This is a genomic window from Rhizobium sp. 25PS6, assembly GCF_032464655.1.
GTDB classification, from domain to species: Bacteria; Pseudomonadota; Alphaproteobacteria; order Rhizobiales; family Rhizobiaceae; genus Rhizobium; species Rhizobium laguerreae.
Genome location: NZ_JAWDIV010000018.1, coordinates 111001 through 167821, shown reverse-complemented (window position 1 = coordinate 167821; position 56821 = coordinate 111001). Strand labels below are relative to the sequence as shown.

Sequence of the window (56821 nt, the reverse complement as noted above, 5' to 3'; positions counted from 1 at the left end):
AAAGCCGCTCGGCTCGTCCTGGTCGGTGGTGACGCGGCCGGGCCGGATCGGCCAGACGCTGGCGATCTTCCTCTCCTGCACCTATTGGGCGCGCATCCTGGCGAAGAGTTCCACAGCGCCGGCCGAGGCCGATGAGCTGAAAAGGCTGATCGCGTCGGATCTGGCGCTGATGAAGGATGCGGCCCCGCGCGGCTCGACCTGTTTCTTCATCGAGCGCAAGGCGTCGCGGACGACAGGGCGGCACCTGCCGCTGTCGCGCGAGGGCGCCAGACTCGGGCTCGAAATGATCGGTTCGGCACTGGAAAGGCTCTATCCGCAGGCTGATGTCTTGCCGTTTGCGCCGGGCGAGGTTATTGCGCGCTCGAAACAGGGATAGAACCATGGCAGGCACGAACAGCGAGCGTCAACTTCTGGCCGAAGGGCCGGCCATCATTCTGGTCGAGCCACAGATGGGCGAGAATATCGGCATGGTCGCGCGTGCCATGGCGAATTTCGGCCTTGCTGAACTCCGCCTCGTCAATCCGCGCGACGGTTGGCCGAACGAGAAAGCCCTGGCGACCGCCTCCAAGGCCGATCACGTCATCGAGGCGACCAAGGTCTACGACACGCTGGAACAGGCGGTCGCCGATCTCAATTTCGTCTATGCGACGACGGCGCGCGAGCGTGATGGCTATAAGCCGGTCCGCTCGCCGGTCATCGCCGCAGAGACGCTTCGGGCGAGGTTTCGCGCCGGCGAGGGCACAGGCATTCTCTTCGGGCGCGAGCGATGGGGGCTGACCAACGAGGAGGTGGCGCTTGCCGACGAGATCGTCACCTTTCCCGTCAATCCTGCCTTCGCCTCGCTGAACATCGCTCAGGCGGTGCTGCTGATGTCCTATGAATGGATGAAGTCCGGCATGGAGGATCTCGGCGCCGTGCCCTTCCAGGCGATGGGGCAGACGCCTTCGACCAAGGAACAGCTGTTCGGCTTGTTCGACCAGTTGGAAGAGGCGCTCGATGCGCGCGGTTATTTCCATCCCGCCGGGAAAAAGCCGAAAATGGTCGACAATCTGCGTGCCGTTCTATCCCGCCGGGCTTTCACGGAGCAGGAAATCAGCGTGTTGCGCGGCGTTATCTCCTCCCTCGACCGCTTCTCGCGCAAGAGCCCGCGCGGCGGCCGGTTCCCGACAGCGGCCAAGGAAACACCGCCCGATGACAGCGCCGACGCATGAGCTGAAGCCCGTCCTCGTCTTCGATTCCGGCATCGGCGGGCTGACCGTCTTGCGCGAGGCGCGTGTGCTGATGCCGGAACGCGGCTTCATCTATGTGGCCGACGATGCCGGCTTTCCCTATGGCGGCTGGGAGGAGCAGGCGCTGAAAGAGCGGGTGATCGGTCTCTTCGGCCGGCTGCTCGAGGAGCACGATCCCGAAGTCTGCATCATTGCCTGCAACACCGCCTTCACGCTGGTTGGCGCCGATCTGCGCGCCGCTTTTCCCCAGATGACCTTCGTCGGCACTGTGCCGGCGATCAAACCGGCGGCGGAGCGTACGCGCTCCGGCCTCGTCTCGGTGCTCGCGACGCCGGGCACAGTCAAGCGCGCCTATACGCGCGATCTCATCCAGTCCTTCGCGCAGCAATGCCATGTCCGCCTCGTCGGCTCGGAGAACCTTGCGCGCATGGCAGAGGCCTATATTCGCGGTGATGCCGTCTCCGACGACGCCGTGCTTGCCGAAATCGACCAATGTTTCGTCGAGAAGAACAGTCAGAGGACCGATATCGTCGTGCTCGCCTGCACGCATTATCCCTTCATGGCCAATCTTTTCCGCCGGCTTGCGCCTTGGCCGGTGGACTGGCTGGATCCGGCAGAAGCCATTGCCCGGCGGGCGCGCACGCTCGTTCCGCAGATCGCCGATGCCGTTCACCCCGATAATTTCGACTTTGCCGTCTTTACATCCGGCAATCCCGATTTTGCGACGCGCCGACTGATGCAGGGGTTCGGTCTCAGCACGCGATAAGGCACTGCGCGCTTTATTTCACCGATGCCATCGCGCAAGATCTCCGCGGGGAATCGCGGGCGCGTGTTTGCCGCTCAAGACATAAAGGGATGCGCCGTGCCGCTGCAAAGACTTGTCATGCTGATCTTCTTTCTGCAGCCGATAGCCTTTGGCGCCTGGTTGCCGCGTATTCCTGATGTCCAGGCGAAGCTTGAACTCGGCACCGCCGATCTCGCCGTCGCACTTCTGGGATTGCCGATCGGCACGCTGATCACCCTGCCGTTTGCCGGCCGCCTCGTCTCGCGCATCGGCGGGCGCATGGTGATCATCTATGGTTTCATCTTCTTTCTTGCCGTGGTTTCGCTTCCAGCCTTCGCGCCCAGCGCCGTGCTTCTATTCTTCGCCTTGATTGTCGTTGGGGTCGCGCTTTCGACGGTGGAACTCGGCATGAATGTCGAGGCCGATGTGACGGAGAAGGCGACGGGGCTGGTCATCATGAGCCGCTGCCACGGCTTCTGGAGCTTCGGCATTATGGCCGGCAGCCTGATCGGCGTTGGTGCCATAGCCATCGGGCTTTCGCCACACTGGTCGATCCTGATCACGGCGATCATCATCCTGCCGGCTGCGCTGATTGCCAGCCTGCGCCTGCCGAAATTGCCGGAAAGTCACCATGCGGAGAATTCGCAGGTAATGACCGGCTTCAAGCTGCCCAGTCTTGCTCTGCTCGGGATCTGCGCCTTCGTCTTCGGCGTGACGATGACCGAAGGTGCGATCGCCGATTGGTCGGCGGTCTATCTCCGCGATGTCATGAATGCAGAAGGCGCGCAAACCGGCCTCGGTTATTCGGTTTTCGCTTTCATGGTCGCGGCGGGGCGCTTCAGCGGTGATTACATGAAAGGCCGTTTCGGCGCGGTTGCCATTGCCCGTGGCTGCGGCATCGCCTCGCTTGCCGGCATGCTCGTCGTTCTCCTTGCACCGGCGACGCCGCTTGCGCTACTCGGCTTTGCCGCAGTCGGTATCGGCGTCTCGGTCGGGTTTCCGCTTGCGGTGACGGCCGTCGCTTCGCTGACTGACCGCCCGCCCGCTTCAAGCGTTGCGACGCTCTCCTTCGCAGCCCTGACCGGTTTTCTCATCGGGCCGCCGATCATCGGCTTTCTCGGCGAACTCCTGGGCTTGCGCGCGGGACTTGCGGTCTTGTTGGTACCACTTTTCGTCAGCCTGCTCTGCGCACGTTTGCTGATTCCGACGCAGAAGGACATGGCGGGCGACCTCGTCGAGCGCGAGGCGGTGTGAAACTTATTTCCCAGGGCTGGCTTTCCTGTGGGTTCTTAAAGGTTTGACGATAACAGTGCCTGCGAATCTGCTAGAGACGGGCCGGGAATCTTTAAGGGGAATTGGACGTGCAGGTTGGCATCGATATGGGACTGGCGTCCGGCGCTCCGGCGACGCTCGATATCGAGGAGCTGCTGGCGACACGTCTGCTCGTGCAGGGCAATTCCGGATCGGGCAAGTCACATCTGCTGCGCCGCCTGCTAGAGCAATCGGCGCAATGGGTGCAGCAGGTCATCATCGATCCCGAGGGTGATTTCGTCACCCTCAGCGACAGGTTCGGCCATGTCGTGGTCGACGGTGAGCGGACCGAGGCGGAGCTTGCCGGCATCGCCAACCGCATTCGCCAGCATCGCGTTTCCTGCGTGCTGACGCTCGAAGGCCTCGATCTCGAAGACCAGATGCGCGCCGCCGCCGCCTTCCTCAACGGCATGTTCGATGCCGATCGCGAATACTGGTATCCGGTTCTCGTCGTGGTCGACGAGGCGCAGATGTTTGCGCCGTCGGTCGGTGGCGATGTCTCGGAAGATGCGCGCAAGATGTCGCTCGGCGCGATGACCAATCTGATGTGCCGCGGGCGTAAACGCGGTCTTGCCGGCGTGATCGCGACGCAGCGGCTTGCCAAGCTTGCCAAGAACGTCGCGGCCGAGGCCTCGAACTTCCTGATGGGCCGAACCTTCCTCGATATCGACATGGCGCGCGCTGCCGACCTGCTCGGCATGGACCGGCGCCAGGCCGAGATGTTCCGCGATCTGAAGCGCGGCAATTTCGTCGCCCTCGGACCGGCGCTGTCGCGCCGGCCGCTGCCGATCCAGATCGGTGCGGTGGAGACCTCGGCGCGCTCTTCCAGCCCGAAGCTGATGCCGCTGCCGGATGCGCCTCAGGATGTGGAAGACCTGATCTTTACGCCCGATCCGGAGGAATTCCAGCGCCCGCTGGTGCGCCGCGCCCCGCCGGCGCCGCGGCCGACGACCGATATTCTGGCCGAACTCTCGCGCTCGACGCCAGCGGCATCGGCCGTGCCTGCCGAGGCGAGGGCGAGCCAGGTGGAAGTCTCCGCCGAAGAGCGGGAGGAGCGCCTTGCCGGCGTGCTTGCCGAAATCCTCGACGATCCGACCTCCGCCTTTCGCACCGATTCGGTGCTCTATCAGGACTTTCTCGTCCGGCTGCGCATGCGCCGGGTGCCGGGACCGCCGATCGCGCTGCCAGAATTCCGCCGGCGGGTGGCGATCTCGCGCTCCGGCGTCGATGTGACGACAGCTGCGACCAATGCCTGGGCGACGGCGCTGTCACTGTCTTCAGGTGTCACCGACGACCTGCAGGGAGTCTTCCTGATGCTCGCCAAGGCCGCCGTCTGCGGCGAGCCTTGCCCTTCGGACGCCCGCATCGCCCGCGCCTACGGTACCCATTCCGCCCGTCGCGCTCGCCGCCTGCTTGGCTATTTCGAGGAGCAGGGCATCATCGTCGTGCACGCCGATTTTTCCGGCAAGCGTATCGTCGCTTTCCCTGATATGGACTGCCAGACGGCGCCGGGCGACGCCAACGCACCAGATACCGGCTACCAGCCGCTGGCGGCGGAATAGTGGCGCTTTCGGGGTCTGCCGCTGTTGACATTTTCATGACGGCCCTCTAAAGACCGCCGCAAGCACCGGGCAGCAATGTCCGGTGTTTCATTTGACATGTCCCGTGGATCGTTCCTGTTCGCTAACCGGAACATCCTGTCAGGTCTTGGAAGAGACCAGAGGAGGGCGTGTTTCCTTCGTGCGGTTTGGCAACAAACCGTCATAAACTTTGAAAGGAAATACGATGAGCAAGCGCGAATCGTCCAAGTACAAAATTGACCGCCGTATGGGCGAAAACATCTGGGGCCGTCCGAAGTCCCCGGTGAACCGCCGCGAATACGGCCCGGGCCAGCACGGCCAGCGCCGCAAGGGTAAGCTTTCGGACTTCGGTGTGCAGCTGCGCGCCAAGCAGAAGCTCAAGGGCTACTACGGTGACCTGCGCGAAAAGCAGTTCCGCGCGATCTTCGCCGAAGCCGACCGCCGCAAGGGCGACACCTCCGAAAACCTGATCGGCCTGCTGGAGTCGCGCCTCGACGCAATCGTCTATCGCGCCAAGTTCGTTCCGACGGTCTTTGCTGCCCGTCAGTTCGTCAACCATGGCCACGTCTCGGTCAACGGCGTGCGCGTCAACATCGGTTCCTACCGTTGCAAGGCCGGCGACGTCATCGAAGTTCGCGAAAAGTCGAAGCAGCTGGTGATCGTTCTGGAAGCCGTCAGCCTCGCAGAGCGCGACGTTCCTGATTACATCGAAGTCGATCACAACAAGATGGTCGCAACCTTCGGCCGCGTTCCGACGCTCAGCGACGTTCCGTTCCCGGTCGTCATGGAACCGCATCTGGTCGTCGAATTCTACTCGCGTTAATGCATTCGTCTCGCAGTCGAAACCGATTGCGAGACAACAGCATGCGTCGATATACGGAAAGCCGCTCTTTCGAGCGGCTTTTTTGCGATCTGGAGAGAAGCAATGGCAGATTTGCAGGCGACCCTCGATAGCATCTACGCCGATATCCAGCCGCGGATCGGCGAGGGCAAGGTGGCGGACTATATTCCGGAGCTCGCCAAGGTCGACCCGAAGCAGTTCGGCATGGCGATCGTCACCGTCGACGGCAAAGTCTATCGCGTCGGCAATGCCGATACCGCCTTCTCGATTCAGAGCATATCGAAGGTCTTCATGCTGACGCTGGCGCTCGGCAAGGTCGGCGAGGGGCTGTGGAAGCGGGTCGGGCGCGAACCCTCGGGATCGGCTTTCAACTCGATCGTCCAGTTGGAGCATGAGAGCGGCATCCCCCGCAACCCCTTCATCAATGCCGGCGCGATCGCCGTCAGCGACGTCGTCATGGCCGGCCATGCGCCGCGCGAGGCAATCGGCGAGCTGCTGCGCTTCGTGCGTTATCTCGCCGATGACGAGTCGATCACCATCGACGACAAGGTGGCGCGCTCGGAAACGCAGACGGGATACCGCAATTTCGCGCTTGCCAACTTCATGCGCGCCTACCGCAATCTCGACCATCCGGTCGACCATGTGCTCGGCGTCTATTTCCATCAATGCGCGCTGTCGATGAGCTGCGAGCAGCTCGCCCGCGCCGGGCTGTTCCTGGCGGCGCGCGGCAGTAATCCAACGACCGGCCATTCGGTGGTCTCGCCGAAGCGGGCGCGTCGCATCAATGCGCTGATGCTGACCTGCGGCCATTACGATGGCTCGGGTGACTTCGCCTATCATGTCGGCCTGCCCGGCAAGAGCGGCGTCGGCGGCGGCATCTTCGCGGTGGCGCCGGGCATAGCCTCCATCGCGGTGTGGTCGCCGGGGCTGAACAAGGTCGGCAATTCACAGCTCGGCGCTGCGGCATTGGAGATGCTTGCGGCGCGCACCGGCTGGTCGGTTTTCGGCGATTGACGCTGTGTTACCAGGCGGGTTTCTGCTAGAGCAAATGTGGAATTTCTGTAGGACGAAGCAATGAATATCGCAGCCAAGATCGCCGATGATTTGGAAACCGGCGAAGCCGACACCAGCGGCCATGCGCTGTTTGCCGATGCACCGCGCTCGGTCTCCTTCAACAAGCTGCGCAAACGCCTGCTCCGGCAGGTGCGCCAGGCCTTCGACGATTTCGACATGCTGAAGGGCCAGAAGCGCTGGCTGGTCGCCCTTTCCGGTGGCAAGGATTCTTACGGGCTGCTGGCGCTGCTGCTCGATCTCAAATGGCGCGGCCTGCTGCCGGTCGAACTCATCGCCTGCAATCTCGATCAGGGACAGCCGAATTTTCCGAAGCACGTGCTGCCGGACTATCTCACCAAGATCGGCGTCCGCCACCGGATCGAATATCGCGACACCTATTCGATCGTGAAGGAGAAGGTGCCTGAAGGCGCTACCTATTGTTCGCTCTGTTCGCGGCTGCGGCGCGGCAATCTCTACCGCGTCGCGCGGGAAGAGGGTTGCGATGCGCTGGTGCTCGGCCACCACCGCGAGGACATTCTCGAAACCTTCTTCATGAATTTCTTCCATGGCGGCCGGCTCGCCTCGATGCCGGCGAAGCTTCTGAACGACGAGGGCGATCTGATGGTGCTGCGGCCGCTCGCCTATGCTGCCGAGGACGACCTCGCGAAGTTCGCGGCCGCTATGCAGTTTCCGATCATCCCCTGCGATCTCTGCGGCTCGCAGGACGGGCTGCAGCGCAATGCAATGAAGGATATGCTCGCCGATATCGAGCAGCGCATGCCGGGACGGAAGGATACGATGCTACGGGCACTTTCGCACGTGAACCCGTCGCATCTGCTCGATCCGAAACTTTTCGACTTTTCCACTCTTGGTGTCACAGACCCTTCATGAAGGGCCGGCTAAGCAGGCTGCTCATGCATGAAGGACGGGATTTCGCATGACCATTTCAGATCAGGATATTCTCTTTCTCGGCGATTGCGTGAGGCAAGCGGCGCAAGCGGAGATCATGCCGCGTTTTCGCAGTCTCGGCGCGGGCGATGTTTCGGAAAAGACCTCGGCGATCGATTTGGTAACGCAGGCGGATGTGCTTGCCGAAGCCCATATCACCGCGGCGCTAAGAGAGCGTTTTCCCACGGCACTCATCGTCGGCGAGGAGGCCTATGATGCCGACCGGTCAGTCGTGCCGGCCCTTGCCGAGGCCGAGCTTGCCTTCGTCATCGATCCCGTCGACGGCACTTTTAATTTTGCCGCGGGGCTTCCGGTTTTCGGGACAATACTGGCAGTGACGGTGAGAGGCGAGACGGTCGCCGGCATCATTCACGATCCCGTTCTCGGCGATACGGTGACGGCGCTCAAAGGGGCAGGCGCCTTTCTGACCCGCCAGGACGGGCAGTCGACCAAGCTGAAGGTCGCCGAGCCTGCTAGCCTGAGCCAGATGGTCGGCGGCCTGTCGTGGGGTCATATGGATGAGCCCGACCGCTCGCGTATCTGCGCCAACATGGCGAAGGCCCGGATGACCTTCGCCTTCAATTGCTCGGCCTACGAATATTGGATGGTCGCCGCCGGCAAGATGCATTTCATCGGCCATGCGAAGCTGATGCCCTGGGACCACCTGGCCGGTGTGCTCGCGCATCAGGAGGCCGGCGGCCATACGGCGAAATTCGACGGCACACCCTATCGCCCCGGCGAAACGACGGGCGGCATCATCTCCGCGCCCGACCGGGAGAGCTGGCAGCTGATCCGGCGTGAGATCGTCGGCATCTGATTCAAGGCCCTGTGAGGCTTAATTAAAGGATCTGACATGATTGCGACTGTCGACGTGACCGTTCTTGCCGATCTGCTGCGTCGCGCGGCAAAGGCGGAGATCCTGCCGCGCTTTCGCCGACTCGGCCAGAACGACGTGCGCTCCAAAGGCGAGGCGACCGATCTCGTCACCGAGGCCGATGAGCAGGCCGAACGGATGATCAAGGCGGAAGCTCAGCGGCTCTGGCCGAACGCGCTGTTTCTCGGCGAAGAATCGGTCGCGGCCGATCCCGATTTGCTCGGCAGCCTCGAACATGCCGATCTCGCGCTCGTCGTCGATCCGGTTGATGGCACCTTCAATTTCGCCTCCGGCATTCCGGCCTTCGGCGTCATGGCATCCGTCATCTCCGGCGGCGAGACGGTTGCCGGCATCATCTACGATCCGATGGGCGACGACTGGGTGATGGCCGAAAAGGGCGGTGGCGCCTGGCTGCGGCGGCCGGATGGCGGCGCCGAGCGGCTCTCGGTCGCAGCGCCCGTGGGACTTGAGCATATGGTCGGCATGGCCTCGACCGGCTACCTGCCGAAGGAGAAGCGCGCCGAAGTACTCGGCAATCTCGCCAAGGTGCGCTTCCTCACCAATTACCGCTGCGCCGCCCACGAGTACCGCACCTTTGCCGGCGGCCATGTGCATTACCTCATGTACAACAAGCTGATGCCCTGGGATCACCTTGCCGGCACCCTGATCTCGCAGGAGGCGGGCGCCTATGCGGCGCGCTTCGACGGCTCACCCTACCTGCCGCATCATCTCGACGGCGGGCTGCTGATTGCGCCCGACAAGGCCTCGTGGGACGTGCTGCGGCGTGAGGTTTTCACGGTCTGAACACTCGCCTTAAAGCGTAGAGCCTTTACTGCTGCCCTCATGCTATAGGACAGTGAGGATGTGTTCCCACGCCAGTCGTCCCAACTCTGTGTCGGCTTCGTCACTGCCACCGTGCGCGTGCAGCGTTGATCGGGGGGTCGTTTCGCCCGGCAACAGAATGCGATGGCCCGCGTGTTCTCCCAAGACAAGCTGGGTGGACAAACCAAAACCTGCGCGCCGCCGAACAATTGATGCGGCAAATTCGTCTGATGGCCAGAGTGCGTCATCGCATCCCGCTACGAGTAGAATTTCGGCATTCGATCTCTCCAAAGCGATAGCCGCTGCGTCGATCTCAGACTCGTGCATATCGAGGCATCTTTCGAACAAACCCCGATAGGCGACCAGCCCGTCTCTGTATTCTCGCACCCATTCTGGGTCCGACGAAACAAAAGGAAGCGGTGTACCGCGCAATGTCCACGACGAGCGCTCGGGCCAACTGATGCCATCAAACCCTGGACCAATATTCCCCCAGACGACTGAAGAAGGGCTTATCGCCACGACCGCATTGATGCGCGGATCGTAAACGGCCGTGAGCAGTGCAGCTTCGGCGCCTTTCGAGGTTCCCACTAGGACGATGCGTTTACAGCCGAGTCCCACCAGGAAGTCCGTGGCAGAGAAAAACGTTTCCAGCGGCACCTCGCAAATACCTGGCACCTGGCCTTCGCCGCCGAACCAGCGAAGCGCTATGACCGTTGCCCCCTGGCTCGCAAACAACCTGGCGCGGGCCACATCGACTCGGCCACTGGAGCCGCTGAGCACCATCACGCCGGTGCTGGCATCCGGTTTGACTTGAAATATCTCGCCCTGCAATGGCGGGGGGAGACGTTGAAATCCTGCATCCAAAAACCAGGATCCTTCTTCCAGGGGCATCCAGATTTAGGAACGTGCCGAGTTTGCCATCTAATTCAATGCCGCCGGGGATCAACCGTTCCGGCAGATTTCCCACTTCAAAAATGCGCAGCTCCCGGATCGAGCTGCGGACTGTCGCCGGGGTGGGTGAAGAGCTTGCCGTTTTCGGCCCAAAGGGTGGCTGCAATCGTCACCGCGCCGAAGAGGGCGAAGCCGCCGAAGAGCGGCTGCACCGTGCCGTTGAACATCTGGCCGACCAGGCCGCCGAGGATGGCGCCGGCCGTCGTCGAGACGAAGCCGGTGATGGCGGTCGCCGTGCCGGCGAGATTACCCATCGGCTCGAGGCTGATGGCGGTGAAATTGGTGGCGATCAGGGCAAACATCATCAGCACGATGGTGAAGATGCCATAGGCGATGGCGAAATCCGGCTTGCCGGCCAGCGAATAAAAAAAGCCGACAGCCGACAGCGCCGTGAAGATCAGCAAGGCGGCATGCGAGATGCGGCGCATGCCGAATTTGCGCACGAAGAATCCATTGGCGAAATTGGCGACGGCGATGCCGCCGGCGGTAGCCGCAAAGGCGATCGGCAACCAGTCGCCAAGGCCATAGACCTCGCCGAAGACCTGCTGAACCGAGATCACATAGGCACTGATGACGCCGGTGAACATGGTGAGGCCGATCATGTAGCCGCAGGTGATGCGGTTGGTGAGCACGGTCTTGAAGCCATCCACGACAGAGGCGACCGACAGCGGCAGCCGCTCTTCCGGCGGCAGCGATTCCTTCAGCCGCAGGAGAGCCCAGACGAACAGGACGGTGGCGATGATGCCGAGCAGGATGAAGATCCAGTGCCAGTTGGCATAAAGGATGATGAGCTGGCCGACGGATGGGGCAACGATCGGCACGATCATGAAGACGATCATCACATAGGACATGACACGGGCCATTTCGCGGCCACCGAAGCAGTCGCGCACCATGGCCATGGTGGTAATGCGCACGGCCGCACCGCCAATACCCTGGACAAAACGCATAACGAGCAGCATTTCGAAGCTGCCGGTCGCTGCGGCGGCAAACATTCCGACAATATAGCAGGCCAAGCCGCCGAGCAGGATGTTGCGGCGGCCGAACGTATCCGAAAGGCTGCCGAAGAAGATCTGCGAGACGCCGAATCCTAAGAAGAACACGCCGATGATCAACTGGGCGTCGTTGGTATTGGTGACGCCGAGGGAATGGCCGATATTGGGCAATGCCGGCAGCATGCTGTCGATCGCCATAGCAACGCTGGCGGTCATGATGGCGATGGTAATGACGAATTCGCCAAAACCCATGCCGATGCGGCGGGAGCCCTGGTTTTCCTGGTGCGGTTTATGCGGCGGCGTCATGTGGTGAAATCCCGGATGCGAATGAGGTTGGCCGTTCAGACGGCCGGGTTTTGCGATTGGAAGAGGCGGCCCTTCTCGGCGATGAGCACGAAGACGAGCCCGATAATCGAGACGACGAAATAACCGGCGACCATCGGCAGCGCAGTGCCGTCGAAGGCCTGGCCGATGCCGGCGCCGATGATGGCGCCGCCGACCGTGCTCATGAAGCCGAGGACGGAGGAGGCGGTGCCGGCGACGTGGCCGAGCGGCTCCATGGCGAGCGAATTGAAATTCGAGCCGATCCAGCCGAACTGGAACATGGAAAGGCCGAAGAAGGAGATGAACAGAGCGAAGGGCATCGGCTCGGCGCTGGCCATCTGGACGATCAGCCAGATGGTGTTGATGGCGATGAAGCCGATGAGCGAGCCGTGCGACAGGCGGCGCATGCCGAGCTTGCCGACGAAGCGCGAATTGAAGAAGGACGACAGCGACATGAAGATCGCCACGCCGGCAAAGGCGAAGGGGAAATAGACGCCGAGATCGTAAATGCCGACATAGACCTGCTGGGCCGAATTGATGAAGCCGAACAGCGCGCCGAAGATGAAGGTGCTGGCGATGGTGTAGCAGAGCGCGACGCGATTGGTCAGCACCAGCTTGAAGGCGCCGAAGATCGAGCGGGCGGTGAAGGGTCTGACATTGGCGGGATGCAGGGTCTCCGGCAGGCGTAGATAGGCCCAGACGGCGATGCCAGTCGCCATGGCGGCGATAAACAAGAAGATCAGGTGCCAATTGCCGAAGAACATGACGATCTGACCCGCGCCGGGCGCAATCACCGGCACGATCATGAAGACCATCATGATCAGCGACATGACTTCGGCCATCTGTCGTCCGCCATAGATATCGCGGACGATGGAGATGGTGATGACGCGGGTGGCCGCCGAGCCGATGCCCTGGACGAAGCGCAGCACCAGCAGGCCGGCGAAGGAGGGAACGAAGACGATGCCGATGGCCGAAACGATATAGACGACGAGGCCGAACAACAGCGGCGTACGGCGGCCGAAGCGATCGGAAAGCGGTCCGTAGAACAGCTGGGCGCAGCCGAAGCCGAGCAGATAGGAGGAGACGACGAATTGCCGGTGGTTCTCGCTCTCGACGCCGAGGCTCGCGCCGATCTGCTGCAAGGCCGGGAGCATGATGTCGATCGCCAGCGAGTTGATGGCCATCAGGAAGGCTGCGAGCGCGATGAATTCTCGCTTGCCCATGGGCAGGCGGCCCGCGGACACGGCTTGTGAAGAATCTGTCACAATGAAATTCCCATAAACAGGTCAAGGCGCTGCTAGCCGCAGCGCCTCGAACTCAAGAAACAGATTTGGAAACCGGGCGGACGTCCGGTGACCGGTCAGGAGGCGGCGCGCACCGCGATGCCATTTTCCTGGAGATGCTGCTGCAGTTCACCAGCCTGGAACATTTCCCGGACGATGTCGCAGCCGCCGACGAACTCGCCCTTTACGTAGAGCTGCGGGATCGTCGGCCAGTTGGAATATTCCTTGATGCCCTGGCGGATTTCCGAATCGGCGAGCACGTTGACGCTCTTGTAATCGACGCCGATGTAATCGAGAATCTGCACGACCTGGCCGGAGAAACCGCACTGCGGAAACTGAGGCGTGCCCTTCATGAAAAGGACGACGTCGTTGCTCTTGATTTCGTTGCCGATGAATTCGTGAATGCCGCTCATGGACCTAATCCTTTCAACAGGCGGGTTAAAGGCCCACCGTTTCAATCGTTGCCTTTAGATAGCATGCGACAGCAGGAATTCCAGCTGCCCGAACCAAAAAAATACCAATTCGGGCAGGCCGTTGCCGGGGCTGTTGCCGTCGCGCTACTGCACATCAAAGTGCGACAGCGTCCTTTGCACGTCTTAAAAGACGCGCGGCGCTGCAGCGGAGCGGAATTCATCCGAAAGCCGCTCATATTTTCATCGTGTCTTAGCTGCGTCGCTGACGGCTGCGGCCGGCGGCGGTGCGGCGCTTGCTGACCTGTTTGCGGGCGGGCTTGGGCTTGGCCGAGGTCGCCTTGCGCGCAACCTTCGTCGTCGTGGCGGGGCGTGTCTTACGCCTCCTGCGCTTCGTCGTGATGCGGCCGGTGGTCTTCTTCAGGATCTCCTTCAGCACGCTGTCGACGACGCCTGATATCAATTCTTTGACTAGGTCGGCCACAAAACCCCTCCGTTCGTGATGGAAACGACATGGCTGCTATTGAATTCCGGAAGAGTTCGGTTAGCAAGACGGCTTCGAGACCATAGGTGCTTTTTGCCCATATCAGCGGCGCAGCATCCGGATCGCAGCAACATGCCGGCCATTCGCCCGGCCGGAAGAGTGGAATGAAACTGATCGAGAAGCGGGTCGTCCTGCATTTCCCGGGCTTCGAGCCGCTTGACGGCGTTGCCCACAGGGCACGCTACGAGCGTTCGGCCAGGCAGAGTGCCGCCGTCTGGAGTTATTCGATTGAGACGGGGCCAGTGGATGCGGGGAGCGATCCGGTCAGCTTCGAGGTCACGACGACTGAGAGGGTGGCGGCACCCGAGGCGGGGACCGGTTCCCCCGGCTGGCAGACGAAGAGCCGCATCCATATGGTCGATCACGACATACTGGTGCGCAAGCTACGTGCCGGCAACACGCTGAGCCAGATCATTGCGGGCTTCCGAAGCTGCGCCGAGATCATGTTCGAAGGCGGGATGCGGGGATATTTCCGCCATGCCTGGCGCTTCGGCCTGTTCTTTCTGTTTCCGTTCCTGCTGACGGCGCTGGCGATCGTGCTGACGGCGCAGATTGCCATCGTGCCCTATGGTCTCGGCTTTTCGCCGTGGCACATGCTCTGGAGCGAGCCGCTGGCGCTCTGTTTCTTCATCTTCGCCTTCCTGCCGTTTTCCGAACGCTTCCACACGCTGCATCTCTTTGCCGATTGGGAAATGGCCGTGGCGCTCGGCCGCATGGACCGGACAGATTTCAACGACTGGCTGGAAGACCGGGCCACTGCCGTGCGCAAGGCGCTTGAACAAGAGGCGGACGAATATGTGATCTCCTCGCACAGCATGGGATCGAGCGTCGCCGCCCATGTCATCGGCATATTGCTGGAGAGGGAGCCGGAGATCTTCAGGGGCAAGCGCGTGGTGTTTGCCACACTCGGCAGCGCCATCCTGCAATGTGCGCTTATGTCATCGGCAACACTGCTTCGCGCCCGCGTCGGGCTGATCGCCCGCTGTCCCGAGATATCCTGGCTCGACGTGCAGTGCCTGACGGATTCGATCAATTTCTACAAGGTGCCGGTCGTCGCCGTCTCCGGCCATGCGGATGCGCCTCAGGCAAAGATGATGCTGATCCGCGTCAAGCAGATGCTGACGCGCGAGCACTACCGCAAGATCCGCAAGGACCAGCTGCGCGTCCACCGGCAATATGTGCTTGGGCCTGATCTGCAGGCGCCCTTCGATTTCACGCTTTTGACATCCGGGCCGATGCCGGCCTCGGTCTTTGCCGATCCCGACAAAAAGAGAATGCCCGGCTGAGGGCCGGGCATCGTCATCGGGATTACGTCGGGCTCTATTCCGGCGCGGAGGTCTGCAGCGCCAGCGCGTGCAGTATGCCGCCCATATTGCCCTTCAGCGCCTCGTAGACCATCTGGTGCTGCTGCACACGGCTCTTGCCGCGGAAGGCTTCGGCGACGACTTCGGCGGCGTAGTGATCGCCGTCGCCCGCCAGATCGCGGATCGTCACCTTGGCACCGGGAATCCCAGCCTTGATCATGTCTTCGATATCGCCGGGTTTCATGGCCATGATCGTTACTCCTTGCGCATCATTCCGCAGCAAGTTCGCCGCGGCCTTCCATGAAATTAGGGAACCACGATTCATGGGCATCGCGCAATTGCTGAATCGGCAGCGAGATCAGATCGCCGACGACAAGCGCCGTTCCTCCGACCGTGCCGAGACGGCGGAAGGGAACGCCGCCACCTTCCGCATTGACGCAGACGAAATCGGCGACATCGGCGGGCAACGTCAAGACGTAACGCGCCTGATCCTCACCGAAGAGCAGCGCATGCGGTGCACCCTTGCCTTCGCGCAGATCGATCGTCAGGCCTTTGCCCGAGGCCATCGCCATTTCGGCGAGCGCAACTGCAAGGCCACCAGAGGAGATGTCGTGGCAGGCGGTCGCCTGGCCGTTGCGGATGACGGAGCGGACGAAATCGCCATTGCGTCTTTCGGCGAACAGATCCACCTCCGGTGCCGGACCTTCGCTGCTGGAAAGCACGTCGCGGAGATAGACGGACTGGCCGAGATGGCTGCCGTCGACGCCGATCATGATCACCTTATCGCCATCGTTGGCGCTGCCGATACGGACCATCTTGCGCCAGTCCGGCAACAGGCCGACGCCTGCGATCGTCGGGGTCGGCAGGATGGCGACGCCGTTGGTCTCGTTGTAGAGCGAAACGTTGCCTGACACGATCGGGAAATCCAGCGCCCGGCAGGCCTCGCCAATGCCTTTCACCGCCTGAACGAACTGGCCCATGATTTCTGGCTTTTCGGGATTGCCGAAGTTCAGATTGTCGGTGGCGGCGAGCGGTTCGGCGCCTGTCGCGGTGATGTTGCGCCAGCATTCGGCGACCGCCTGCTTGCCGCCTTCGAAGGGATCCGCCTCGACATAACGCGGAGTGACGTCGGAGGAGAAGGCAAGCGCCTTGGAGGGATGGCCGTCGACACGTACGACGCCGGCATCGCCGCCCGGAAGCTGCAGCGAATTGCCCTGGATCAGCGTATCATATTGCTCATAGACCCAGCGGCGGCTCGACTGGTTGGCGGAGCCGACGAGTTGCAGCAGCGCCAGGCCGTAATCCTGAGGAGCGGCGACGAGATTGGCGGGCAGGGGAGCGTGCTTGCCGGGCTCGCGCCAGGGGCGATCATATTCCGGCGCCTGGTCGCCGAGATCCTTGATCGGCAGGTTGGCGACTTCCTCACCCTGGTGCATGACGCGGAAGCGCAGATCGTCGGTCGTCCAGCCGACGATGGCAAAGTCGAGGCCCCACTTGACGAAGATCGCCTTGGCTTCCTCTTCCTTCTCCGGCTGCAGCACCATGAGCATGCGCTCCTGGCTTTCCGACAGCATCATCTCGTAGGCCGTCATCCTCTCTTCGCGCACCGGCACCTTGTCGAGCTCGAGCAGGATGCCGAGATCGCCCTTGGCGCCCATCTCGACGGCAGAGCAGGTGAGGCCGGCCGCACCCATGTCCTGGATGGCGATGACTGCGCCGGTCTGCATCAGCTCGAGGCAGGCTTCCAGCAGGCACTTTTCGGTGAAGGGGTCGCCGACCTGAACGGTCGGACGCTTCTCTTCGATCGATTCGTCGAATTCGGCCGATGCCATCGTCGCGCCGCCGACGCCGTCACGGCCGGTCTTGGCGCCGAGATAGACGACCGGAAGACCGACGCCCTTGGCTTCGGACAGGAAGATGGCGTTCGACTTCGCAATACCGGCGGCAAAGGCGTTAACCAGGATGTTGCCGTTGTAGCGGGCGTCGAACTCGACCTCACCGCCGACCGTCGGCACGCCGAAGGAATTGCCGTAGCCGCCGACGCCGGAAACGACGCCGGAGACGAGGTGGCGGGTCTTGGGGTGATCCGGCTCGCCGAAGCGCAGCGCGTTCATCGCGGCGATCGGGCGCGCGCCCATGGTGAAAACGTCGCGCAGGATGCCACCGACGCCGGTCGCGGCGCCCTGATAAGGCTCGATATAAGAGGGGTGGTTGTGGCTCTCCATCTTGAAGACGACGCAATCGCCGTCATCGATATCGACCACGCCAGCATTTTCGCCCGGGCCCTGGATGACGCGCGGGCCTTTGGTCGGCAGCGTGCGCAGCCACTTCTTCGAGGATTTGTAGGAGCAGTGCTCGTTCCACATGGCCGAGAAGATGCCGAGCTCGGTAAACGTCGGTTCGCGGCCGATCAGATCCAGAATACGCTGATACTCGTCCGGCTTCAGGCCGTGCCTTGCAATGAGTTCGGGCGTGATCGGGATGGTGTTTGGAAAGGTCATGAGCGGAAAATCCCTGGCGCGTTTTGCGCTGTCTTTAGCTTATGTAGCGGCGACGCGCGACAGGAAAATGCCCGCCGTCAACAGCGGGCCGGCAACTTCTTCCTGATGATGAAAAGTGGTCGCTGCTAGAATTTGTAGCCGATCTGCAAGCCGGCGCGTGTCATGCCGTCGTTCGGCCCATCGCAGAGATTGGCGTTCGAGGAATGGGCGATTTGGGCCATGACATTCCAGTGCGCGTTGAAACGGTAGCCGGCGCCCAGATATTCGTGGAAGAGGACGCGACAGCCGAGTTCCGGGCCGTCGTCTTCGCCTTCGAGATCGCCGGTATGGATGACGCCGCCGAAGCCGGCTTCGGCAAAGAGCTTCTCGTTGAAATCGACCGTCCAGGTGAAACCGGTGAAGAACTGGGTGGCTTCGCCCGACGTCCCGATCGAGGTGCCGAGATGGACGCGGGGATGCAGCAATTGCTGCTGCCAGCCGACCGCCATGTCGTAACCGAAAGGATCGAAGAGAGCGGTAATTTCGGGAAAGATGCCGTTTTCCCCGGAATGGCCCGATTGCACCGAGGCCGAAGCGCCGAAGCGCAATTCATCAAATATCTGCTCGCCAGCACTTGCCGAGCCCGCAACCGGGATAGCGGCTGCCGCTGCCAACGATGCCATACCCAAAAAACGCAACGCGATCTTTCCGAAGTCGACCCTCATTTGCTGTCCTCTGATTCGCGTCTGACGGGAACAACAAAGAGGTAACATGGAGGTTGAGTCGGTGAAGCGCTCGGAATACGCTCCGGCGTTTTTTCCGAATTATGACGTGTATTTGCAACAGGTCATATTTCGCCATCATAGGCGGATCCGCCATTTTCCAGCAGCCGGCGCAGGATCATCAGGCCCGAGATCAGTTCCTGCCCCGTCTTCGGCGAGGAAAAACCGATGCGAACGCGATGATAGGGTCGCTCTCCGCGCGCCGACTTGAACTCGTCCTCGTCGTCGACGAGCACGCCGTCGCGGAAGGCGGCATTCTTGAAGGTGCCCGACATCCAGGGTTCCGGCAGTTTCAGCCAGAGGAAGGGCGCGTGTATGTGTGATTCGAAATCGAAGCCCTGCAACTGTTCGCGGGCGAGCCGGACGCGCCGGGAGAGTTCCTCGACACTTGCCTTGCGAATCTCGTGCGCCATGCCGCTTTCGACGAGGCGCGCACAGGTCTCTGCCAGGATAAAGGGCAGACCGCCGGTGATCATCCTGTGCGTCACCTTGATGCGCTGGGCAAAATGCGGCGGGCAGGCGACCCAGCCGCCGCGCACGCCGGCGGCGACCGATTTCGACAGGCCGTTGACGAGGAAGGTGCGGTCGGGCGCAATCGAGGCCAGCAGTGGCGTATCGTCGTCGGCCATGCCGCCGTAGAGGTCGTCCTCGATCAGCCAGACGCCGTGTTTCCTGGCGATTGCGGCGATGGCCGCGCGCCGCTCATAGGGCATGATCGCCAACGTCGGATTGTGGACGGTCGGCATCAGGAAGGCGATCTTCGGATGCTGCTGCTGACAGAGCCGCTCGAAATCTCCTGGAATTACGCCCAGTTTATCGGAATCGACCGTCAGCGTGCGGCGGCCGAGCAGGCGGGCGCTGCGGCTGACCTGGGTATAGGTGAGATCCTCGAAGACGATCTTGTCCCCCGGCGCCGAGACGGCGGCGATGACTGATATAGCCGCCGCATGGGCGCCGAGCGTCGGCACGATGTTTTCGACCTCCGGCGTCCAGCCGCTGCGGGCAAGCCACAACCGGCCGGCCTCGAACCAGTTGCGCGGGAAGCTCCGGGAATAGGAGGAGATTTCGGCAAGATGCTGCTCGCCGATCTCGGCGAGGATGCCTGCGATGATCTTGCCCTGGCCGAGATCGGGCGCGGCTGTCGTGTCGAAGCGGATCTTGTTGGCAGGCGCATCCTGGATGCGGGTGCCACTGAGCGAGACGGTCAGCGGATCGATCTGTTCGCCGGGCGGCGTTTCGGAGCGGTTCAGCACATAGGTGCCGCGCCCCACTTCGCCGGCGACCAGGCCGCGCTCATGCACCAGCGCATAGGCGCGGCCGATCGTGCCGATCGTCACGCCGATATCGTAGGCAAGGTTGCGCTGCGGCGGCAATTTGCTGCCGGCGGGCAGGGCGCCGCTTGATATGGCGGATTCGATGCTGTCGGCAAGCCGGAGATAGACCGGCCCGGAGCCGCGGGAAATATCGGGAAGCCAATTTGTCATGGTGACAATTGTATATATTGGCACATTGTACCCGTCAAGCGTATGAGTCAATTCCAATGGCAAACCGAGAGGATTCCTGGAATGTCTGCCTTGCCTGAGATCAAAATGCCGATTGTACCGATTGTCTCTTACGAGGATAGGAGACAAATCATTCTCCCCGACTCGCCCGCCGAGGTGACGACGCGTTTGAAGCGAATCTGGGCCGCCATTCTTCTCTGGCATCAAAAGCGGGAAGGCCGGCGCGCGCTGAGGGAGCTGACAGCGACCGAACTCAAGGATATCGGAGTGTCGCAGTCCGATGCCGCGCGCGAAGTCGGCAAGTCGTTTTTCTGGGACTGATTATGCATAACTCAAAGAGTTACAGCGCTGTTTGCGCGTCTGAAAAGACGCGTGACGCTGTCATCGCCGGGATCAGCTGCAGGCCTTGTTGCCGCCGGACCAGCGATTGACGTCGGCGGTGATGCGGCCGGCGACCGGTTCCTGCATCATCGGACCGAAGGCCTGCAGGCGCGACGGGCTTCCCTCAGCCTGCACGACGAGCAGCGGCCGGCTTTCCGGGCTGCCCTTATGGACGAGCAGGATGCGCGGACGGCCGGAGAAGGAATTGAGCTCCGGCGCGAGCTTGTAGGCTGCAAAGGCCGGATCGCCCGACTTGAACCAGCAGGCATTGGCGCCGAGAGCCACGCGCTCCATCGTCGGCAGTGCGGCGCGGTTCGGGCCTGTCGGCGCTGGCGTCTGGCAGGCTGCCACCATGGCTGCCAGAGCGGTCAACAGGGCGGCGTTTGCGACGGAGAGGCGAGGGCGCATCGATTGCTCCAGATCCGAACAGAAGGATTTTTGTGTGCATCCCGTTGCCCAAGACCGCTGCGCGCGCTTGGGCGATTGGGCGACGTGCGGGTTCAGGCGGCGATGACGTCGAGCGCCGAGGCGAAGAGGCCGCGGCCGTCCGAACCGCCATGGGCGGCCTCGATCAGGTTCTCGGGATGCGGCATCATGCCGAGCACATTACCGTTTTCGTTCATGACGGCGGCGATGTCGTTGATCGAGCCGTTCGGGTTGGTGCCTTCGGCATAACGGAACACCACCTGGCCGTTGCCTTCGATCGCAGCCAGCGTCGCATCGTCGGCGAAATAATTGCCGTCATGATGGGCGACCGGGCAGCGAATGACCTGGCCCTGCGCATAGGCGCGGGTGAAATCCGTCTCGGCATTGACGACTTCGAGCTTGATCTCGCGGCAGACGAATTTCAGCGAGGAATTGCGCATCAGCGCGCCTGGCAGCAGGCCGGCCTCGACGAGGATCTGGAAGCCGTTGCAGACGCCGAGGACTTTCACGCCCTTTGCAGCCTTGTCGATGATCGCCTGCATGACCGGCATGCGGGCTGCGATCGCGCCGCAGCGCAGATAATCGCCATAAGAAAAGCCGCCGGGGATGACGATCAGATCGACATCGGGGATCTCGGTTTCCGTCTGCCAGATCGTCACCGGCGGCTGGCCGGAGATCTTGGTCAAGGCGGCGATCATGTCGCGGTCGCGGTTGAGGCCCGGAAGTTGAACGACGGCTGATTTCATGGGTGCTGTTCAAACCTTGCTTGTGTTTGTGCCAGTTCCCGAAGCGGCGACAGTGTTTCGATGTGCTTCGGGCATTGCCAATCTCGCAATGTTCAGTCGATCGCGATTGCGTAGTTCTCGATCACCGTATTGGCGAGCAGTTTTTCGCACATGGCCTTGAGGTCGGCCTCAGCCTTGCCCTTGTCGGCGCCTTCCAGCTCCAGGTCGAAGACCTTGCCTTGTCTTACATGGCCGACGCCCGAAAAGCCGAGGGCACTGAGCGCACCCTCGATGGCCTTGCCCTGCGGATCGAGAACGCCGTTTTTCAGCGTGACGGTGACACGAGCCTTGATCACTTTGTCTTTCCTGCCTTACTTGACGAGAACCGGGCCGGTGCCGCGCACAGGCTCGTTTTCATTGATGATGCCGAGACGGCGCGCGACTTCGGAATAGGCTTCGAGCAATCCGCCGAGATCGCGGCGGAAGCGGTCCTTGTCCATCTTCTCGTGGGTTTCGATATCCCAGAGCCGGCAGCTGTCCGGCGAGATTTCGTCGGCGAGGATGATGCGCATCATATCGCCTTCGAAGAGACGGCCGCATTCGATCTTGAAATCGACGAGCTGAATGCCGACGCCGAGGAAGAGGCCGGTCATGAAGTCGTTGACGCGAATGGCAAGCGCCATGATGTCATCGAGTTCGGCGGGGTTTGCCCAGCCGAAGGCGGTGATGTGCTCTTCGGAGACCATCGGATCGTCGAGCGCGTCGGACTTGTAATAGAATTCGATGATCGAGCGCGGCAGCACGACGCCTTCGTCGATGCCGAGGCGCTTGGCAAGAGAACCGGCGGCGACATTGCGCACGACGATCTCCAGCGGGATCATCTCCACTTCCTTGATCAACTGCTCGCGCATGTTGAGCCGGCGGATGAAATGAGTGGGGATGCCGATCTTGTTCAGATGGCTGAAGATATATTCGCAGATGCGGTTGTTGAGGACGCCCTTGCCATCGATGACTTCGTGTTTCTTCTTGTTGAAGGCAGTGGCATCGTCCTTGAAGAACTGGATCAAAGTGCCCGGTTCCGGGCCCTCATACAGAATCTTTGCCTTGCCCTCGTAGATACGGCGGCGACGGTTCATCGTGGTCATTCTCTATTGTTGGCGCTCTTGGGATAGCGCGAGTGGATCGATCTCGTGGCGTCCCCTTAAAGGAAAAGAGAGGGTTTCACAATCCGCCTGTCGCTCCTTCTCCCGTTTCAAAATTCTATGGCCCCGGTTTCCGGATTTCGCGACCTTGGTTTCCAATTTTACGGAATACTGCCAAGAGAATCGAATGAATTCGCAAGAGGAGTTTAGCGCCTTTTCCTCTACGGTGGAATGAAGGCGAAATGGCGAGCCGTTTATGCAGGTTTTTATTTGGCGGCTCTGCTTGGCAGCGCGCGGCGAAGCTGCGCCTGCAAGGCGCGAGCGGCGATTTGCCCATGGCGCCAGCTTCCGGAGCGGATGAAGGAGGGGATCTGCATGGCCGGCATCGGCCGGGCGAGCGCGTAGCCCTGCAGCGTGTCACAGTCGAGTTCTTCGAGAATGCGAATATGCTCCGCCGTTTCGACGCCCTCGGCGATGACGAGGATGTTCAGCGAGCGGCCGATATCGATAATCGAGCCGACCAATTTGCGCTGCTCGGCCGATTGCGGCAGCATGCGGATCAACTCGCGGTCGATCTTCAGCGTCTTCGGGCTCAGGCGCAGCAGGCTGACGATCGAGGCATGGCCGGTGCCGAAATCGTCGATCTGGATGTCGATGCCGAGCTTGCGCAGCTTTTTCAGGTTGGCGGCCACCGCCTCGTCGCAATCGTCGAGCGAGATCGATTCCAGCAGCTCGAAGGAGAAGGTGCCGGGCTCGATCTTCAAGGCGCGGAGCTTCTTGCCCAGATCTGGATCTGCGAGCCGTCGGGCGGAGACGTTGACCGATATCTTCGGGATCGGCAGCCCGTCCTTCAGCCACACCTTCCGGTCGGCAATGGCGCGCTCCAGGATGAGGGCGTCGATGGTCGAGACGACGTCGAGATCCTCGGCGATGTCGAGGAAGCGGTCGGGCGTCAGCAGCCCGTGCACCGGATGCTGCCAGCGGGCCAGTGTTTCGACGCCTGCAATATCGAGCGTGCGGGCATCAAACTGCAGCTGATAGAAGGGCACGAATTCATTGCGTTCGAGGCCGATCAGGATCTCGTCGGCAAGGTGCTTGGCGGAGACGATGTCGCGGCGAGCAGCGGCCGAGAAGAATTCGAAGCGGTTGCGGCCCAGACCCTTGGCACGATAAAGGGCGATATCGGCGTCGAGCAGCATCTGCTTGGCGTCGAGCTTCGGTCCGCTGTCGATGGCGATGCCGATGCTGGCGCCGAAACGGCAGTCGTGTCCCTCATATCTGACGGGTTTGCGCAATTCGCGGATGACACGCTCGGCAAGGCCGGCGATCTTCTTCGATGCGGGATCGACAATGCAGAGGATGACGAATTCGTCGCCGCCGATGCGGGCGACGAAATCGACGGCGCGGACGGACGTTCTCAGCACGCTTGCGGCATGCTGCAGCATGGCGTCGCCGGCCCGGTGGCCGAGCGTGTCGTTGATCTGCTTGAAGCGGTCGAGATCGATGTGCAGGATCGCTAGCGCCAGGCCCTTGGCCCGGCATTCGGCCGAGCGTTCATCCAGCATCTTGTCGAGATAGCGGCGGTTCGGCAGCCCTGTGAGGTAATCGTGCAGTGCCAGGTGCTCGATGCTCTCCTTGGTGGCTTCGAGCTCGCGGTTGCGCGCCTCGGCCAGATCCTTGGCGCGCTGCAGTTCGTTGCGGAGCGCGACTTCTTCGGTGACGTCCCAGTTGGCGCCGATCAGTTTGCGGTGGCCGTTGCCGTCGACGAAGAAGGCCGAGCGGGCGCGGATCACGCGTTCGGCGCCGTCGCCGCGGATGATGCGATATTCCTGCTGGAAATCGCGGCCGCTTTCGACGCTGCGGTCGGCCAGGCCGAGCACACGCTCGCGGTCATCGGGATGCAGACTTTTCGCCCAGGCGTCGCCGGCGATCTGGCGCGAGGCGCCCTGCAGCCCGTAAATGGCGATGAGGCGGTCGTCCCATTCGACGGTATCGTGCTCGATATCGGCTTCAAATACGCCGATGCGGGAGATCTCTAACGCCAGATCCAGGCGGCGCGACAAACGCGACAGCGTCTCTTCGGCCTGCTTCCGGGCAGTAATATCCGTGTCCGTGCCGACGATGCGCGTCGGCACGTCGTTCTCGTCCCATTCCACGCAGGCGCCGCGGCACTCGATCCAGACCCAATGGCCGTCCTTATGGCGCTCGCGATATTCGAAGATCCGGTAATCGGGATCGCCGGCATTCTGCCGGTCGATCGCATGGACAACGAAATCGCGATCGTCTGGGTGAACAAGCTGCAGCCAGGCCTGGTAATCGCCGTCGGCTTCCTCCTCGGGCGCCATGCCGCGGATGGTCTTCCACGTCGGCGAATAATATTTTCGGTCGAGACGGTAATTGTGATCCCATACGCCGAGGCCAGAGCCGACCAGCGCATAATTCCAGCGGCTTTCGCGCTCGGCCAGGTCGGAATCGTCGGTTGCTGCCCCATTGCTGATGCCTGTCTCGGCCGCTGCTGCATCGCCATGCGCATTGCCGGCCTCTGGATGGGCTTTCTTCACGGGCATTCTCGCTTATCTCACCTCGGCGCAGTCTGCTGTCATTCCATTAAGAAAGACTTAGAAAGCACATGCTCAACAAGCGAGAATGCGGGTTTTCCTCAATCAGCGGAGAGCCGACCGAGGAACTGGGCAAAGACCATGGTGCCTTCGGGCCAGGGGCCATGACCGGAATCGGCATTGATGTGGCCGGCCTCGCCGGCATCGACGAGGAAGGAGCCCCAGCTGCTGGCAACATCATCGGCATGTTCGTAGCTGCCGAACGGATCGTTGCGGCTGGCGACGGTGATCGAAGGGAAGGGCAGCGGATCGCGTGGATAGGGGCCGAAGGTCATCAGGTGCTTCGGTCGGATGTCGGGATTGGCGACATCGGGCGGGGCGACGAGGAAAGCGCCCGCCACCCGATTGCGGAAATGCGGGATGGCATGGATCACCGAGGGGACGCCCAGCGAATGGGCGATGAGAACGACCGGGCGGGTCGAGGCGTTCACCTCCTCGGCGATGCGGGCGATCCAGTCCTCGCGGACCGGCTTCGTCCATTCGGCCTGTTCGACGCGCCGCGCCGTGCTGAGCTTTGCCTCCCAGCGGCTCTGCCAGTGGCTCGGGCCGGAATTGGTGTAGCCGGGGATGATGAGGATATCTGCGTCTGAGGCTTTCATGATGCCGCCGATGTGAGAAAGCTGGTCCAAGATGTCAAGAGGGGGATGTCAAGGGAGGGAGCGACACGGGCCTTGAAAGTTGCTATATTCCTCCAGTGCCGGTTGCGGATTTCGTATCGGCTTGCCCGCCGATGCTGTCCGCCGCCGATCAGGTCTCGGCTGAGGAGGAGAAAGCCATGGCGGCATTTCACGTCATGACGGGTGCAAGCGAAAGCATAGCGCGGCCCGTCGTCAATCGCATCGGTATCGCCGACGTCTTCGACGCGCTGAAGCGCGGATACGACGATTTCATGGAGAAACCGTCCCACTATGTGTTCCTGTGCCTGATGTACCCGATCGCCGGCGTCTTCCTGACGCTGTGGACCTCGGGCGCCAACCTTTTGCCGATGGTCTTCCCGCTGATGGCGGGTTTCGTGCTGATCGGCCCGATCGCAGCGATTGGCCTCTATGAGATCAGCCGCCGGCGCGAGGCTGGCCTCGACGCGTCCTGGACGCATGCGCTCGACGTGCGCCATTCGCCGGCGCTGCCGTCGATCGTCGCGGTCGGCTTGATGCTCTGCGGCCTCTTCATCGTCTGGCTGGTGACGGCGCAGACGCTCTACAGCAATCTGCTCGGCGAGGTCTTTCCGCGCAGCATGGGGGATTTCTTCCGCCAGGTCTTCGGCACGTCGGAGGGCATGCAGCTGATCATCTGGGGCAACCTCATCGGCTTCGTCTTTGCGCTCGTCGTGCTGGCGATAACCGTCATCACCTTTCCGCTACTGCTCGACCGCGATGTCGGGGCGGTGGCCGCCGTCACGGCGTCGATCCGCGCGACGATTCTCAATCCGGTGCCGGTGCTGCTCTGGGGCCTGATTGTCGCCGCGATGCTCGTGATCGGCACGATCCCGATCTTTGCCGGGCTTGCACTCGTCATCCCGATCCTCGGCCATGCGACCTGGCATCTCTATCGCAAGCTGATTGCGCGGGAAGCCACAGCGTAACCACAGCCCTTTCTGCGGGGAATCCCGGCCCCGGGGGAATCTGGGATCCCTGGGGGAATCTGAGATACCCCGGGAACCTCGAACCTGCCTCGGAGTTTGTTTAGCGCGGAGCATGACGTCGCCGACATCATGCTCCAGAGACTTCGAGGGAGGTTTTCAGAGGTGACGATGAAGCATCTGTTTGCCCGCTTCGCAACCAAGACATCGGAATGGGCGGGCAAACCCGTTGCTTTCATCCTGGCGCTGACGGTTGTCGTCATCTGGGCCTCGCTCGGCCCCTTCTTCGACTATTCGGAAACATGGCAGCTGATCATCAATACGGGCACGACGATCATCACCTTCCTGATGGTCTTCGTGCTGCAGAACGCCCAGACGCGCGACACGCGGGCGATCCAGGCGAAGCTCAATGAAATCATCCTGACCAGCCATGCCGAAAACCGCTTCATCGGCATCGAAAATCTCGACGAGGAAGAGCTGAAGCACCTCAACCAGCTGGTCGCCAAGGCCGCCAAAGGCAGGGGTGAGACGGAGGCTTGCAGAGTATCGGAGTCAACCGAAGCGGCAAATGCGGCGCCGTCGAAAAAGGCGGAGGCGCGGAAACGCTCTGTTGCCGCCAAAGCGCCGAAGCAGAAATAACGGCCGCTTGAGAAAAGCTAAACTATGAAATACAATCGGCACTTATATTCAGTTCATTAAATCCAACTCGGCAGGGGAAAATGAACGACTCCTTTCTTAGAGAGCCGCAGGTCGAGCTGTTCTTTCAGGCTTATTTCATAGGAATGACGGTAGGCCATTTGCCATTTTTCTTCGACGATATCGGCTTTATCGCGTTTATTCCAAAGTTTATTGTTTCGCTACCAATCATTTTTATATTATTCATTTTTTATTGTGTGAAATACAGCGAAATTAATTCGCGGCCATTTCTTTGGTCGTCTAACATTTTTACAGTAACTTTGTTGCTGATTGCTGCGGCTTTCTTATTGTTGTCAGGCGGAAGTATTCATAGGCTGACCTTGTTAGCTTTTTTCCTAATCATTTCTCTGCCTTCTATCCTTGTCTCATGCATCTACTTCCCAGTTATGATCAGGCTGCGACTAAGGAAAGAAGCCGTCCGATAGATTCTCGACGGGGAAGTATGCCGGCGGAAAAACGGCGCCTGCAAGGGCGCCGCTATATCGTCGATTGCAGGTCCGCTCAGGCCTCGCCAAACACCCGCCGGAAGATCGTATCGACATGCTTGGTATGATAGCCAAGGTCGAACTTCTCCCGAATATCCTCTTCGGAAAGCGCAGCACGGACTTCGGCGTCTGCAAGCAGCTCTTCGAGAAAATCTTTGCCCTGTTCCCAGACCTTCATAGCGTTGCGCTGGACGAGGCGGTAGGCGTCCTCGCGAGAGGTGCCCGCCTGGGTCAACGCCAGCAGGACACGCTGCGAATGGACGAGGCCGCGGAATTTGTTGAGGTTCTTTTCCATGTTCTCGGGATAGACCAGCAGCTTTTCGATGACGCCGGCAAGCCGCGACAGGGCGAAATCGAGCGTCACGGTGGCATCGGGGCCGATCATGCGCTCGACCGAGGAATGCGAAATATCGCGTTCATGCCAGAGGGCGACGTTTTCCATCGCCGGCATGGCGTAGGAGCGGACCATGCGGGCAAGGCCAGTCAGGTTTTCGGTCAGAACCGGGTTGCGCTTGTGCGGCATGGCCGAGGAGCCCTTCTGGCCGGGCGAGAAATATTCCTCGGCTTCCAGTACCTCGGTGCGCTGCAGGTGGCGGATCTCGGTTGCCAGGCGCTCGATCGACGAGGCGACGACGCCGAGGGTGGCGAAATACATGGCGTGGCGGTCGCGCGGGATGACCTGCGTCGACACCGGCTCGGCCTTCAGGCCAAGCGCCTCGGCGACATGTTCCTCGACGCGCGGATCGATATTGGCGAAGGTGCCGACGGCCCCCGATATGGCGCACGTCGCGACTTCCTCGCGGGCGGCGACGAGGCGTTGGCGGCAGCGCTCGAATTCGGCATAGGCGAGCGCCAGCTTGACGCCGAAGGTGGTGGGCTCGGCATGGATGCCGTGCGAACGGCCGATGGTGACGGTGTCCTTGTGTTCAAAGGCGCGGGTTTTCAGCGCTGCGAGCAGGCGGTCGATATCGGCAAGCAGGATGTCGGTGGCGCGGACCAGCTGTACGTTGAAGCAGGTGTCGAGCACGTCGGACGAGGTCATGCCCTGGTGGACGAAGCGCGCATCCGGGCCGACGATCTCGGCGAGATGGGTGAGGAAGGCGATGACGTCATGCTTGGTGACGGCCTCGATCTCATCGATGCGGTCGACGTCGAAGGTGGCGGCGCCGCCTTTCTCCCAGATCGTCTTTGCCGCCGATTTCGGGATGACGCCGAGTTCGGCCAGCGCGTCGCAGGCATGCGCCTCGATCTCGAACCAGATGCGGAACTTGGTTTCGGGAGACCAGATGGCGACCATTTCGGGCCGGGAATAACGCGGGATCATGGGCGGCTGCCTTCACTTCAAGAGGTTTGCTTTATCGAGGTTAGCGCCCCTGTAGCAAAGAAGGGCGGCAATCTCAACGCATGCGTTTGGCAAGATGATAGCTGCTTGCGACAAGACAGACGAGGCCGAGCGGCAGGAAGAGGCGCAGGCCGATCACCAGGAACTGATAGACGGCGCTGATGCTGGTGAAGACGAACTGGAACGCCCAGACGATACTGCCGAAGGGCGCATGCCAGCGCGAATAGAACATCCGGTATTCCATGGCGAAGAGGAAGGCGGTCATCAGGATCGTGGCCGCTGTCAGCGTCACGAAAAAAGCAGCAAAACGTGTTTCCAGCGGTCTGTCAAAGGCGAGGAAGCGGGCAACCGGCAGGGCGAACGGCCAGGCGAACAGGCCGCCGGCGAAATAAAGTGCGGCGATCTCGGCAAGGCGGCTCGTCTGCAGGCCGTTGCGCAGGTAAAGGCCGAGCATGGCAGCGGCAAGCATCTGCATTCCCCAAAGCAATGCGCCGGCGATCAGGTCGGGGTAGGGCGGCCGTGCAGCTCTTAGACGATCCATCCTGGGGCGATCCGTCCTCGGGTGATCCGTCCTCGGGCGATCCATGCTCAGGGATGAACCGGAACGGCAATCCAGCGTCCGTTCCTGTCCGCATCGAAGGCCAGAACGAGGGCGATGTGAACCTGGTTTCCGCCTTCCGGCTGATAGACCACGGCGCCGCCGATCCGGTATTCGACGGAACACACGCGCTCGGCGGGAACCGCGGTCGCCTGGCGCGCCGCCTGCCGGTTCGGAGCGCCTTCCTTCTCGATCATCTGCAGGCTGAAGCCGATGACCCGCTTGTCGACCGCAGCGCAATCCTTCGGCGTCGGCACCGGCATCTCGCCGAGCGAGAGCGTATAAGGCGCTTTCGGCGGACCGTCGGTTGCAAGCGTCGTGTAGCGAAGCGTCTTCGAGGGCGAGCCGAGTTCGGTCGGCGGATTGAAGGCGGCGATCAGGCCGGGATTGGTCAGCAGATCGTATTTGTCCATCTGGCTGCGCGCCGCCGTCAGGTTCTGCCGCCGCGCCTTGGAAAGATTGGCGTCCTTGTCGGTCAGCTCGGTATGAAAGGGCGTGCCCTCGAGATAGTGGCCGTCTTCGGTATCGATGAAATAGGTGTTGGAGTAGGGAAGGTTGCCGCTCTCCTCGATGCCGAACTCCTGAAATCCGAAAACCTTGCCGTCGGCGGAAAAACCGATCGGCTGGATATTGGCGATATCGCCGGCAAGTGACAGGCCGGGCAGGCCGGCAAATGCGACGGCAAGCATGCCACCAATAATCAGACGTTTGTTCATGTTCGTGCCCCTTCGGCTGCCTGACGCAGATCGGCGACTGTCCGGCGGTAATCCTCGACCGTATCGCCCTTGAAAATTGCCGAGCCGGCGACGAGGACGTTGCCGCCCGCCCGCGCGATATCAGGCGCCGTTTCCACCGTGACGCCGCCGTCGACCTCGAGCTCGATCGGCCGGTCGCCGATCAGTGACTTCGCCGCCGCGATCTTCTTCGCCATGGCCGGAATGAACTTCTGCCCGCCAAAGCCGGGATTGACCGACATGATCAGAATGAGATCGACATCGTCGAGCACGTTCTCGATGGCGGTAAGCGGCGTCGCCGGATTGATCGTCACGCCGACCTTCTTGCCGAGATTACGGACGGTCTGCAGCGAGCGGTGCAGATGCGGTCCGGCTTCGGCATGGACGGTGATACGGTCGCAGCCGGCCTTGGCGAAGGCTTCGAGATAGTCGTCGACCGGCGAGATCATCAGGTGGCAGTCGAAGGTGGCTGATGTATAGGAGCGCAGCGACTTGATGACATCCGGGCCGAAGGAGATGTTCGGCACGAAATGGCCGTCCATTACGTCGAGATGGATCCAGTCGGCGCCGGCGGCCGTCACGTCGCGCACCTCCTCGCCGAGCCTGGCAAAATCCGCTGCGAGGATCGAGGGGGCAATGCGAATGGGCAGCGTCATCAAATCTTACTCCGTATGGGCCGCCAGAGCGCGGGGCCTGAATTCAAGGCTGGCGCGCCGTTCATTGCGTCGGCGCGGCAGGTGGAAAAAAGCCGTTGCCCCGCCATTCGAGCAGACGGTAGGGGTTTTGCGAAAGTTCATGCGCACCGGTGAAGGCAATAGTGCCGACCGGCGTCTGGAATGTCGTGCCGAGAAGCATCTCCTGGAGGGGCTTGCCCGCCGCGGCGGCGGCTTGCCCCGCCTGGCCGGCAATGAGGGCTGCGGCCAGCGACGGCAGGACATAACCTTCCGGCTCGACGCCTTTGGCGCGCAGCGCATCGGCTGTCGCTGCGCTTTCCGGCAGTAGGGCGTATTCGGGCAGGGCGACGGCGCGCACGCCATCTGCGAGCGGCAGCGGCTGATTGGCGGCGCGCATGGCATCGCCGCCGAGGATGGACAGCGGGATGTTCTCGGCCTTGGCGTCGCGGGAGATGACGGCGACGTCGTTGCGGTCGCCGCCGATGAAGACCCTGGTGGCGCCGGCACGTTTCAGGCGGCGGACGAGGGCAATCTGCTGCTCCTGTCCCGGCCGGTAGGTGTCGGTAAAGACCGGCTTAAGGCCGTTCTGCTCCAGCGCATTGCGGACCGCTTCCGTCAATTCGCGGCCATGGATGGTGCCGTCCTCGATCAGGGCGATCGGATCGGCGGCCCAGTCTTTCAGGATCACCTCGATGACCTTTGCCGCCTCGGCGCCGTCGGCGGGCGCCGCCCGGAAGAGCGGCCAGCCGTTCTTCAGCGCATCCTCCATCAGGATGCGGGAGCGCACGGAGACGGTGATCGCCGGAATATTGGCGTCCTTCAGCTTCGGCAGCGCGCCTTCCAGCGTCTCGCTGCAGAGAAAGCCGACCGCCACCTGCACCTTGGCATTGACAAGCGCATCGGCGACCGCGGCACCACTATTCTCCTCGCAGGTCTCGTTGATGGCGACGAGGGTATTTCCGGACTGCTGGATCTCGAAACCGGCGCCGGCGGCAATCTGGGCGCCGAGGAGGTCGAGCGGTCCGTTCTGAGGGGCGACGACACCGATCATCACGCCGGCCGCATGGCTTTCAGCCGCCGCTCCCAGCAGCGCCAGAAAAGCTGCTATGCCACGCAGGTTGATCATGAAAGGCGGAGATCCCTAGCCATCGTCCATGCCCTTTTATCCGCAAGGCCGCGATCGTCAAAGAAAAACAAGCGCAACGCAGCGCTTTTCACCGGTGCTATTGTAGAAAAGGTAACCGATGCTCGCCATATTGGCGCGATAGCAAAGACCAACCGGATAAAACGCATACGGGAGAAGCAGGTGTTGAACAGGCAGCATATCGACCCCGGCCTTTATCGCGATGCCATGAGCCGGTATGCCGGCCATGTGCAACTCGTGACGACGGCGATGGGCGAACTGCGCCGCGGCGTCACCATCACCGCCGCCTGCTCGGTCTCGGACAATCCAGCCTCGGTGCTGATCTGCCTCAACAACACCAATCCGAAGAACGAGATCTTCTTCCGCAGCGGCATCTTCGCGCTGAACACGCTCGGCGCTCATCATCAGAGCGTCGCCGACGCCTTTTCCGGGCGCACGTCGCTTGCCAATGACGACCGTTTCGACAGCGCCCGTTTCGAGATGCTCGTGACCGGCGCGCCGGTGTTGGCCGATGCGCTCGCCGCCTTCGATTGCCGGGTGATCGACATCAAGGAAATGCCGACGCACAATGTCATCTTCGGCGAGGTTGCGGCTGTCCGCTTCAGCGAAAAACACCCGGCGCTCATCTATATGAATCGGGATTATCACGCGTTGTGATTTCCGCAGCGATCGAGATTTCGAGGGAATAGAGAATGGACAATGCCGGGATCGAGGAAATGTTTCAGGGGCTCGGCCCCGTCACGATCAAGCGCATGTTCGGCGGCAAAGGCATCTATCATCTCGGACGGATCATTGCGCTTGAAGTGCGCGACGAGATGCTGCTGAAGGCCGACGAGACGAGCGCCCCGGAATTTGCCGCTGCCGGCGCCACGCAATGGACCTATGAGGGCAAGAAGGGCAAGCCGGTAAAAATGCCCTATTGGTCGATCCCCGACGAGGCCTACGACGATCCCGATCTGATGGCGAAATGGGTGCGGCTTGCCTATGAGGCGTCGCTTCGCGCCGAATAGTTAGCCGCGTTCAGCAGTCGGCAAGGCTGCGATCGCCGCCTTGGTGAAGGCCGACAGCGGCTCGGGCAGATCCGTCAGCGGAAACCAGCCGAAATCCGAGAGCTTGTCCGGTTCGGTCAGTTGAGGCTCGCCCTCGACGTCGTGAGCGAGATAGAGCAGAGAGATCCAGTGTTGGCGATCGGCATCTATGATCTGCTCGCTGATGCAGAGGCGTTCGATGCGGCCGATCGTCAGGCCGGTTTCCTCCTCGGCCTCGCGGCGCGCGGCAGTCTCTGCCGGCTCCATGTGATCGACCTTGCCGCCGACGATATTCCAATAGCCGGCTTCCGGTGATCGCATGCGTTTGTAGAGAAGGATCCTGGCGTCGCGCAGAATCACCAGGCCGACGCCGAGGCCCGGAAAATCAATGCCGGGCCTGCCCATTGGAAATCAGACCTTGGCGCTGCCGGCGATCAGCATGAAGGCCGGGATATCGTCGCCGAAGCCGACCGGGGTTGGGCCGTCGTCGTGGTCGCGATGACGGCGGCGGTCGCGGCTGTCGTCGTTTGCCGGGTAAGGCCGACTGTTGCGCGCATTGTTCTGCGGCTTCTGCTCTGCTTTGCGCTCGTTCTTCACGATGTCGGCCTTTACTGGTGCTGCTTCAATCACGTCTACGCCATTATCCTGTATGTCGTTGTCAGATTTATGACTCGCAGCGCTGCGACTGCCGCGTCCGCGGCTACGATCCCTGTCGCCATTTTCTCTCGGCGCGCGATCTCGGGTTGCGCCATCTCTGGCGCCACGCTCGCGGCTGTTGCGGCGCGGGCGTTCGCTCTCCCGGCTGTCTTCTGCCGGCGGCGGCAGCGACGTCAGGTCACCGCTCAGCCATTCGACCTTTTCCCCGATTAGCTTCTCGATGGCATCGATGAATTTAGTGTCGCGCTTGGTGACGAGAGTGAAGGCGGCACCCGAGCGGCCGGCACGGCCGGTGCGGCCGATGCGGTGGACGTAATCCTCGGAATGGATCGGTACGTCGAAATTGAAGACGTGGCTGACATCAGGGATATCGAGGCCGCGGGCGGCGACGTCGGAGGCGACCAGAAGCTGGAGATTGCCGTCACGGAAGCTCTGCAGCGTCATCGTGCGGGAACGCTGATCCATGTCGCCATGCAAAGCGCCGACCGAGAAGCCGTGACGCTCGAGCGAGCGGAAGAGATCGGCGACGTCCTTCTTGCGGTTGCAGAAGACGATGGCGTTCTTGAGCTCGGTCTGGGCGCGGACGAGTTCGCGCAGGACGGCGCGCTTTTCGTAATCCTTGCCGTGCGAGGCGACGAAACGCTGCGTCACGGTTGCTGCGGCGGAAGCCGGCTTTGCGACCTCGATACGTTCGGGATTCTGCAGGAAGCGGTCGGCGAGCTTCTGGATCTCCGACGGCATGGTTGCCGAGAAGAACAGCGTCTGGCGGGTGAACGGGATCATCTTGGCGATGCGTTCGATATCGGGGATGAAACCCATGTCGAGCATGCGGTCGGCCTCGTCGATGACGAGGATCTCGACGCCGCTCATCAGGAGCTTGCCGCGCTCGAAATGGTCGAGCAGGCGGCCGGGGGTGCAGATCAGCACATCGGCGCCGCGCTCGAGCTTGCGGTCCTGGTCCTCGAAGGAAACGCCGCCGATCAGAAGGGCAACGTTGAGGCGATGGTTCTTGCCGTATTTCTCGAAATTCTCGGCGACCTGGGCAGCGAGTTCGCGCGTCGGTTCGAGAATCAGCGTGCGGGGCATGCGCGCACGCGCACGACCCTTTTCGAGAAGCGACAGCATCGGCAGCACGAAGGATGCCGTCTTGCCAGTGCCGGTCTGCGCGATGCCGCAAATATCGCGGCGCTCGAGCGCAAACGGGATGGCGCCCGCCTGAATGGGCGTGGGGATCGTGTAGCCCGCATCCGTAACAGCGGATAGCACTTTTTGGCTCAAGCCAAGGTCAGCAAATGTCGTCAAAGGGAAAACTGTTTCCGTTCCGTTCGGCCGCTCTGAACGAGTCGGCGGGATTGCATGCCGCAATGCAGCGCGACATAGCCCCGAATGGCCGGCAAGTCAAGAAATAGAGACGCCGCACCCATTGCAGAGTGAAGCGTTGGTTACCAGGCAGGAGTTACTTGATATAGGTGGCGAGTTTAAGGCCGGCATTCATGAAATATACTGGATCGACGGCATGGCCGTCCTGGCGCACTTCATAATGCAGGTGCGTGCCGGTTGAGCGGCCGGTGCTGCCGGCAAGGCCGATGACGTCGTTGCGGTCGACCGTGTCGCCGACCTTGACCAGAACCTCCGACATATGCCCGTAGCGCGTTGAGATGCCGTTGCCGTGGTCGACCTCGACCAAGTTGCCGTAGCCGCCGGTCCAGCCGGCTGAGATCACTTTGCCGGGTGCCGTCGGGCGGATCCTTTCGCCCGGCGAAAAACGGAAGTCGATGCCGGAATGGAGCGCGAGGCGGCCAAGAAAAGGATCACGGCGATTGCCGAAAGGGCTGGTCACGTCCTTGCCGATGGCGGGATTGCGGAAGGGCAGGGATTCGGCCGTGCTGCGCACCGCTTCGAGCCGCGTCAGTGCGCCGTCGAGCGCTGCGAGCGAATTGTTGAAGTCGTCGTTGCTTTCAGGCTCGATATAAGGACCGCCGACGGCATCGTCGTCGTCTTTACTGGCAGCGGTCTCGGGCATCGGAATCTTGAAGCGGGTCAGCACGGTCTCGATGGCATTGGCGGCATTGCCGGCATCGCTCGTCAACTGTTCGACACGGCTGCGCTGATCCTGTTCGACATCTTTCAGCGACAGCGTCACCTTGGAAAAGACACGGTCGGCACGGTCGCCGACCGTGTCGGTGGCCGGCACATAGGCAAGCGTCGAATTGTCGGGCGTCGCATCGGCGGGCGCACCGCTCGCCAGCTGTTTCTCGATCGCCTCGATGCCGGTCCCGGAGAGCGAAGCGCGCTTGTCCTTGACATCGGGTGCATAGGACTGAACGGGCGAAGACGGCGCAGGCGGGGCGCCGTCCTTTTCCGTCAGGCCGGAGCTTTCGGCCCGGTCGAGCAGATTGTCGAGTTTGCCATGGCGCGAGGTCAGCGCCATCTGCTGCTCCATCAGCTTGTCGACCTTGTCTTCCACCACCTGCTGATCGAGAAGCTGGCGGGAGGTGATGCGGTCGACCTGGGCGCGGAGGGCGGCGATGCGGTCTTCATAATCGTGCTGCATGCGGGCCTGGCGGGCCATGGTGGCGCCGATCAGGTCGTCGCGCAGCACGAGATAGGACGTGGCCAGGAGGTAGCCGATCGAGAAGACGCCGACGAAGCAGAAGGCAAGTGCTGCCATCCAGGGCCGGACCGTCATATGGCGGACTTTATCGCCGCTTGCGAGGATGAGGATATGTTCCTGCGCCCGCCTGCCGAATACCCGGTGCTGATGTCCGCTGTTCACGCAGGCTCTCCCGATTGATGCTCTACGCCTCTTTCTGAAATTAGACACCGTTATGGTTAATGAATACTTTCATTGCTGCCGTCGTGTCATAAATTCAGTGACTTCAAGCGTGGCTGATCGATGCAAGCGCGCGGTAGAAGGACGGCGTCAGCCCGGCCTCGGCGCGGGCAAGGTCGTTGAAGGGCGGCTTCAGCGGTCCGCGGAAATTGGCACGCACCAGCTCCTGGAAGGCCTTTGCCGGATCGCGCTTCTCGCGGGCGCAGAGAAAGCGGAACCATTTGGCGCCGACGGCGACATGGCCTTTCTCGTCATTGTAGATGACGTCGAGCACCGCTGCACTTTCGAGATCGCCGGTCTGGCGCATCTTCGCCTGCAGCGACGGCGTGACGTCGAGGCCGCGGGCTTCCAGAATCAGCGGCACGACGGCGAGCCTTGCCGTCAGATCGTTGCGCGTCGCATGGGCGGCCTGCCAGAGACCGTCATGGGCGGGCAGATCGCCGTAATCGGCGCCGAGATCCTTGAGCCTGGCGCGCACCATGCGGAAATGCTTCGCCTCCTCGAAGGCGACCTGCATCCAGCCGTCGAAAAAGGAATTCGGCACCTGCTCGGTCGCGAATCGCGCGACGATATCGAGCGCCAGATCGACGGCGTTGAGCTCGATATGGGCGATGGCGTGCAGCAGCGCGATCCGGCCTTTGAGCGTATGCAGCGAGCGCTTCTCCACCTGGGTCGGCGGCGTCAGCACCGGTTTGTCAGGACGGCCGGGCCTGTCGGGCAGGGCTGCATCGAGCGGCGTGCGCAGCGACACCCGGCGGGCGAACCAGCGGGTGGCGCTTTCCTGCGCAAGCGCCGTCTTGCGGTCAAGATCGGCGGAGGAGATCGCATCGATGGCGCCGCCGCGCAGCGAGGTTATCGTGAGATCCCCGGTCACGCCGCCAGGTTCCTCACGGCCTCGAGCACGGTTTCGGCATGGCCCTGCACCTTCACCTTCTGCCAGATGGTGGCGATCGTGCCGTCCTGGCGGATCAGGAAGGTGGTACGCTCGACACCCATGAAGTTGCGGCCGTACATGCTCTTTTCCTTCCAGACGCCATAGGCCTGCAGCGTCGTTTTTTCCTCGTCCGAGGCGAGCGCCACCGAAAGACGGTGCTTCTTGATGAACTTGTCATGGCAGGCGGCCGAATCGGGCGACATGCCGATGACGGCAGCACCCGCCGCTTCGAACTCGGCTGCTAACGCCGTGAAAGCCAGTGATTCGGCGGTGCAGCCCGTGGTGTCGTCCTTGGGATAGAAGAACAATACGAGCGGCTTGCCGTGGAATTCGGCCAGCGAAACGCGGCCGCCGCCGTCGCGGGGAAGGTTGAAATCAGGGGCCGAGACGCCGATGCCGGGAACCGCCATTGGGAAAACCTTTCTTTTGCCGGGTTTGTGGATGACACTTTCTCTCCCCGAATTATATAGTGGACGGATACCCGTCCAGCATGGCCGGGTTCAATTCTTCACTTAAAGGGAGAGCCCAAGGGCGCATGTCAGCCATCCGCGGCGAAAAGGTCACGTTTCGCAAGAAGGATATCGTTGCGCTGGACCGCTTGCCGTCCGCCCAGGCCGAGGATCCGATCATCGTTCATTGCCCGCCGCCGCGTTCGTCGATGCGCCGCACGGCGAAGCTGACCTCAGGATTTCTGGGACTGATCCTCGTTATTCTCGCTGCCATCGTTTTCACCGTCGAGAGCGGCATGTTCGACAAGCCGCTGTCGCAGCAGGCGCAGGCGGCGCTGAATGGCGTGGCCGGACCGCGCTACCGCGCCGAGGTTGGTTCCACCGTCATCCGCTTCACCTCTGATTTCCGGCTGGCGCTGGAAGCGCGCAACGTCAACATGATCGACCAGGAGAGCGGCCAGCACCTGTCGACGACGGGTTCGGTGCGCCTGGGGCTCGATCCGCTGCAGCTTTTCCGCGGCCGCATCGCCGTCGCGGACATCGAAGCGGAGGATATCGCGCTCGATACCGCGCTTCTGCCCTCCGGCAATGCCGTCAAGCTCGACGATCTGCGCATCGACGCCATGCCCGCGGCGATGGAGAAGATCTTCTCGCAGTTCGACATGTTCGATAACATCGTGACGCGCGGCTCGACCAATTCGGTGCGCATCTCCGGCCTCGACATCAAGCTTGCCGATACCGCCAACGGTCCGCTGTCGCTCGTCATCGACAATCTCGTCTTTGCTCATGCCGGCCCGTCCTCACTGCAATTAACCGGCGAAGTCGCGCTTAACGGCGAAGTGGCGGAGCTCGACGTGCTGGCCGAGAAGGAAGACGGCCACGTGTCCAAGGTCGTGGCGACGCTGAAGCATGCCGACCTCACGCCCTTCGGGCTGAAACGCAACGATCAGGGCGCAATACGGCAAGGGCTCAGCGCCTTTGCCGACCTCACCGTGTCGGCCACCAGAGGGCGCGATGGCGTGCAGCCGGCGCTTGCGGCGACAATCGATATCGATCCCGGCCAGATCTATGCGGATGGCGATCCGCAGCAGCTGTCGGGCGGGCAAATCAATCTCGTCTACGATTTCGCCAAGCAGACGATCGAGATCGCCCGATCGAACGCCCGGTTCGGCGCGACCACGCTTCCCATCAATGGCGCGCTGATCGATCTCGACAAACTCGACCCGCAGGCGGGCAAAGGCTTCGGCATCGACCTGCTCGTCAGCGGCGGGACGGCAGCCCCCGCCGGCTCCGGCGAGCAGCCGCTCTCCTTCGACATCCAGGCGACCGGGCGCTACATGGTCGCCGGCCGCGAATTCCAGTTTCCCAACATAACCGCTTCCAGCCCGCTCGGCGCGCTCTACGGATCGCTCCACGTCAAGCTCGGCGACAAATCGCCGGAGATCAGCTTCGCCGGCCAGTCGGCGCAGCTGCAGACGACAGCGATCAAGCAGCTCTGGCCGTTCTGGATGGCGCCCAAGGTGCGCACCTGGGTGCACGGAAATCTCTTCGGCGGCACCGTCACCAACGCCACCATATCCGTCTTCATTCCTTTCGGCAGGTTGGACGAGGCAGCCGGCGGCAGGGGCCTGAAGCTCGACGCCAACCAGATCCGCATCGGCTTCGACATTGCGGAGGCGCGGATGAACGTCGCCGGCGACATTCCGCCGATCCGCGACACGTCAGCACATTTCGACCTGACCGGCCCGGTTGCGACGATCGCGATCAAGAACGGTACGTCCTATTTCCCCTCCGGCCGGTCGGTCGGCCTCGGGCAGGGGACGTTCGTCTTGCCCGCCACCTACGATAAACCGCTGATGGCCGATATCGATCTCGCGGTCTCCGGGGCGGCTGACGCCGTCGGCGAGCTTCTGACCTACCGGCCGATCCGGGTGCTGCAGCGCGCCGGCTTTACGCCCGACGATCTCAAGGGCCGGATCGAGGCGAATGTGAAGGCCCATTTCGGCCTGCTCTCTTCGCAAAACCCGCCGCCGGCCGAATGGACGGCGGCAATGAAGCTCACCGATATCGATCTTGCCAAGCCGTTTTCCGGCCGGATGATCAGCAATCTCGACGGCACGCTGAACGGCAACCCGAAACGGATCACGCTTGACGCAAAGGCCCAGATCGACGGCGTCCCGGCCGATATCGATCTTACCGAACCGGTCGAGCCATCCGACACAGCGGCCAAACAACGGGTGATCACTGCGACCCTTTCCGAGGACCAGCGCAACAAGCTGATACCCGGCCTTTCCGGCATCGTCGGCGGCAGCGTGAAGATGGTGCTGACCCGCATCGACGACGACCGGCAGGACGTCCAGCTCGACCTCACCAAGTCGCTGCTCGAACTGCCCTGGATCGGCTGGACGAAGGGCAGCGGCATTGCCGCCACGGCCGAATTCGAAACATCAGGCCCGGCCGACAATACCCAGATCAAGAACTTCCGGCTGAAGGGCGACGGTTTCGGCGCCAATGGATCGTTGAACTTCGGCAAGGGTGGGCTGATCTCGGCCGATTTCGACAGCGTCAAGCTCTCCTCGCTCGACGATTTCGCCCTGTCGGTGAAGCGCAGCAAGGGCAATTTCGACGTCTCGGTCTCCGGCGACAGCGCCGATGCGCGGCCGGTCATCCAGCGGTTGAAATCGGGCTCCGACGGCGATGGTGATGGGGATGCCGGCGACACCGGCGTATCGGTGCGCGCCAGGCTGAAAAACGTCATCGGCTTCAACGACGAGAAGGTCGGCAATTTCCAGGCGCAAATATCACTGCGCGGCGACAAGCTGCAGGCGCTCAATTTTTCCGCCGTTACCGACAGCGGTGAGGCGGTGGTCAGCCAGATGAAGGACGGCGGCGTCATCAACATCACCAGCGGCGATGCCGGCGCGGTATCGCGTTTCGCCGATCTCTACCAGCACATGCAGGGCGGGTTGCTCAATCTGGCGATCCGGCTAGGGGCGGAGGGCGGCTGGGACGGCTCGCTCGACGTGCGCCGCTTCGCGATCGTCAACGAACAACGCCTGCGCTCGATCGTCTCGACGCCTGTCGGAAATGAGCAGCGCAGCCTCAACGAGGCGGTCAAGCGCGACATCGATACTTCGTCGCAGCGCTTCCAGCGCGGCTTTGCCCGCGTCGTCTCGCGCAACGGCATGGTCGGCATTGAGAACGGCGTGCTGCGCGGCGACCAGATCGGCGCAACCTTCCAGGGCATCGTGCGCGACCGCAAGGGCAACATGGACATGACCGGCACCTTCATGCCGGCCTACGGGCTCAACCGCCTGTTCGCCGAACTGCCGCTGATCGGCGTGATCCTCGGAAACGGCAGCGACCGCGGCCTGATCGGCATCACCTTCAAGCTGACAGGCAAGTTCGACCAGCCAAACCTGCAGATCAATCCGCTGTCGATCATCGCGCCTGGTGTTTTCCGGCAGATCTTCGAGTTCCAGTGAGGCGGGAAGCGGTCACGGCAGAGGTCGTGGCGAGACCTACCTAAATCTCCGTCCGCTTGAGGAGATAGTCGAGGCCGCCGACGCGATACCAGCGATAGCCGTATGCATCGAGCATGACGGTATGAAGTCCTTTTTCGTCCGCCTTGCTGCTCGCACCATCGGCGATATCGATCAATTGTCGTCCGTCTTCACCGATGTCAGGATCGAAAGTCACTTCCGCCGGCTGTGCATGCAGATTGTGCAGGATCAACACGGAATTGCCGCGCCAGTCATAACGAAGCGCCAGCACGCCGTCGTCGCCGGTGTCAATCACGGAGAAGTCGCCCCAGCCGATCTCAGGAGCTTCCTTACGCATCCGGATCATCCGCTCGGTCCAGTTCAGCAAAGAATTGGGATCGCGCCGCTGTTCGGCAACATTGATATGCTGGAAGCCGTAGGGGCCGTCCTTGATGACAGGGGAGATGGGTTTTTTACTTTTGGTGAACCCGCCTTCCGGTTCCGTCGACCATTGCATCGGCGTGCGGGCGCAATTGCGCTCGGGCATGCCTAGATCGTCGCCCATGCCGATTTCGTCGCCGTAGCGTATGACAGGCGTTCCGGGCAGCGAAAACAGCAGGCTGTAGGCCATTTCGATCCTGCGGTGGTCGCCGCCGAGCATCGGCGCCAGGCGACGACGAATGCCCCTGTCGTAAAGCTGCATGTTCTTGTCGGCCCCGAAAGCGGCAAATACCGCATTGCGCTGCTTTTCCGTCAGCCGGCCGAGGTCCAGTTCATCATGGTTGCGGAGGAAGAGGCCCCATTGTGCGGTCGCCGGGCGCGGTTTCGTCGCCTCCATGGCCTTCTTGAGCGGCCGCGTGTCGGCGCTGGCGAAAGCGTAAAACAGCGCCTGATTGACCTGGAAATTGAACATCATCTGCATGCGGTCGCCATCATCGCCGAAATATTCGAAATTGTCCTTCGGCAAGATATTGGCCTCCGCCAAAATGATGGAATCGCCCAGGCGCCACTGCAGGAATTCGCGAAATTTCCTCAGCATATCGAATTGTTCGACAGGCTTGGTAACGTCGGCGCCTTTTGTCGCGATGATGAAAGGGGCGGCATCCATCCTGAAGCCGGAGACACCGAGCTGGATCCAGAAGCCCATGATCTTGAGGATTTCCGCCTGCACCTCGGGGTTCGATGTATTGAGATCGGGCTGATGATCGTAGAAGCGGTGAAAATAATAAGCCTTTGCCTTGTCGTCATAGGTCCAGGTCGTCTTCTGGACGCCCGGGAAGACCATGCCCTGATCGGCATTATCAGGTTTTTTATCCGACCAGACGTACCAGTCGCGATAGCGCGAGCGTGGATCGCTCCTTGCGTCCTGGAACCAGGGATGGTCCCTGGATGTATGATTGATCACCAGGTCGATCAGCACCCGGATACCGCGTTGCTTGGCGCCGTGGGTGAACTCGACGAAATCGCCGAGCGAGCCATAGCGCGGGTCGACATTGTAATAATCGGAAACGTCGTAACCGTCGTCGCGACCGGGCGACGCCTGGAACGGCATGAGCCAGATCGCGGTCACGCCGAGGCCGGAAAGATAATCGAGGCGCCGCATCAGGCCCTGAAAATCACCGACGCCGTCACCGTTCGCATCCATGAATGTTTCGACGGACAGGCAGTAGATGACAGCGTTCTTATACCAGAGGTCGTTGATCATGCCGGGGCTCCAATCCAATCTGGTCGCAAATCCCGGCGGGCGGAAAAGGTTCCGATAAAGCATTCGCTATGTGGGTCGCTAAGCTTCGCGGTAAACACTGCGCGGGCTCATCCTCGACAAACCGCTTTCAGCCAGGCTGACAAATCCGGCAGCGATGCTTTGCCTATTTTAGTGAAATCTGATGTACTATAGTGTCCCGGCAGCAAGCAACGGCCGGTGCAATGTCGGAGGATGCGATGCAGTGCGCGCGGGCAGTTTCTCTTTCATCGGCCGCCGTGATGGCGGTTACGATTGCCGACGTGTCGCTTTCTGCGGAAAAGAGCGCGCGGTTGAACTCGCAAGAGGCGGTCATCCGTTCCGACCACGTCCTGACGGTTCCTCTGGACGCGATGATGACGCCGCCGATCTTCTCGATCAGCTGGTGGTCGCGGGTAAAGCCCGCTTCCAGCGTCGATCCGCCGGGGTATCTTCTTAAGAGACCAGAGGAGATGACGCGCAATACCGACCGGGAGCTGAATGATCGTGCCCGCCGACCCGAATAGTCAGGCAAAGAAAAGCCGGCGCGGACGCCGGCTTTTATATCGATTCGAATTGAAGCCGCTTACGCCGCGCGGCGGATCAGGATGTGTTTCTTCTTGCCGAGGGAGAGCTTGATGATGCCGTCGGCGGTGATCTCGCCGCTGCCGATCATCTTGCGTTCGTCGCTGACCGCCTCGTCGTTGATGCGGACTGCGCCGCCCTGAACGTGACGGCGGGCTTCGCCGTTCGATGAGGCAAGGCCGGCACGAACGATCAGCGACAGCAGGCCGATGCCGGCGTCGAGCTCGGAGGCGGGCACATCGACCGATGGCAGATTTTCCGAAAGGCCGCCTTCCTCGAAGGTCTTGCGTGCGGTTTCGGCGGCTTGTTCAGCGGCCTCGCGGCCGTGCAGGATCGCCGTTACCTCGGTTGCAAGGATCTTCTTGACCTCGTTGATCTCCGAACCGCCGAGTGCCGAGAGCCGGGCGATTTCATCCATCGGCAGCGTCGTGTAGAGCTTCAGGAAGCGCGAGACGTCGGCATCCTCGGTGTTGCGCCAGTACTGCCAGAAATCATAGGCCGAGAGCATGTCGGCGTTCAGCCAGATAGCGCCCGTCGCCGACTTGCCCATCTTGGCGCCCGACGAGGTCGTCAGCAGTGGCGATGTCAGTGCATAGAGCTGCGGTGTCCCCATACGGTGACCGAGATCGATGCCGTTGACGATATTGCCCCACTGGTCCGAACCGCCCATCTGCAGGCGGCAATCGTAGCGCTTGGCAAGCTCGACGAAGTCGTAGGCCTGGAGGATCATGTAGTTGAATTCCAGGAAGGACAGGGATTGTTCGCGGTCGAGACGCGTCTTGACGCTGTCGAAGGACAGCATACGGTTGACCGAGAAGTGCTTGCCGACGTCGCGCAGGAATTCGAGGTAGTTCAGCGAGCGCAGCCATTCGGCATTGTTGATCATCAGCGCGTCCTTCGGACCGTCGCCGTAGTTTAGGTAATTGGAGAAGACGCGCTTGATCGAGGCGATGTTGCCTTCGATCGTATCGACGGTCATGAGCTGGCGCGCCTCTTCCTTGAAGGAGGGATCGCCGACCATGCCGGTGCCGCCGCCCATCAGCGAGATGGCGCGATGGCCGGTCTTCTGCATCCAGTGCAGCATCATGATTTGGATCAGCGAACCGGCATGCAGGCTGGGCGCGGTCGGATCGAAGCCGATATAGGCCGTCACGGTTTCCTTGGCGAACAGGTCGTCGAGGCCGCTTTCATCGGAGACCTGATGAATGAAGCCGCGCTCTTTCAGCGTACGGAGGAAATCGGACTTGAACTCGGACATAGGTTTCGTCTCTTGGTGTCTGCTTCGCACCCCATGCGGGCTTGAAGCAAGTTCGTTGTTGTTGATCTGTCGCGGCGCGTTTAGCACTGTTTTTATAAAAGTGCATCCGGGAATCGCATGGGAGGCAAGCCTCATGGATGTCATCAGGACCGCGATTGGGCTGATGAGCGGCACGTCGATGGACGGAATCGACGTCGCGTTGATCAGGACTGACGGCCGCGGCTTTATCGAGCGCGGGCCGTTCATGGGCGTGCCCTATGACGCGGATTTTCGCGGGCAGCTCAAACGGGCGCTGGAACTGTCGCGTCCACTCAGTGAGAGAAGCCAGCGACCGGCTGAGCTTCGCGATATCGAGCTTGAACTGACGTTGCGGCATGCAATTGCCGTTACGGCATTCATGGGGCGTTTCGATATCGCGGCCGATACCGTCCATGTTCTCGGCTTCCATGGTCAGACAGTGCTTCATCGCCCTGATGAGGGATTGACGATCCAGATCGGCGACGGCGGGGAACTGGCCAAGAGAACCGGCATATCGGTGGTCTACGACATGCGCGCCAACGATATGGTTCATGGCGGGCAGGGCGCGCCGCTGGTGCCGGCCTATCACGCAGCACTTGCGGGAAAATTCCAGCAGGCGGGACAGGCGGTGTGCTTCGTCAATATCGGCGGCATCTCCAATCTGACCTTTATCGGCACGGACGGACGGATATCGGCGTTCGACAGCGGTCCGGGCAATACGCTGATCGACCAGTGGGTGGAGATGCAGACCGGCAAAACCTATGACCCCGGCGGCGAGATCGGTGGGCGCGGCAAGGTCGTGGCCAGCTTGGCGGAACGATATCTGCAAAGCCCGTTCTTCCACGGCAATGTTCGCCGTTCGCTGGACCGCGGCGATTTTGCGCCGCTTCGGCCCGAGGAAGCGAGCCTTGAAGACGGCGCCCGGACGCTGGCGCATGTCGCCGCCGCCTCGATCATCAAATCCGCCGGTTTCCTGCCGGAGACCCCAGCGCTCTATATCGTCTGCGGTGGCGGGCGGCTGAACGTCACTCTCATGGCAGAGTTCTCAGTCATGGCCGAAAGGCTGGGCTCGGGGGTGTTGACGGCGGAGGAGGCGGGCTTCGACGGCGATGCGATGGAAGCCGAGGCCTGGGCCTATCTCGCCGTCCGATCGTTGGACGGGCTGCCGCTGACATTCCCCGGCACGACAGGGGTCGCGGCTCCCGTCACCGGCGGGGTACTGGCAACACCATGACAGAGCAAAGGGTCTTATTGAAGACGCCACGGCTTACCTTCGTCATGTGGGACGAAGGCGATGCGATCCTGGTGCAACAGCTGCATTCGACGATGGCGACGACCCGATACCTGTCCGGCAACGTGCCGTGGAGCCTCCAAAAGGCTGAGGAACGGCTGCACGGCTGGTTCGAGGAACAGGCGCGCGACGGCACGACCAAATACAAGCTCCTTGCCGAAGACGGTCGATTTGTCGGCCGTGCGGGGATTTCAAAGTTCAGGAACGAGCAATTCGAACTCGGTTATTCCCTGCGCGAGGAGGCTTGGGGCAAGGGCCTGGCGACCGAAGCGGCGAGCGCGTTGGCCGACTGGTTCTTCGAACGGCAGTTTGCATCCGGCTTCATCGCCTTCACGCATCCCGAAAACATCGCCTCGCAGCGTGTCCTTAGAAAGATCGGCATGCGCGAACGCACGCCGATTCTGGTCGATGGAGTGCTGGACACGGCCTTCGAACTCACCGCCGAGATGCGACCGGCAAAGCTCTAACTCTTTACGGCGACCGGCCGGACATGGGATTCGCGCCCAGCCTGATGGCCATCCTCGACTCCCCTGACCTGGGCGATGAACGAGAATTTCTTGCGAAGGCCGAGGATCGGCTTCTCGATGAAATGCCAGGACAGCACTGCAACGGCGAGAGCCGATGGCAGGCCGACGAGATAGAGAGCCAGCGCACCATATTTCGGATAGAGGAAAACCGACGGGAACGAGCTGATCCAGATCTGCAAAAACGGGTCGTGATAGAGATAGACGCCGTAGGAATAGTCGCCCTTCCTGAAAAAGGCCGGGATGGGCACCTCGGACAGGCCGACGAAGACGGTGATGTAAACGAGAGAGGTGATGACCAGGGGCCGGTTCATCACCGACTCCGTCGCCCGGCTGTCCAGGGTGAGGATAGCAACGATGCAAACCAGGCAGGCGGCGGCGAACAGCCAGCGGGAATGCGGAATGACTGCTCTGAACTGAAAGACGACGATGCCCATCATGAAGGCCGTGATCAGCTGCGAGCCTCGGCTCATGAACAGGAAGCGAGCGACCGGCTTGATCGAGCCGGGCAACAGATAAGGCATCTTCTGCACGATAAGGCCGATGACGATGTAGGCGATCGTCACCGCGAGCAGCTTGTAGCGCGTCTTCACAATGGCGGTGATCATCAGGAACGACATGATGATGTAGCAGAAGATTTCCCAGGGAACCGTCCACAGAGCGCCGTTGACACGCTGGCTCGGATTATCCTGGAAAACGCCAGGCAGCTCGTAATGGATCCAGCCGACGATATTCAGGAAGTATTTGAAAAACCGCTGATCGGTAAAATATTCGGAATGATAAACGACCGTAATGATCGGCCCGATGATCAGCGAACAAACGACGATATCGACGGCAAGGGCCGGGACGATGCGCAAGCCTCGGTTGATCAGAAAATTCCGGAGGCTCAGGCGCTGGGCGCTGCCGGCGATCAGAAATCCGCTCAACGCGAAGAACATCGGAACAAGAGCGTATTCAGTGAACCAGAATACTGACCCCCTGATGAAGTCATTATTGTCGGTTAACAAAAAGGAATGGGTCAATACGATGGAAAAGGCGAGCCCTATTCGAAGGAAATCGAACCCCGGACCAATTCCCCTATATTTATCCAGGACTTCCCCGAACGACTTGGTCATTGCGGACCTCGCTTTTGTTAGGATCGCGAGGACCCTACCGCACTGCAACATGGATTGCAACACGATAGGTGATCTGTTCCGGCACAGCCGGCTCCGGTTGTGTTCCGGACCGTCATGGCATTGATGAGGCTGAGATTTTTGGTGTCAGCGAATCCGCTTGGCGGCCGGTTCCGGCACCAGTTCGCCGTTGAGGCGACGGTCGAGATAATCCTCGCATTCGCCCATCAGCGTTTCCACCTGGCCATTGAAGAAGTGGTTGGCATTGGCAACGGTGCGGTGCGTGATGAGGATGCCCTTCTGGGTCTTCAGCTTCTCGACCAGGCCGTTGACATCCTTTTCCGGCGCGACCTTGTCGGCCTCGCCGTTGATGATCAGGCCGGAAGACGGGCAGGGCGCCAGGAAGGAAAAGTCGTAGGTATTCGGCTGCGGCGAGATCGACATGAAGCCTTCGATCTCCGGCCGGCGCATCAGGAGCTGCATGCCGATCCAGGAGCCGAAGGAATAACCGGCGACCCAACAGGTCTTGGAATCAGGATGCAGGCTCTGCACCCAGTCGAGCGCCGAGGCGGCATCCGAGAGCTCGCCGGCGCCGTGGTCGAATTCGCCCTGGCTGCGGCCGATTCCCCGGAAATTGAAGCGCAGCGTCGTGAACCCGCGCTTCTGGAACATGTAGAAGAGCTGATAGACGATCTGATTGTTCATCGTGCCGCCGAACTGCGGATGCGGATGCAGAATCAGGGCGATGGGCGCGCTTTTTTCCTTGGAGGGCTGGTAGCGGCCTTCAAGACGGCCGGCTGGGCCGTTGAAAATAACTTCGGGCATTGGTACTCCGGGTTTTATTTCGCGTTCGCGCTGCGTTGGATGACAACATGACTTGACTCGTGTTGTCAGCTTTTCTAAAACGCAGTTTAGAACAATTCGAAACTTGCATGGCGATCCACGCATCGTGGAACGTGTCATAAGGCAAGCCCGGCGGAAATTTCAAGAAAAATGAACCGCGGCCGCTGAAGCAAGCTCGTCAAGCGCAGGACTGAAGATCATGGCGCCGCCACGCCTTTATCTCGACTGGAATGCCACAGCGCCGCTGCACCCCGCAGCACGCGCGGCGATCATGCGCGCCATCGACGTATTTGGCAATCCGAACAGCGTGCATGGAGAGGGCCGCGCCGCGCGCGCCGCCATCGAAGGCGCACGACGCAAGGTGGCAGCACTTGCCGGTACCGATGCCGGCAATGTGGTCTTTACCAGCGGCGCGACCGAAGCCGCCAATCTGGTGCTGACGCCGGATTTCCGCATGGGCCGCACGCCGCTTCGCCTTGGCCATCTTTATTTTTCGGCGATCGAGCATCCGGCGGTGCGCGAAGGCGGCCGCTTCGCCAGAGAGAAGATGACGGAGATCCCGGTGACGGAAGCCGGCATCGTCGATCTCGATGCACTGGGCCTCCTGCTCGATGCGCATGACAAGGCCGCCGGCCTGCCGATGGTCGCTATCATGCTCGTCAATAACGAGACGGGCATCGTTCAACCGGTCGAGGCGGCCGCAAAGATCGTCCACGCCCATGGCGGGCTCTTCGTCGTCGACGCCGTGCAGGCGGCCGGCCGCATCGCGCTCGATATCGGCAAGATCGGCGCCGATTTCATGATAGTTTCCTCGCACAAGATCGGCGGGCCGAAGGGTGCCGGCGCGCTCATTGCGCAGGGCGAAGCGCTGATGCCCAGGCCGCTGATCCAGGGCGGCGGGCAGGAGCGGGGTCACCGCTCAGGGACACAGAATTCGCTGGCGCTGATCGGCTTCGGCGCGGCAGCTGAAGCGGCCATCGACGAACTCGATGCGCGCAATGCGGCAATCGGCTCGTTGCGCGAGCGGCTGGAAGCCGGCATGCGCGAGGTAGCAACCGATGTGATGATCCACGGCGAGGGTGGCGAGCGTGTCACCAATACGATCTTCTTCACCCTGCCGGGGCTGAAAGCCGAGACCGGACAGATCGCCTTCGATCTCGAAGGCGTCGCACTTTCCGCAGGTTCGGCCTGCTCATCGGGTCGGCTTGGCGAAAGCCATGTGCTGACGGCGATGGGCCGTGACGCCAAGCTCGGAGCTCTGCGCATCTCGCTCGGCTTTTCGACGACGGAAGAGGATATCGACAGGGCGATCGCGGCTTTCACAAAGATCGCCAACCGGCGCAGGTCGGTTGGGGAGGCGGCGTGCCCGCTGTCAAAACTTGCGGAAACGCAAATTTCTACTTGCCAATCGGGCTGAAAAGTCCCTTTTGGCCTCTTACATAAAGGGCAAGACAATTGCCCAAACGCTACAAGCTGCCGGACCTTGTATCCGGCGAGATTGGAGAATGAGATGGCTGCGGTGCAGGAAACAATCGACCGGGTGCGCCTGATCGATGTGGACCAGTATAAATACGGTTTCGAGACCGTCATCGAGATGGACAAGGCGCCGAAAGGCCTGTCCGAAGATATCATCCGCTTCATTTCGGCGAAGAAGCAGGAGCCGGAGTGGATGCTGGAATGGCGTCTCGAGGCCTATCGTCGCTGGCTGACGCTGGAAGAACCGACCTGGGCGCGCGTCGACTATCCGAAGATCGATTTCAACGACATCTATTATTACGCCGCGCCGAAAAGCACGCCGGGTCCAAAGTCGCTCGACGACGTCGATCCGGAGCTGCTGAAGGTCTATGAAAAGCTCGGCATCCCGCTGCGTGAGCAGGAGATCCTTGCCGGCGTCGAGAAACCGAAGATCGCCGTCGACGCCGTCTTCGACAGCGTCTCGGTCGTTACCACGTTCAAGGCAGAGCTGAAGAAGGCCGGCGTGATCTTCATGTCGATCTCGGAAGCCATCCGCGAGTATCCGGAACTGGTGAAGAAATACCTCGGTTCCGTCGTTCCGACCAGCGACAACTACTATGCGACGCTGAATTCGGCAGTCTTTACCGACGGTTCCTTCGTCTTTGTGCCGAAGGGCGTTCGCTGCCCGATGGAGCTGTCGACCTACTTCCGCATTAATGAGAAGGGCACCGGCCAGTTCGAGCGCACGCTGATCATCGCGGAAGAGGGCGCCTACGTCTCCTATCTCGAGGGCTGCACGGCGCCGCAGCGCGACGAAAACCAGTTGCATGCCGCCGTGGTCGAGCTGGTTGCGCTCGACGATGCCGAGATCAAATATTCGACGGTGCAGAACTGGTATCCCGGTGACAAGAACGGCAAGGGCGGCATTTACAACTTCGTCACCAAGCGCGGCGATTGCCGCGGCGACCGCTCGAAGATCTCCTGGACGCAGGTCGAAACCGGCTCGGCGATCACCTGGAAATATCCGTCCTGCATCCTGCGCGGCGACGACAGCCGCGGCGAGTTCTACTCGATCGCCGTGTCCAACGGCCACCAACAGATCGACAGCGGCACCAAGATGATCCATCTCGGCAAGAACACGTCGAGCCGCATCGTCTCCAAGGGCATCGCCGCTGGTGTGTCCAACAACACCTATCGCGGCCAGGTCTCGGCCCACCGCAAGGCGTCGAATGCGCGCAACTTCACCCAGTGCGATTCGCTGCTGATCGGCGACAAGTGCGGCGCCCATACCGTGCCCTACATCGAGGCGAAGAATTCGACGGCGCAGTTCGAGCATGAGGCGACGACCTCGAAGATCTCCGAGGACCAGCTGTTCTACTGCCTGCAGCGCGGCATCCCGACCGAAGCGGCGATCGCCCTGATCGTCAACGGCTTCGTCAAGGAAGTCCTGCAGGAACTGCCGATGGAATTCGCCGTCGAGGCGCAGAAGCTGATCAGCATTTCGTTGGAAGGCAGCGTGGGCTGACATGAACGAGACGGACAAGAAACGCATTCTTGAACGTCTGGAGAACATGCGCGGGGAGATATTGGCGAAAATTCGCCCCCGCCAGCAGGCATATGAACCCGAGAAACCGCCGGAGCAGCCCTATGTGTTTCTCCAGCAGCGCATGGAAAAGCCGGGAAAGATCGTTCAGGGGATCCCGGAATTTCTCGAATGGCTTTGGCTCGTAACGGTCGCGGTTTTCCGTGTCATCCGTTTTTTTGGGCGATAGCACCGAGCCCAACATGATGATGTCCTTACAAATTACGCGAGGCTCCGATGAGCTGCGCAGAGAAAACGCAGGAAGAACCAAAGATGCTTGAAATCAGAAACCTTCATGCCCGCATCGCCGAAGACGGCACCGAGATCATCCGTGGCCTGAATCTGACGGTGAAGGCCGGCGAAGTTGCCGCGATCATGGGGCCGAACGGCTCCGGCAAGTCGACGCTCTCCTATGTGCTGTCCGGCCGCAGCGATTACGAAGTCACCGAGGGCGACATTCTCTACAATGGCGAGAGCATTCTCGAGTTCGATCCCTCCGAACGCGCCGCCAAGGGCATCTTCCTCGCCTTTCAGTATCCGGTTGAAATTCCGGGTGTCGCCACCATGCAGTTCCTCAAGGTGGCAATGAACGAGCAGCGCAAGGCGCGCGGCGAGGACGAGCTGACGACGCCGGATTTCATGCGCCGCGTCAAGGATGCCGCCGGCAAGCTGCAGATCAATACCGAGATGCTGAAGCGGCCGCTGAATGTCGGCTTCTCCGGCGGCGAGAAGAAGCGGGCCGAAATCCTGCAGATGGCGCTGCTCGAACCGAAGCTCTGCGTGCTCGACGAAACCGATTCCGGCCTCGATATCGACGCGCTGAAGATCGTCGCCGACGGCGTCAACGCGCTGCGTTCGCCGGACCGCGCCGTTGTGGTCATCACCCATTACCAGCGCCTGCTCGACTATATCGTGCCGGATACCGTCCATGTGCTCTACAAGGGCCAGGTGATCAAGTCGGGCGACAAGACGCTGGCGCATGAGCTGGAAGCCAACGGCTATGCCGACATCATCGGCGCGGCAGCCTGAGTTTCGGGCGGAAAGGACGACGTCCATGAACATGCAGACGACAAGCCGCCTGACCGCGGCCGAGGCGGCGCTGATCGAGGCCTTTAACCAGCAGATCGGCGAGCTGCCGGGCAATGGCGCGGTAACAGCACTGCGGGACCGGCTTCTCGACGATCTGAAGAAGGCCGGCCTGCCGACGCGCCGAATCGAGGCTTGGCACTATACCGACCTCAAGAATCTTTTGCGCACTGTCCCGTCGCAGGCGGGTGATGCCGGCTCGGACGCTTTGGAGCCGCTCGTTGCTGATGCCACGGTGCTGGCGGTGATTCAGGGCCATTCCAACCAGAAGGCTGCCGCTGACGGTCTTGGCGTTTCGCCCTATTCCGAACGTCTGCTCGACGGCTCCGCCGCGGACGGCCTGGATGCGCTCGGCAGCGACGACGCGGTCGGCCGCATCAATGGCAGCTTCGTGCGCGACGGCTATGTCGTCGACGTGCCTGCCGATACCGAGCTTGAAAACCCGCTCGAAATCCAGTTCATCCATGCCGGTGGGCAGACGCACACGCGTCTTCCTGTTTCCTTCGGCGCCAACGTCAAGGCGACCGTCATCGAGCGTCACCTTGCGGTGACTGGCGACGCAGCCTTTGTGTCTCACGTCAGTGACATCGTTGTCGGCGAGGGCACGGAGCTGACCTGGATCATATTGCAGCAGCAGGGAGCCGACGATACGCATCTCGGCCAGATCCGCATCGATCTCGGCGCTGATGCCAAGCTTCGGCTTTTCGTCATCAATGCCGGCGGCAGGCTGGTGCGCCAGGAGCTCAACATCAAGGTGACGGGCGAGGGCGCAGACCTGACGCTGCGCGGCATCAATCTGCTCGGCGGCGACACGCATACTGACGTGACGATGGTGCTCGGCCACGACGTGCCGAATACCGGCTCGACCGAAGTGATCCGCAACGTCGTCTTCGACCGCGCCAAAGGTGTGTTCCAGGGCATGATCCGGGTCGCGCCCGATGCGCAGAAGACCGATGCCAAGATGGCCTGCAACACGTTGCTGATGTCCGACGATGCCGAATTCTCGGTCAAGCCCGAACTCGAAATCTTCGCCGACGACGTCCAGTGCGGCCATGGCGCCACGGTGACCGATATCGACGCCAACCATCTCTATTACATGATGGCGCGCGGCATTCCGGAGAACAAGGCGCGGGCGATGCTCGTCAACGCCTTCGTCGCCGAAATCGTCGAGGAACTGGAAGACGAGGCCCTGGTCGAGGCGCTGGAAGGCGTGATTTCGGCCTGGCTCGAAAAGCACGCCTGATCGGATATAGCAATGGACAAGATCGTGCCGGCCACGCAATACGACGTCGAAGCCATCCGTCGGGATTTTCCGATCCTGGCGGAGAAGGTGTATGGCAAGCCGCTGGTCTATCTCGACAACGGCGCATCAGCGCAGAAGCCGCAGGTGGTGATCGACGCCATCTCGCATGCCTATTCCCATGAATATGCCAATGTGCATCGCGGCCTGCACTATCTCTCGAATGCGGCCACGGACGCCTACGAGGCAGCGCGTGAGAAGGTGCGCCGTTTCCTCAACGCCCCCTCGGTCAACGACATCGTCTTCACCAAGAATTCGACGGAAGCGATCAACACCGTCGCCTATGGCTGGGGCATGCCGAAGATCGGCGAAGGCGACGAGATCGTGCTCACGATCATGGAGCACCATTCCAACATCGTGCCTTGGCACTTCATCCGCGAGCGGCAGGGCGCCAAGCTCGTCTGGGTGCCCGTGGATGATGAAGGCGCCTTCCATATCGAGGATTTCGAGAAAAGCCTGACGGAGCGCACCAAGCTCGTCGCCATCACCCATATGTCGAATGCGCTCGGCACGATCGTTCCCGTCAAGGAAGTCTGCCGGATCGCGCATGAGCGCGGCATCCCGGTGCTGATCGATGGCAGCCAGGGCGCGGTCCATCTACCTGTCGACGTGCAGGATATCGATTGCGACTGGTACGTGATGACCGGCCACAAGCTCTACGGCCCGTCGGGCATCGGCGTGCTCTACGGCAAGAAGGAGCGGCTTTTCGAGATGCGGCCGTTCCAGGGCGGCGGAGAGATGATCTTCGAGGTCGCCGAGGATATGGTCACTTATAACGACCCGCCACATCGCTTCGAGGCCGGCACGCCGCCGATCGTGCAGGCGATCGGGCTCGGTTATGCGCTCGACTACATGGAGAAGATCGGCCGCGAGGCGATCGCCAAGCATGAGGCCGATCTTGCCGCCTATGCGGTCGAGCGGCTGAAATCCGTTAATTCGCTGCGCGTCTTCGGGACGGCGCCCGACAAGGGAAGCATCTTTTCCTTCGAACTTGCCGGTATCCATGCCCATGACGTCTCGATGGTGATCGACCGGCAGGGTGTTGCGGTCAGGGCCGGCACGCATTGCGCTATGCCGCTCTTGAAACGCTTCGGCGTCACCTCCACATGCCGTGCATCCTTCGGCATGTATAATACCCGCGCCGAGGTCGATGCCTTGGCCGATGCGCTTGAATATGCGCGCAAGTTCTTTGCTTGAGGAGTGTCCGTGATGAGCCTGGACGAAAGCGAACAGAAGATCGACGTGCGCGAAGGCATCGTGCATTCCAGCATTCCGGCCGATGAGCTGGCGCGGCTGAGCGACGACGTCATCAGCGCGCTGAAGACGGTCTACGATCCGGAAATTCCCGCCGACATCTTCGAGCTCGGTCTGATCTACAAGATCGACATCGAAGACGACCGGATGGTGAAAATCATGATGACGCTGACTGCGCCCGGCTGCCCGGTGGCCGGCGAGATGCCCGGCTGGGTCGAAAACGCCGTCGGCGCCGTCGAAGGCGTGTCGGGCGTCGAGGTTGCCATGACCTTCGATCCGCCGTGGACGCCGGATCGCATGTCCGAAGAGGCGCAGGTCGCCGTTGGCTGGTATTGACGTCCCGCGGTATTGATCCGTTTACCTCGGACGACTACATTTGAATCACGATGCACCGGATCTTGACCCCGGTTGCGGAAGGAGAATGAGCCGATGGGCTTTGCAATCATGAGCATGACGGACGGTGCTGCGGCCCGCGTCAAGGCGATTGTCGAAAACTCTGGGCCTGACGCCAAGGGTGTGCGCGTCGGCATCAAGAAGGGCGGCTGCGCCGGGATGGAATATACCATCGACCTGGTGACTGAGCCCAACGCCAAGGACGACCTGATCGAGCGCGACGGTGCCAAAGTCTGGGTCGAGCCGTCGGCGGCTCTTTACCTGCTCGGCACCGAGATGGGGTTCGAGACGACGACGCTCCGCTCCGGCTTTACCTTCACCAATCCGAACCAGACATCGGCCTGCGGTTGCGGTGAATCCGTCGAGTTGAAGCCTGCCGATCTCGCGGCTCTTGCCGCCCAGCGCCAGGGCGAGCCGGCGCATTCCTGATAGCTTCAGAGCGGCGGAAAATTCTCCGCC

The 56821-nt window shown here is 61.5% G+C and carries 57 protein-coding genes (1 of these 57 cut by a window edge); 28 read left to right on the top strand and 29 right to left on the bottom strand.

From position 1 onward, the window contains the following. The 10 genes from RWK44_RS24980 to RWK44_RS24935 all read left to right on the top strand — a co-directional run. Window positions 1-376 carry the end of an FUSC family protein gene (locus RWK44_RS24980; protein WP_316029535.1) on the top strand. 1664 nt of this gene lie to the left of the window's left edge, so the window shows 376 of its 2040 coding nt (coding positions 1665-2040); the start codon falls outside the window, past its left edge; its stop codon occupies window positions 374-376. 4 nt (window positions 377-380) lie between these two features. Further along, window positions 381-1211 (top strand): RNA methyltransferase, encoded by an 831-nt coding sequence (locus RWK44_RS24975; protein ID WP_018483700.1) that lies wholly within the window; start codon window positions 381-383, stop codon window positions 1209-1211. Beyond that, window positions 1192-1995: a glutamate racemase gene (gene murI / locus RWK44_RS24970; protein ID WP_025394753.1), complete on the top strand. Its 804-nt coding sequence runs from the start codon at window positions 1192-1194 to the stop codon at window positions 1993-1995. Before RWK44_RS24975 ends, murI begins: the two co-directional genes overlap by 20 nt. A gap of 24 nt (window positions 1996-2019) precedes the next feature. Beyond that, on the top strand, window positions 2020-3267 hold the full coding sequence (locus RWK44_RS24965) for an MFS transporter (RefSeq protein WP_183594392.1): 1248 nt from the start codon (window positions 2020-2022) through the stop codon (window positions 3265-3267). A gap of 107 nt (window positions 3268-3374) precedes the next feature. Beyond that, window positions 3375-4886, top strand: coding sequence for an ATP-binding protein (locus RWK44_RS24960; RefSeq protein ID WP_131665243.1), 1512 nt, complete (start codon window positions 3375-3377; stop codon window positions 4884-4886). Window positions 4887-5109: 223 nt separating this feature from the next. Further along, window positions 5110-5727 (top strand): 30S ribosomal protein S4, encoded by a 618-nt coding sequence (gene rpsD, locus RWK44_RS24955; RefSeq protein WP_003540107.1) that lies wholly within the window; start codon window positions 5110-5112, stop codon window positions 5725-5727. Between the two features lie 102 nt (window positions 5728-5829). Continuing rightward, on the top strand, window positions 5830-6759 hold the full coding sequence (locus RWK44_RS24950; protein ID WP_012757644.1) for a glutaminase: 930 nt from the start codon (window positions 5830-5832) through the stop codon (window positions 6757-6759). Window positions 6760-6819: 60 nt separating this feature from the next. Continuing rightward, entirely contained in the window at window positions 6820-7689 is an 870-nt protein-coding gene (gene ttcA / locus RWK44_RS24945) for a tRNA 2-thiocytidine(32) synthetase TtcA (RefSeq protein ID WP_316029534.1), read from the top strand. A 46-nt stretch (window positions 7690-7735) separates the two neighbouring features. Then, entirely contained in the window at window positions 7736-8563 is an 828-nt protein-coding gene (locus tag RWK44_RS24940; RefSeq protein ID WP_168283564.1) for an inositol monophosphatase family protein, read from the top strand. Window positions 8564-8599: 36 nt separating this feature from the next. Then, window positions 8600-9424: an inositol monophosphatase family protein gene (locus tag RWK44_RS24935; RefSeq protein ID WP_131665247.1), complete on the top strand. Its 825-nt coding sequence runs from the start codon at window positions 8600-8602 to the stop codon at window positions 9422-9424. Window positions 9425-9466: 42 nt separating this feature from the next. Here RWK44_RS24935 and RWK44_RS24930 read toward each other — a convergent pair whose 3' ends face one another. From RWK44_RS24930 to RWK44_RS24910, 5 genes are all read right to left on the bottom strand, one after another. Beyond that, complete coding sequence (locus RWK44_RS24930; RefSeq protein ID WP_221998155.1) at window positions 9467-10333, bottom strand: acyl-CoA thioester hydrolase/BAAT C-terminal domain-containing protein; 867 nt, start codon at window positions 10331-10333, stop codon at window positions 9467-9469. 77 nt (window positions 10334-10410) lie between these two features. Next, window positions 10411-11691 (bottom strand): multidrug effflux MFS transporter, encoded by a 1281-nt coding sequence (locus tag RWK44_RS24925; RefSeq protein WP_316029533.1) that lies wholly within the window; start codon window positions 11689-11691, stop codon window positions 10411-10413. Between the two features lie 35 nt (window positions 11692-11726). Continuing rightward, the gene (locus RWK44_RS24920; RefSeq protein WP_222040347.1) at window positions 11727-12932 is read right to left on the bottom strand and encodes a multidrug effflux MFS transporter; all 1206 of its coding nucleotides are present in this window, start codon (window positions 12930-12932) and stop codon (window positions 11727-11729) included. A 137-nt stretch (window positions 12933-13069) separates the two neighbouring features. Beyond that, complete coding sequence (gene grxD / locus RWK44_RS24915) at window positions 13070-13405, bottom strand: Grx4 family monothiol glutaredoxin (protein ID WP_012757638.1); 336 nt, start codon at window positions 13403-13405, stop codon at window positions 13070-13072. A gap of 250 nt (window positions 13406-13655) precedes the next feature. Beyond that, entirely contained in the window at window positions 13656-13886 is a 231-nt protein-coding gene (locus tag RWK44_RS24910; protein ID WP_077978281.1) for a hypothetical protein, read from the bottom strand. A gap of 164 nt (window positions 13887-14050) precedes the next feature. On the opposite strand from RWK44_RS24910, the gene RWK44_RS24905 reads away from it, so the two are divergent. Beyond that, window positions 14051-15232 (top strand): hypothetical protein, encoded by a 1182-nt coding sequence (locus RWK44_RS24905; protein WP_316029532.1) that lies wholly within the window; start codon window positions 14051-14053, stop codon window positions 15230-15232. 34 nt (window positions 15233-15266) lie between these two features. On the opposite strand, the gene RWK44_RS24900 is transcribed toward RWK44_RS24905, so the two are convergent. The 4 genes from RWK44_RS24900 to RWK44_RS24885 all read right to left on the bottom strand — a co-directional run bounded on the left by RWK44_RS24900 (window position 15267) and on the right by RWK44_RS24885 (window position 19996). After that, a complete protein-coding gene (locus RWK44_RS24900; RefSeq protein ID WP_003579540.1) occupies window positions 15267-15500 on the bottom strand; it encodes a BolA/IbaG family iron-sulfur metabolism protein in 234 nt (77 codons plus the stop codon). A gap of 19 nt (window positions 15501-15519) precedes the next feature. After that, window positions 15520-17751 (bottom strand): phosphoribosylformylglycinamidine synthase subunit PurL, encoded by a 2232-nt coding sequence (gene purL, locus RWK44_RS24895; RefSeq protein ID WP_316029531.1) that lies wholly within the window; start codon window positions 17749-17751, stop codon window positions 15520-15522. A 125-nt stretch (window positions 17752-17876) separates the two neighbouring features. After that, complete coding sequence (locus RWK44_RS24890) at window positions 17877-18455, bottom strand: acyloxyacyl hydrolase (protein ID WP_316029530.1); 579 nt, start codon at window positions 18453-18455, stop codon at window positions 17877-17879. Window positions 18456-18577: 122 nt separating this feature from the next. Next, window positions 18578-19996, bottom strand: a complete 1419-nt coding sequence (locus RWK44_RS24885) for an aminotransferase-like domain-containing protein (RefSeq protein ID WP_316029529.1) — start codon at window positions 19994-19996, stop codon at window positions 18578-18580. Window positions 19997-20077: 81 nt separating this feature from the next. Here RWK44_RS24885 and RWK44_RS24880 point away from each other — a divergent pair, with 81 nt between their 5' ends. After that, complete coding sequence (locus tag RWK44_RS24880; protein ID WP_221943524.1) at window positions 20078-20335, top strand: DUF1127 domain-containing protein; 258 nt, start codon at window positions 20078-20080, stop codon at window positions 20333-20335. 72 nt (window positions 20336-20407) lie between these two features. Here the strand turns inward: RWK44_RS24880 and RWK44_RS24875 are convergent, their stop codons facing one another. The 6 genes from RWK44_RS24875 to RWK44_RS24850 all read right to left on the bottom strand — a co-directional run bounded on the left by RWK44_RS24875 (window position 20408) and on the right by RWK44_RS24850 (window position 25905). Then, the gene (locus RWK44_RS24875; protein WP_077978276.1) at window positions 20408-20803 is read right to left on the bottom strand and encodes a hypothetical protein; all 396 of its coding nucleotides are present in this window, start codon (window positions 20801-20803) and stop codon (window positions 20408-20410) included. A gap of 92 nt (window positions 20804-20895) precedes the next feature. Further along, window positions 20896-21567, bottom strand: coding sequence for a phosphoribosylformylglycinamidine synthase subunit PurQ (gene purQ, locus RWK44_RS24870; RefSeq protein WP_168283571.1), 672 nt, complete (start codon window positions 21565-21567; stop codon window positions 20896-20898). Window positions 21568-21659: 92 nt separating this feature from the next. Next, window positions 21660-21902, bottom strand: coding sequence for a phosphoribosylformylglycinamidine synthase subunit PurS (gene purS, locus RWK44_RS24865; RefSeq protein WP_029874235.1), 243 nt, complete (start codon window positions 21900-21902; stop codon window positions 21660-21662). A 15-nt stretch (window positions 21903-21917) separates the two neighbouring features. Further along, window positions 21918-22682: a phosphoribosylaminoimidazolesuccinocarboxamide synthase gene (purC, locus tag RWK44_RS24860; RefSeq protein ID WP_003540062.1), complete on the bottom strand. Its 765-nt coding sequence runs from the start codon at window positions 22680-22682 to the stop codon at window positions 21918-21920. Window positions 22683-22954: 272 nt separating this feature from the next. Then, window positions 22955-25255, bottom strand: coding sequence for a putative bifunctional diguanylate cyclase/phosphodiesterase (locus tag RWK44_RS24855; protein WP_221956416.1), 2301 nt, complete (start codon window positions 25253-25255; stop codon window positions 22955-22957). 92 nt (window positions 25256-25347) lie between these two features. Beyond that, the gene (locus RWK44_RS24850) at window positions 25348-25905 is read right to left on the bottom strand and encodes an RBBP9/YdeN family alpha/beta hydrolase (RefSeq protein ID WP_077979197.1); all 558 of its coding nucleotides are present in this window, start codon (window positions 25903-25905) and stop codon (window positions 25348-25350) included. A gap of 176 nt (window positions 25906-26081) precedes the next feature. Here RWK44_RS24850 and RWK44_RS24845 point away from each other — a divergent pair, with 176 nt between their 5' ends. Continuing rightward, window positions 26082-26888 carry a DUF2189 domain-containing protein gene (locus tag RWK44_RS24845; protein WP_132609277.1) on the top strand — a complete coding sequence of 269 codons (807 nt, stop codon included), beginning with the start codon at window positions 26082-26084 and terminating at the stop codon, window positions 26886-26888. 168 nt (window positions 26889-27056) lie between these two features. Beyond that, window positions 27057-27524 (top strand): low affinity iron permease family protein, encoded by a 468-nt coding sequence (locus tag RWK44_RS24840; RefSeq protein ID WP_077978272.1) that lies wholly within the window; start codon window positions 27057-27059, stop codon window positions 27522-27524. Between the two features lie 558 nt (window positions 27525-28082). Here RWK44_RS24840 and purB read toward each other — a convergent pair. From purB to RWK44_RS24815, 5 genes are all read right to left on the bottom strand, one after another. Further along, on the bottom strand, window positions 28083-29390 hold the full coding sequence (purB, locus tag RWK44_RS24835) for an adenylosuccinate lyase (RefSeq protein WP_077978270.1): 1308 nt from the start codon (window positions 29388-29390) through the stop codon (window positions 28083-28085). A gap of 73 nt (window positions 29391-29463) precedes the next feature. Then, on the bottom strand, window positions 29464-29949 hold the full coding sequence (locus RWK44_RS24830; RefSeq protein WP_027667533.1) for a hypothetical protein: 486 nt from the start codon (window positions 29947-29949) through the stop codon (window positions 29464-29466). Between the two features lie 47 nt (window positions 29950-29996). Then, window positions 29997-30722, bottom strand: coding sequence for a DUF2259 domain-containing protein (locus RWK44_RS24825; protein ID WP_077978269.1), 726 nt, complete (start codon window positions 30720-30722; stop codon window positions 29997-29999). Next, window positions 30719-31396, bottom strand: coding sequence for a ribulose-phosphate 3-epimerase (gene rpe, locus RWK44_RS24820; protein WP_077978268.1), 678 nt, complete (start codon window positions 31394-31396; stop codon window positions 30719-30721). Before rpe ends, RWK44_RS24825 begins: the two co-directional genes overlap by 4 nt. A 61-nt stretch (window positions 31397-31457) precedes the next feature. Continuing rightward, a complete protein-coding gene (locus RWK44_RS24815; protein WP_316029528.1) occupies window positions 31458-32540 on the bottom strand; it encodes an ABC transporter substrate-binding protein in 1083 nt (360 codons plus the stop codon). Between the two features lie 180 nt (window positions 32541-32720). Here RWK44_RS24815 and RWK44_RS24810 point away from each other — a divergent pair, with 180 nt between their 5' ends. Together RWK44_RS24810 and RWK44_RS24805 are read left to right on the top strand one after the other, a co-directional pair. Next, window positions 32721-33215 (top strand): flavin reductase, encoded by a 495-nt coding sequence (locus RWK44_RS24810; RefSeq protein WP_020050115.1) that lies wholly within the window; start codon window positions 32721-32723, stop codon window positions 33213-33215. 35 nt (window positions 33216-33250) lie between these two features. Further along, window positions 33251-33568 carry a TfoX/Sxy family protein gene (locus tag RWK44_RS24805; RefSeq protein ID WP_017964468.1) on the top strand — a complete coding sequence of 106 codons (318 nt, stop codon included), beginning with the start codon at window positions 33251-33253 and terminating at the stop codon, window positions 33566-33568. Here the strand turns inward: RWK44_RS24805 and RWK44_RS24800 are convergent, their stop codons facing one another. The 5 genes from RWK44_RS24800 to RWK44_RS24780 form a co-directional block, all read right to left on the bottom strand. Then, window positions 33569-33991 carry an NUDIX domain-containing protein gene (locus tag RWK44_RS24800; protein ID WP_221943517.1) on the bottom strand — a complete coding sequence of 141 codons (423 nt, stop codon included), beginning with the start codon at window positions 33989-33991 and terminating at the stop codon, window positions 33569-33571. 6 nt (window positions 33992-33997) lie between these two features. Next, window positions 33998-35545, bottom strand: a complete 1548-nt coding sequence (locus tag RWK44_RS24795) for a DEAD/DEAH box helicase (RefSeq protein ID WP_077978265.1) — start codon at window positions 35543-35545, stop codon at window positions 33998-34000. A gap of 154 nt (window positions 35546-35699) precedes the next feature. Then, window positions 35700-37019: a peptidoglycan DD-metalloendopeptidase family protein gene (locus RWK44_RS24790; RefSeq protein WP_131665266.1), complete on the bottom strand. Its 1320-nt coding sequence runs from the start codon at window positions 37017-37019 to the stop codon at window positions 35700-35702. Between the two features lie 103 nt (window positions 37020-37122). After that, window positions 37123-37950 carry a ferritin-like domain-containing protein gene (locus RWK44_RS24785; protein WP_316029527.1) on the bottom strand — a complete coding sequence of 276 codons (828 nt, stop codon included), beginning with the start codon at window positions 37948-37950 and terminating at the stop codon, window positions 37123-37125. Then, the gene (locus RWK44_RS24780; RefSeq protein ID WP_012757610.1) at window positions 37947-38420 is read right to left on the bottom strand and encodes a peroxiredoxin; all 474 of its coding nucleotides are present in this window, start codon (window positions 38418-38420) and stop codon (window positions 37947-37949) included. Before RWK44_RS24780 ends, RWK44_RS24785 begins: the two co-directional genes overlap by 4 nt. 125 nt (window positions 38421-38545) lie before the next feature. Here RWK44_RS24780 and RWK44_RS24775 point away from each other — a divergent pair, with 125 nt between their 5' ends. After that, window positions 38546-41944 (top strand): YhdP family protein, encoded by a 3399-nt coding sequence (locus tag RWK44_RS24775; RefSeq protein ID WP_316029526.1) that lies wholly within the window; start codon window positions 38546-38548, stop codon window positions 41942-41944. A gap of 40 nt (window positions 41945-41984) precedes the next feature. On the opposite strand, the gene RWK44_RS24770 is transcribed toward RWK44_RS24775, so the two are convergent. After that, a complete protein-coding gene (locus RWK44_RS24770; protein ID WP_316029525.1) occupies window positions 41985-43646 on the bottom strand; it encodes an alpha-amylase family protein in 1662 nt (553 codons plus the stop codon). A 221-nt stretch (window positions 43647-43867) separates the two neighbouring features. Here RWK44_RS24770 and RWK44_RS24765 point away from each other — a divergent pair, with 221 nt between their 5' ends. Next, on the top strand, window positions 43868-44188 hold the full coding sequence (locus tag RWK44_RS24765) for a hypothetical protein (protein ID WP_168283576.1): 321 nt from the start codon (window positions 43868-43870) through the stop codon (window positions 44186-44188). A 59-nt stretch (window positions 44189-44247) separates the two neighbouring features. Here the strand turns inward: RWK44_RS24765 and tyrS are convergent, their stop codons facing one another. Further along, window positions 44248-45504, bottom strand: a complete 1257-nt coding sequence (gene tyrS, locus RWK44_RS24760) for a tyrosine--tRNA ligase (RefSeq protein WP_168283577.1) — start codon at window positions 45502-45504, stop codon at window positions 44248-44250. 133 nt (window positions 45505-45637) lie between these two features. On the opposite strand from tyrS, the gene RWK44_RS24755 reads away from it, so the two are divergent. After that, the gene (locus RWK44_RS24755) at window positions 45638-46756 is read left to right on the top strand and encodes an anhydro-N-acetylmuramic acid kinase (protein WP_316029524.1); all 1119 of its coding nucleotides are present in this window, start codon (window positions 45638-45640) and stop codon (window positions 46754-46756) included. After that, entirely contained in the window at window positions 46753-47280 is a 528-nt protein-coding gene (locus tag RWK44_RS24750) for a GNAT family N-acetyltransferase (RefSeq protein ID WP_131665272.1), read from the top strand. The genes RWK44_RS24755 and RWK44_RS24750 overlap by 4 nt, the downstream gene beginning before the upstream one ends. Here RWK44_RS24750 and RWK44_RS24745 read toward each other — a convergent pair. Together RWK44_RS24745 and RWK44_RS24740 are read right to left on the bottom strand one after the other, a co-directional pair. After that, on the bottom strand, window positions 47277-48452 hold the full coding sequence (locus tag RWK44_RS24745) for an acyltransferase family protein (protein WP_131665273.1): 1176 nt from the start codon (window positions 48450-48452) through the stop codon (window positions 47277-47279). The two genes, RWK44_RS24750 and RWK44_RS24745, sit on opposite strands and share 4 nt — an antisense overlap. A gap of 144 nt (window positions 48453-48596) precedes the next feature. Further along, window positions 48597-49274, bottom strand: coding sequence for an alpha/beta hydrolase (locus RWK44_RS24740; protein WP_003540001.1), 678 nt, complete (start codon window positions 49272-49274; stop codon window positions 48597-48599). Between the two features lie 217 nt (window positions 49275-49491). Between RWK44_RS24740 and RWK44_RS24735 the strand changes: the two genes are divergently transcribed. From RWK44_RS24735 to sufA, 8 genes are all read left to right on the top strand, one after another. After that, on the top strand, window positions 49492-50709 hold the full coding sequence (locus RWK44_RS24735; RefSeq protein WP_316029523.1) for a cysteine desulfurase family protein: 1218 nt from the start codon (window positions 49492-49494) through the stop codon (window positions 50707-50709). 93 nt (window positions 50710-50802) lie between these two features. Beyond that, entirely contained in the window at window positions 50803-52272 is a 1470-nt protein-coding gene (gene sufB / locus RWK44_RS24730) for a Fe-S cluster assembly protein SufB (RefSeq protein ID WP_131665275.1), read from the top strand. A 1-nt stretch (window position 52273) separates the two neighbouring features. Beyond that, a complete protein-coding gene (locus tag RWK44_RS24725) occupies window positions 52274-52519 on the top strand; it encodes a hypothetical protein (RefSeq protein ID WP_131665276.1) in 246 nt (81 codons plus the stop codon). Window positions 52520-52602: 83 nt separating this feature from the next. Next, window positions 52603-53358: a Fe-S cluster assembly ATPase SufC gene (sufC, locus tag RWK44_RS24720; RefSeq protein WP_131665277.1), complete on the top strand. Its 756-nt coding sequence runs from the start codon at window positions 52603-52605 to the stop codon at window positions 53356-53358. A gap of 25 nt (window positions 53359-53383) precedes the next feature. Then, the gene (sufD, locus tag RWK44_RS24715) at window positions 53384-54658 is read left to right on the top strand and encodes a Fe-S cluster assembly protein SufD (RefSeq protein WP_168283579.1); all 1275 of its coding nucleotides are present in this window, start codon (window positions 53384-53386) and stop codon (window positions 54656-54658) included. 12 nt (window positions 54659-54670) lie between these two features. Continuing rightward, on the top strand, window positions 54671-55912 hold the full coding sequence (locus RWK44_RS24710) for a cysteine desulfurase (protein WP_020050097.1): 1242 nt from the start codon (window positions 54671-54673) through the stop codon (window positions 55910-55912). Between the two features lie 12 nt (window positions 55913-55924). Further along, complete coding sequence (locus RWK44_RS24705; protein WP_003559708.1) at window positions 55925-56305, top strand: SUF system Fe-S cluster assembly protein; 381 nt, start codon at window positions 55925-55927, stop codon at window positions 56303-56305. A gap of 93 nt (window positions 56306-56398) precedes the next feature. Then, the gene (sufA, locus tag RWK44_RS24700) at window positions 56399-56791 is read left to right on the top strand and encodes a Fe-S cluster assembly scaffold SufA (protein WP_018072227.1); all 393 of its coding nucleotides are present in this window, start codon (window positions 56399-56401) and stop codon (window positions 56789-56791) included. The last annotated feature ends 30 nt before the right edge of the window (window positions 56792-56821 follow it).

Coding starts and splice junctions, on each gene's coding strand:
- RWK44_RS24710 (WP_020050097.1), top strand. CDS start 54,671: ATGGACAAGATCGTGCCGGCCACGCAATACGACGTCGAAGCCATCCGT.
- RWK44_RS24800 (WP_221943517.1), bottom strand. CDS start 33,991: ATGGGCAGGCCCGGCATTGATTTTCCGGGCCTCGGCGTCGGCCTGGTG.
- RWK44_RS24880 (WP_221943524.1), top strand. CDS start 20,078: ATGTCTGCCTTGCCTGAGATCAAAATGCCGATTGTACCGATTGTCTCT.
- RWK44_RS24875 (WP_077978276.1), bottom strand. CDS start 20,803: ATGCGCCCTCGCCTCTCCGTCGCAAACGCCGCCCTGTTGACCGCTCTG.
- RWK44_RS24735 (WP_316029523.1), top strand. CDS start 49,492: ATGGCGCCGCCACGCCTTTATCTCGACTGGAATGCCACAGCGCCGCTG.
- RWK44_RS24805 (WP_017964468.1), top strand. CDS start 33,251: ATGGACAATGCCGGGATCGAGGAAATGTTTCAGGGGCTCGGCCCCGTC.
- purL (WP_316029531.1), bottom strand. CDS start 17,751: ATGACCTTTCCAAACACCATCCCGATCACGCCCGAACTCATTGCAAGG.
- purQ (WP_168283571.1), bottom strand. CDS start 21,567: ATGAAATCAGCCGTCGTTCAACTTCCGGGCCTCAACCGCGACCGCGAC.
- RWK44_RS24755 (WP_316029524.1), top strand. CDS start 45,638: ATGGATGTCATCAGGACCGCGATTGGGCTGATGAGCGGCACGTCGATG.
- sufA (WP_018072227.1), top strand. CDS start 56,399: ATGGGCTTTGCAATCATGAGCATGACGGACGGTGCTGCGGCCCGCGTC.
- RWK44_RS24890 (WP_316029530.1), bottom strand. CDS start 18,455: ATGAGGGTCGACTTCGGAAAGATCGCGTTGCGTTTTTTGGGTATGGCA.
- RWK44_RS24825 (WP_077978269.1), bottom strand. CDS start 30,722: ATGAACAAACGTCTGATTATTGGTGGCATGCTTGCCGTCGCATTTGCC.
- sufD (WP_168283579.1), top strand. CDS start 53,384: ATGAACATGCAGACGACAAGCCGCCTGACCGCGGCCGAGGCGGCGCTG.
- RWK44_RS24920 (WP_222040347.1), bottom strand. CDS start 12,932: ATGGGCAAGCGAGAATTCATCGCGCTCGCAGCCTTCCTGATGGCCATC.
- RWK44_RS24725 (WP_131665276.1), top strand. CDS start 52,274: ATGAACGAGACGGACAAGAAACGCATTCTTGAACGTCTGGAGAACATG.
- RWK44_RS24900 (WP_003579540.1), bottom strand. CDS start 15,500: ATGGCCATGAAACCCGGCGATATCGAAGACATGATCAAGGCTGGGATT.
- RWK44_RS24935 (WP_131665247.1), top strand. CDS start 8,600: ATGATTGCGACTGTCGACGTGACCGTTCTTGCCGATCTGCTGCGTCGC.
- RWK44_RS24745 (WP_131665273.1), bottom strand. CDS start 48,452: ATGACCAAGTCGTTCGGGGAAGTCCTGGATAAATATAGGGGAATTGGT.
- RWK44_RS24850 (WP_077979197.1), bottom strand. CDS start 25,905: ATGAAAGCCTCAGACGCAGATATCCTCATCATCCCCGGCTACACCAAT.
- RWK44_RS24975 (WP_018483700.1), top strand. CDS start 381: ATGGCAGGCACGAACAGCGAGCGTCAACTTCTGGCCGAAGGGCCGGCC.
- RWK44_RS24780 (WP_012757610.1), bottom strand. CDS start 38,420: ATGGCGGTTCCCGGCATCGGCGTCTCGGCCCCTGATTTCAACCTTCCC.
- rpe (WP_077978268.1), bottom strand. CDS start 31,396: ATGACGCTGCCCATTCGCATTGCCCCCTCGATCCTCGCAGCGGATTTT.
- RWK44_RS24965 (WP_183594392.1), top strand. CDS start 2,020: ATGCCATCGCGCAAGATCTCCGCGGGGAATCGCGGGCGCGTGTTTGCC.
- purC (WP_003540062.1), bottom strand. CDS start 22,682: ATGAACCGTCGCCGCCGTATCTACGAGGGCAAGGCAAAGATTCTGTAT.
- RWK44_RS24885 (WP_316029529.1), bottom strand. CDS start 19,996: ATGACAAATTGGCTTCCCGATATTTCCCGCGGCTCCGGGCCGGTCTAT.
- RWK44_RS24855 (WP_221956416.1), bottom strand. CDS start 25,255: ATGCCCGTGAAGAAAGCCCATCCAGAGGCCGGCAATGCGCATGGCGAT.
- murI (WP_025394753.1), top strand. CDS start 1,192: ATGACAGCGCCGACGCATGAGCTGAAGCCCGTCCTCGTCTTCGATTCC.
- purB (WP_077978270.1), bottom strand. CDS start 29,390: ATGATCCCGCGTTATTCCCGGCCCGAAATGGTCGCCATCTGGTCTCCC.
- ttcA (WP_316029534.1), top strand. CDS start 6,820: ATGAATATCGCAGCCAAGATCGCCGATGATTTGGAAACCGGCGAAGCC.
- RWK44_RS24950 (WP_012757644.1), top strand. CDS start 5,830: ATGGCAGATTTGCAGGCGACCCTCGATAGCATCTACGCCGATATCCAG.
- sufB (WP_131665275.1), top strand. CDS start 50,803: ATGGCTGCGGTGCAGGAAACAATCGACCGGGTGCGCCTGATCGATGTG.
- RWK44_RS24705 (WP_003559708.1), top strand. CDS start 55,925: ATGAGCCTGGACGAAAGCGAACAGAAGATCGACGTGCGCGAAGGCATC.
- sufC (WP_131665277.1), top strand. CDS start 52,603: ATGCTTGAAATCAGAAACCTTCATGCCCGCATCGCCGAAGACGGCACC.
- RWK44_RS24750 (WP_131665272.1), top strand. CDS start 46,753: ATGACAGAGCAAAGGGTCTTATTGAAGACGCCACGGCTTACCTTCGTC.
- rpsD (WP_003540107.1), top strand. CDS start 5,110: ATGAGCAAGCGCGAATCGTCCAAGTACAAAATTGACCGCCGTATGGGC.
- RWK44_RS24765 (WP_168283576.1), top strand. CDS start 43,868: ATGTCGGAGGATGCGATGCAGTGCGCGCGGGCAGTTTCTCTTTCATCG.
- RWK44_RS24840 (WP_077978272.1), top strand. CDS start 27,057: ATGAAGCATCTGTTTGCCCGCTTCGCAACCAAGACATCGGAATGGGCG.
- RWK44_RS24815 (WP_316029528.1), bottom strand. CDS start 32,540: ATGATCAACCTGCGTGGCATAGCAGCTTTTCTGGCGCTGCTGGGAGCG.
- RWK44_RS24925 (WP_316029533.1), bottom strand. CDS start 11,691: ATGACGCCGCCGCATAAACCGCACCAGGAAAACCAGGGCTCCCGCCGC.
- RWK44_RS24830 (WP_027667533.1), bottom strand. CDS start 29,949: ATGGATCGTCTAAGAGCTGCACGGCCGCCCTACCCCGACCTGATCGCC.
- RWK44_RS24905 (WP_316029532.1), top strand. CDS start 14,051: ATGAAACTGATCGAGAAGCGGGTCGTCCTGCATTTCCCGGGCTTCGAG.
- RWK44_RS24775 (WP_316029526.1), top strand. CDS start 38,546: ATGTCAGCCATCCGCGGCGAAAAGGTCACGTTTCGCAAGAAGGATATC.
- tyrS (WP_168283577.1), bottom strand. CDS start 45,504: ATGTCCGAGTTCAAGTCCGATTTCCTCCGTACGCTGAAAGAGCGCGGC.
- RWK44_RS24845 (WP_132609277.1), top strand. CDS start 26,082: ATGGCGGCATTTCACGTCATGACGGGTGCAAGCGAAAGCATAGCGCGG.
- RWK44_RS24740 (WP_003540001.1), bottom strand. CDS start 49,274: ATGCCCGAAGTTATTTTCAACGGCCCAGCCGGCCGTCTTGAAGGCCGC.
- grxD (WP_012757638.1), bottom strand. CDS start 13,405: ATGAGCGGCATTCACGAATTCATCGGCAACGAAATCAAGAGCAACGAC.
- RWK44_RS24770 (WP_316029525.1), bottom strand. CDS start 43,646: ATGATCAACGACCTCTGGTATAAGAACGCTGTCATCTACTGCCTGTCC.
- RWK44_RS24940 (WP_168283564.1), top strand. CDS start 7,736: ATGACCATTTCAGATCAGGATATTCTCTTTCTCGGCGATTGCGTGAGG.
- RWK44_RS24930 (WP_221998155.1), bottom strand. CDS start 10,333: ATGCCCCTGGAAGAAGGATCCTGGTTTTTGGATGCAGGATTTCAACGT.